At 49.1% G+C, this 57,671-nt stretch carries 53 protein-coding genes and 1 tRNA gene (1 of these 54 cut by a window edge); 16 read left to right on the top strand and 38 right to left on the bottom strand.

Features of this window, described 5'->3' with window-relative positions; all coding sequences use genetic code 11:
* Positions 1 to 37: 37 nt before the first annotated feature.
* The 7 genes from OGV67_RS14485 to evgA all read right to left on the bottom strand — a co-directional run bounded on the left by OGV67_RS14485 (position 38) and on the right by evgA (position 9,731).
* On the bottom strand, positions 38 to 1,078 hold the full coding sequence (locus OGV67_RS14485) for a fimbrial protein (protein ID WP_223849107.1): 1,041 nt from the start codon (positions 1,076 to 1,078) through the stop codon (positions 38 to 40).
* Positions 1,069 to 3,570 (bottom strand): fimbria/pilus outer membrane usher protein, encoded by a 2,502-nt coding sequence (locus OGV67_RS14480; RefSeq protein WP_286465681.1) that lies wholly within the window; start codon positions 3,568 to 3,570, stop codon positions 1,069 to 1,071. Before OGV67_RS14480 ends, OGV67_RS14485 begins: the two co-directional genes overlap by 10 nt.
* Positions 3,571 to 3,581: 11 nt before the next feature.
* Positions 3,582 to 4,259 carry a fimbrial biogenesis chaperone gene (locus OGV67_RS14475; protein ID WP_115614417.1) on the bottom strand — a complete coding sequence of 226 codons (678 nt, stop codon included), beginning with the start codon at positions 4,257 to 4,259 and terminating at the stop codon, positions 3,582 to 3,584.
* A gap of 46 nt (positions 4,260 to 4,305) precedes the next feature.
* Positions 4,306 to 4,824 (bottom strand): fimbrial protein, encoded by a 519-nt coding sequence (locus tag OGV67_RS14470; protein ID WP_012135109.1) that lies wholly within the window; start codon positions 4,822 to 4,824, stop codon positions 4,306 to 4,308.
* A gap of 72 nt (positions 4,825 to 4,896) precedes the next feature.
* Entirely contained in the window at positions 4,897 to 5,469 is a 573-nt protein-coding gene (locus OGV67_RS14465) for a helix-turn-helix transcriptional regulator (RefSeq protein ID WP_200003475.1), read from the bottom strand.
* Positions 5,470 to 5,925: 456 nt separating this feature from the next.
* Positions 5,926 to 9,084, bottom strand: a complete 3,159-nt coding sequence (locus OGV67_RS14460; RefSeq protein WP_286465680.1) for a response regulator — start codon at positions 9,082 to 9,084, stop codon at positions 5,926 to 5,928.
* Between the two features lie 23 nt (positions 9,085 to 9,107).
* On the bottom strand, positions 9,108 to 9,731 hold the full coding sequence (gene evgA, locus OGV67_RS14455) for an acid-sensing system DNA-binding response regulator EvgA (RefSeq protein ID WP_369701093.1): 624 nt from the start codon (positions 9,729 to 9,731) through the stop codon (positions 9,108 to 9,110).
* Between the two features lie 924 nt (positions 9,732 to 10,655).
* Between evgA and OGV67_RS14450 the strand changes: the two genes are divergently transcribed.
* The 5 genes from OGV67_RS14450 to OGV67_RS14430 all read left to right on the top strand — a co-directional run bounded on the left by OGV67_RS14450 (position 10,656) and on the right by OGV67_RS14430 (position 15,994).
* A complete protein-coding gene (locus tag OGV67_RS14450) occupies positions 10,656 to 11,183 on the top strand; it encodes a fimbrial protein (RefSeq protein ID WP_012135104.1) in 528 nt (175 codons plus the stop codon).
* A gap of 61 nt (positions 11,184 to 11,244) precedes the next feature.
* A complete protein-coding gene (locus tag OGV67_RS14445) occupies positions 11,245 to 11,946 on the top strand; it encodes a fimbria/pilus periplasmic chaperone (protein ID WP_161800003.1) in 702 nt (233 codons plus the stop codon).
* Between the two features lie 37 nt (positions 11,947 to 11,983).
* Positions 11,984 to 14,575, top strand: coding sequence for a fimbria/pilus outer membrane usher protein (locus OGV67_RS14440; protein ID WP_115614418.1), 2,592 nt, complete (start codon positions 11,984 to 11,986; stop codon positions 14,573 to 14,575).
* 20 nt (positions 14,576 to 14,595) lie between these two features.
* Positions 14,596 to 15,129 carry a fimbrial protein gene (locus OGV67_RS14435; RefSeq protein ID WP_101744072.1) on the top strand — a complete coding sequence of 178 codons (534 nt, stop codon included), beginning with the start codon at positions 14,596 to 14,598 and terminating at the stop codon, positions 15,127 to 15,129.
* Positions 15,130 to 15,286: 157 nt separating this feature from the next.
* The gene (locus OGV67_RS14430; protein ID WP_147294115.1) at positions 15,287 to 15,994 is read left to right on the top strand and encodes a hypothetical protein; all 708 of its coding nucleotides are present in this window, start codon (positions 15,287 to 15,289) and stop codon (positions 15,992 to 15,994) included.
* Between the two features lie 145 nt (positions 15,995 to 16,139).
* Here OGV67_RS14430 and uilS read toward each other — a convergent pair whose 3' ends face one another.
* From uilS to OGV67_RS14375, 11 genes are all read right to left on the bottom strand, one after another.
* Positions 16,140 to 17,000: a UilS family quorum-quenching N-acyl-homoserine lactonase gene (gene uilS, locus OGV67_RS14425; RefSeq protein ID WP_115614419.1), complete on the bottom strand. Its 861-nt coding sequence runs from the start codon at positions 16,998 to 17,000 to the stop codon at positions 16,140 to 16,142.
* Between the two features lie 1,476 nt (positions 17,001 to 18,476).
* Entirely contained in the window at positions 18,477 to 21,167 is a 2,691-nt protein-coding gene (locus tag OGV67_RS14420; protein WP_228333124.1) for an N-6 DNA methylase, read from the bottom strand.
* Between the two features lie 258 nt (positions 21,168 to 21,425).
* On the bottom strand, positions 21,426 to 21,737 hold the full coding sequence (locus tag OGV67_RS14415) for a hypothetical protein (RefSeq protein WP_228333125.1): 312 nt from the start codon (positions 21,735 to 21,737) through the stop codon (positions 21,426 to 21,428).
* Positions 21,738 to 21,795: 58 nt separating this feature from the next.
* Positions 21,796 to 22,509, bottom strand: a complete 714-nt coding sequence (locus OGV67_RS14410; protein WP_228333126.1) for a helix-turn-helix transcriptional regulator — start codon at positions 22,507 to 22,509, stop codon at positions 21,796 to 21,798.
* Between the two features lie 102 nt (positions 22,510 to 22,611).
* A complete protein-coding gene (locus tag OGV67_RS14405) occupies positions 22,612 to 23,361 on the bottom strand; it encodes a YaaW family protein (RefSeq protein ID WP_228333129.1) in 750 nt (249 codons plus the stop codon).
* 142 nt (positions 23,362 to 23,503) lie between these two features.
* Positions 23,504 to 23,887 (bottom strand): hypothetical protein, encoded by a 384-nt coding sequence (locus OGV67_RS14400; RefSeq protein WP_048227221.1) that lies wholly within the window; start codon positions 23,885 to 23,887, stop codon positions 23,504 to 23,506.
* Between the two features lie 77 nt (positions 23,888 to 23,964).
* Positions 23,965 to 24,204 (bottom strand): DeoR family transcriptional regulator, encoded by a 240-nt coding sequence (locus OGV67_RS14395; RefSeq protein ID WP_071977973.1) that lies wholly within the window; start codon positions 24,202 to 24,204, stop codon positions 23,965 to 23,967.
* Positions 24,183 to 24,647: a lecithin retinol acyltransferase family protein gene (locus OGV67_RS14390; RefSeq protein ID WP_286465679.1), complete on the bottom strand. Its 465-nt coding sequence runs from the start codon at positions 24,645 to 24,647 to the stop codon at positions 24,183 to 24,185. Before OGV67_RS14390 ends, OGV67_RS14395 begins: the two co-directional genes overlap by 22 nt.
* 58 nt (positions 24,648 to 24,705) lie before the next feature.
* Positions 24,706 to 25,134: a DUF2787 family protein gene (locus OGV67_RS14385; RefSeq protein WP_049012548.1), complete on the bottom strand. Its 429-nt coding sequence runs from the start codon at positions 25,132 to 25,134 to the stop codon at positions 24,706 to 24,708.
* Positions 25,135 to 25,180: 46 nt separating this feature from the next.
* Entirely contained in the window at positions 25,181 to 25,612 is a 432-nt protein-coding gene (locus tag OGV67_RS14380) for a hypothetical protein (RefSeq protein WP_054625980.1), read from the bottom strand.
* The gene (locus OGV67_RS14375; RefSeq protein WP_228333136.1) at positions 25,605 to 25,958 is read right to left on the bottom strand and encodes a hypothetical protein; all 354 of its coding nucleotides are present in this window, start codon (positions 25,956 to 25,958) and stop codon (positions 25,605 to 25,607) included. Before OGV67_RS14375 ends, OGV67_RS14380 begins: the two co-directional genes overlap by 8 nt.
* A gap of 443 nt (positions 25,959 to 26,401) precedes the next feature.
* On the opposite strand from OGV67_RS14375, the gene OGV67_RS14370 reads away from it, so the two are divergent.
* Both OGV67_RS14370 and OGV67_RS14365 read left to right on the top strand, forming a co-directional pair.
* Positions 26,402 to 27,673: a site-specific integrase gene (locus OGV67_RS14370; RefSeq protein ID WP_286465678.1), complete on the top strand. Its 1,272-nt coding sequence runs from the start codon at positions 26,402 to 26,404 to the stop codon at positions 27,671 to 27,673.
* A gap of 72 nt (positions 27,674 to 27,745) precedes the next feature.
* Entirely contained in the window at positions 27,746 to 29,659 is a 1,914-nt protein-coding gene (locus tag OGV67_RS14365; protein ID WP_286465676.1) for a DUF927 domain-containing protein, read from the top strand.
* Positions 29,660 to 29,701: 42 nt separating this feature from the next.
* On the opposite strand, the gene OGV67_RS14360 is transcribed toward OGV67_RS14365, so the two are convergent.
* Positions 29,702 to 30,889, bottom strand: coding sequence for a tyrosine-type recombinase/integrase (locus tag OGV67_RS14360; RefSeq protein ID WP_286465674.1), 1,188 nt, complete (start codon positions 30,887 to 30,889; stop codon positions 29,702 to 29,704).
* Positions 30,890 to 31,311: 422 nt separating this feature from the next.
* On the opposite strand from OGV67_RS14360, the gene OGV67_RS14355 reads away from it, so the two are divergent.
* Both OGV67_RS14355 and OGV67_RS14350 read left to right on the top strand, forming a co-directional pair.
* Complete coding sequence (locus OGV67_RS14355) at positions 31,312 to 32,421, top strand: hypothetical protein (RefSeq protein WP_228333149.1); 1,110 nt, start codon at positions 31,312 to 31,314, stop codon at positions 32,419 to 32,421.
* A gap of 185 nt (positions 32,422 to 32,606) precedes the next feature.
* A complete protein-coding gene (locus OGV67_RS14350; RefSeq protein ID WP_228333156.1) occupies positions 32,607 to 33,815 on the top strand; it encodes an SIR2 family protein in 1,209 nt (402 codons plus the stop codon).
* A gap of 716 nt (positions 33,816 to 34,531) precedes the next feature.
* Here the strand turns inward: OGV67_RS14350 and OGV67_RS14345 are convergent.
* Together OGV67_RS14345 and OGV67_RS14340 are read right to left on the bottom strand one after the other, a co-directional pair.
* Positions 34,532 to 34,607 (bottom strand) — tRNA-Phe (locus OGV67_RS14345).
* A gap of 105 nt (positions 34,608 to 34,712) precedes the next feature.
* Complete coding sequence (locus OGV67_RS14340; RefSeq protein WP_012135082.1) at positions 34,713 to 35,420, bottom strand: DUF554 domain-containing protein; 708 nt, start codon at positions 35,418 to 35,420, stop codon at positions 34,713 to 34,715.
* Between the two features lie 427 nt (positions 35,421 to 35,847).
* On the opposite strand from OGV67_RS14340, the gene OGV67_RS14335 reads away from it, so the two are divergent.
* A complete protein-coding gene (locus tag OGV67_RS14335; protein WP_115614423.1) occupies positions 35,848 to 37,983 on the top strand; it encodes an ornithine decarboxylase in 2,136 nt (711 codons plus the stop codon).
* A 72-nt stretch (positions 37,984 to 38,055) separates the two neighbouring features.
* Here the strand turns inward: OGV67_RS14335 and OGV67_RS14330 are convergent, their stop codons facing one another.
* The 4 genes from OGV67_RS14330 to mutY form a co-directional block, all read right to left on the bottom strand.
* On the bottom strand, positions 38,056 to 39,312 hold the full coding sequence (locus OGV67_RS14330; protein WP_286465668.1) for a nucleoside permease: 1,257 nt from the start codon (positions 39,310 to 39,312) through the stop codon (positions 38,056 to 38,058).
* Positions 39,313 to 39,523: 211 nt separating this feature from the next.
* Positions 39,524 to 40,606 carry a membrane-bound lytic murein transglycosylase MltC gene (mltC, locus tag OGV67_RS14325; protein ID WP_065422798.1) on the bottom strand — a complete coding sequence of 361 codons (1,083 nt, stop codon included), beginning with the start codon at positions 40,604 to 40,606 and terminating at the stop codon, positions 39,524 to 39,526.
* A gap of 97 nt (positions 40,607 to 40,703) precedes the next feature.
* Positions 40,704 to 40,979 (bottom strand): oxidative damage protection protein, encoded by a 276-nt coding sequence (locus OGV67_RS14320; protein ID WP_012135077.1) that lies wholly within the window; start codon positions 40,977 to 40,979, stop codon positions 40,704 to 40,706.
* Positions 40,980 to 41,007: 28 nt separating this feature from the next.
* Complete coding sequence (gene mutY, locus OGV67_RS14315) at positions 41,008 to 42,060, bottom strand: A/G-specific adenine glycosylase (RefSeq protein WP_071257998.1); 1,053 nt, start codon at positions 42,058 to 42,060, stop codon at positions 41,008 to 41,010.
* Positions 42,061 to 42,221: 161 nt separating this feature from the next.
* Between mutY and trmB the strand changes: the two genes are divergently transcribed.
* The 4 genes from trmB to ansB all read left to right on the top strand — a co-directional run bounded on the left by trmB (position 42,222) and on the right by ansB (position 45,268).
* On the top strand, positions 42,222 to 42,941 hold the full coding sequence (gene trmB / locus OGV67_RS14310) for a tRNA (guanosine(46)-N7)-methyltransferase TrmB (protein WP_024130937.1): 720 nt from the start codon (positions 42,222 to 42,224) through the stop codon (positions 42,939 to 42,941).
* Positions 42,941 to 43,267, top strand: a complete 327-nt coding sequence (locus OGV67_RS14305) for a YggL family protein (protein WP_012135074.1) — start codon at positions 42,941 to 42,943, stop codon at positions 43,265 to 43,267. Before trmB ends, OGV67_RS14305 begins: the two co-directional genes overlap by 1 nt.
* A 52-nt stretch (positions 43,268 to 43,319) precedes the next feature.
* On the top strand, positions 43,320 to 44,039 hold the full coding sequence (locus OGV67_RS14300) for a YggN family protein (protein ID WP_012135073.1): 720 nt from the start codon (positions 43,320 to 43,322) through the stop codon (positions 44,037 to 44,039).
* 182 nt (positions 44,040 to 44,221) lie between these two features.
* Positions 44,222 to 45,268: an L-asparaginase 2 gene (gene ansB / locus OGV67_RS14295; RefSeq protein ID WP_049010789.1), complete on the top strand. Its 1,047-nt coding sequence runs from the start codon at positions 44,222 to 44,224 to the stop codon at positions 45,266 to 45,268.
* A 118-nt stretch (positions 45,269 to 45,386) separates the two neighbouring features.
* Here the strand turns inward: ansB and hemW are convergent, their stop codons facing one another.
* Genes hemW through OGV67_RS14270 form a run of 5 tightly spaced genes read right to left on the bottom strand, consistent with a single transcriptional unit; the run spans position 45,387 to position 48,693 of the window.
* Positions 45,387 to 46,523: a radical SAM family heme chaperone HemW gene (gene hemW / locus OGV67_RS14290; RefSeq protein ID WP_200003473.1), complete on the bottom strand. Its 1,137-nt coding sequence runs from the start codon at positions 46,521 to 46,523 to the stop codon at positions 45,387 to 45,389.
* The gene (locus OGV67_RS14285) at positions 46,516 to 47,109 is read right to left on the bottom strand and encodes an XTP/dITP diphosphatase (RefSeq protein ID WP_115608869.1); all 594 of its coding nucleotides are present in this window, start codon (positions 47,107 to 47,109) and stop codon (positions 46,516 to 46,518) included. Before OGV67_RS14285 ends, hemW begins: the two co-directional genes overlap by 8 nt.
* Positions 47,110 to 47,116: 7 nt before the next feature.
* Positions 47,117 to 47,407, bottom strand: a complete 291-nt coding sequence (gene yggU / locus OGV67_RS14280; protein ID WP_012135069.1) for a DUF167 family protein YggU — start codon at positions 47,405 to 47,407, stop codon at positions 47,117 to 47,119.
* Positions 47,404 to 47,970 (bottom strand): YggT family protein, encoded by a 567-nt coding sequence (locus OGV67_RS14275; protein ID WP_115614425.1) that lies wholly within the window; start codon positions 47,968 to 47,970, stop codon positions 47,404 to 47,406. The genes yggU and OGV67_RS14275 overlap by 4 nt, the downstream gene beginning before the upstream one ends.
* 18 nt (positions 47,971 to 47,988) lie before the next feature.
* Positions 47,989 to 48,693 carry a YggS family pyridoxal phosphate-dependent enzyme gene (locus OGV67_RS14270; RefSeq protein ID WP_049010785.1) on the bottom strand — a complete coding sequence of 235 codons (705 nt, stop codon included), beginning with the start codon at positions 48,691 to 48,693 and terminating at the stop codon, positions 47,989 to 47,991.
* A gap of 17 nt (positions 48,694 to 48,710) precedes the next feature.
* Between OGV67_RS14270 and OGV67_RS14265 the strand changes: the two genes are divergently transcribed.
* Complete coding sequence (locus OGV67_RS14265) at positions 48,711 to 49,691, top strand: type IV pilus twitching motility protein PilT (protein WP_049010783.1); 981 nt, start codon at positions 48,711 to 48,713, stop codon at positions 49,689 to 49,691.
* 149 nt (positions 49,692 to 49,840) lie between these two features.
* Here the strand turns inward: OGV67_RS14265 and ruvX are convergent, their stop codons facing one another.
* The 8 genes from ruvX to metK form a co-directional block, all read right to left on the bottom strand.
* Positions 49,841 to 50,257: a Holliday junction resolvase RuvX gene (gene ruvX / locus OGV67_RS14260; RefSeq protein ID WP_049010779.1), complete on the bottom strand. Its 417-nt coding sequence runs from the start codon at positions 50,255 to 50,257 to the stop codon at positions 49,841 to 49,843.
* The gene (locus OGV67_RS14255; protein WP_012135063.1) at positions 50,257 to 50,820 is read right to left on the bottom strand and encodes a YqgE/AlgH family protein; all 564 of its coding nucleotides are present in this window, start codon (positions 50,818 to 50,820) and stop codon (positions 50,257 to 50,259) included. The genes ruvX and OGV67_RS14255 overlap by 1 nt, the downstream gene beginning before the upstream one ends.
* Before the next feature lie 176 nt (positions 50,821 to 50,996).
* Complete coding sequence (gene gshB / locus OGV67_RS14250) at positions 50,997 to 51,944, bottom strand: glutathione synthase (RefSeq protein ID WP_012135062.1); 948 nt, start codon at positions 51,942 to 51,944, stop codon at positions 50,997 to 50,999.
* 12 nt (positions 51,945 to 51,956) lie between these two features.
* The gene (gene rsmE / locus OGV67_RS14245; protein WP_047463935.1) at positions 51,957 to 52,688 is read right to left on the bottom strand and encodes a 16S rRNA (uracil(1498)-N(3))-methyltransferase; all 732 of its coding nucleotides are present in this window, start codon (positions 52,686 to 52,688) and stop codon (positions 51,957 to 51,959) included.
* A 77-nt stretch (positions 52,689 to 52,765) separates the two neighbouring features.
* A complete protein-coding gene (gene endA / locus OGV67_RS14240) occupies positions 52,766 to 53,473 on the bottom strand; it encodes a deoxyribonuclease I (protein WP_012135060.1) in 708 nt (235 codons plus the stop codon).
* Positions 53,474 to 53,567: 94 nt separating this feature from the next.
* Positions 53,568 to 54,065, bottom strand: coding sequence for a SprT family zinc-dependent metalloprotease (locus OGV67_RS14235; RefSeq protein WP_058668076.1), 498 nt, complete (start codon positions 54,063 to 54,065; stop codon positions 53,568 to 53,570).
* Positions 54,066 to 54,223: 158 nt separating this feature from the next.
* Positions 54,224 to 55,618: a galactose/proton symporter gene (galP, locus tag OGV67_RS14230; protein ID WP_060815922.1), complete on the bottom strand. Its 1,395-nt coding sequence runs from the start codon at positions 55,616 to 55,618 to the stop codon at positions 54,224 to 54,226.
* Between the two features lie 417 nt (positions 55,619 to 56,035).
* Entirely contained in the window at positions 56,036 to 57,190 is a 1,155-nt protein-coding gene (metK, locus tag OGV67_RS14225; RefSeq protein ID WP_012135057.1) for a methionine adenosyltransferase, read from the bottom strand.
* 415 nt (positions 57,191 to 57,605) lie between these two features.
* Here metK and yqgG point away from each other — a divergent pair, with 415 nt between their 5' ends.
* Positions 57,606 to 57,671, top strand: partial view of a small protein YqgG gene (yqgG, locus tag OGV67_RS14220; protein WP_269475138.1) — the beginning only. 72 nt of this gene lie beyond the right edge of the window; the window shows 66 of its 138 coding nt (coding positions 1-66); it begins with the start codon at positions 57,606 to 57,608; its stop codon lies off the right edge, out of view.

Genomic DNA, 57,671 nt, shown 5'->3' with positions numbered 1-57,671 from the left:
CGTGGTTCAGCTTCGGTCTTGCCGCCCCCTCACTGTCTTATTGGTATGTCATGGTAAATGACAAAACGCCATTCGCTGCACCGGTCGTGATGGTGTCTCCGGTCTGGTAATAACGCGCTTTCAGCGGCACCGTGAATCCGCCGCCGGAGGATGAAGTGCCAACGGCGACATCAGAACCCAGCGCCATCGGCTGATTGTTATAAAGTAATTGGATTCCCACGCCCGTGGCGGCATTATTTCCGCCAATGGTTTTCAGCACGCCTTTGCTCGCATCAAAAATATCGCCTTCCATCTTAACGCTGACCTTTGTTCCGGCATTACAAACCATCGGCAGATCGAAAGACTGCGTGTGTGCGTCTCCCGGTGTGGTGCCTTTGCCATTAAAGGCTTGTTTATCCACGTCCTGCATATTCACGGGGATAAACGTCGTTTGTAGATTACAGGCTGGCGTGGTAACCGTGAACGCGTTGATATTGACGGAAGATTCGGGTGAATGCCACAGCAGCGCGTTATTTAACATAACCAACGATCCCACGGTTCTTGCCGTTATGGTTCCAGACCCGGTTTCGGCTGCCGTCTTATAAAACGTCACGATAACCACGCCATCCAAATTGCTGTTCACCATCCCCGCCATATTTTCACAGAGCTTAGCGGTATTTATGTCTCCCCGTATGGTATTGCTTCCCGTAACGGTCACGATGCCTGCGGCACATTTTGTCGTTGCGGCGGACAGGGAATACCCCACGCCGCTAATGTTCGTTTTATATATCTGACGCCCGTTGAGTGACGAATCGAATGTGCCAATGGCTCTGATACCAAAAATCTGCCTGGATATAACGCCCTCAGCGGAGTCCCAACAGTTAAAGGCATTAATTGTCGGTGTAATAACCTGTGTTCCTATTATTGAGCCTACAGGGAGATCCCGCGAGATAGTTACATTCTGCGGTGAGATCGTTGTTGTTGACGTAACCGTAGTGCAGTTCCACGCCAGGGCGGTGTGTGAAAATAATCCCAGCGAGGTAAAAATTAAGCTGATTAAAATTCGATACATTTTTCTTTCTCTCCAGATCAGTGGCATTGCGCAATGACTGTTTGCGGTTTGTCAGCGATCTGCGTTATCTGATACGTTGCCTGACAACTTCCCTCGGCCCAGTTAACGATCACGCTTCCTTTTTCCGGTACGCCGTTGAGCCAGACGCGTTTGCGATCGTCAACCATTCCTTCTGGAATGTTGTCGTGATTTTTAATACGGGTCGTCGCGCCAAACGGAATCTCTTTCCCGGTGAACTGAAGCATGACCTTATAACCGGTGACGGTAGGGTAATCAGCCAGCGCCAGCGCGCCTTTGGTCGGTACAACGGTGTAGGTGTCATTCAGCACATCGGTATGCGGGTTCAGCGATGCGGTATCCAATGACAGACTGTTCTGCCGATACGGCGTGACATACGGCACCACGGCAAAACCTCTGCTGTCGGTGTAAATCCCGCTGTTATTCGCCACTTTCACATCCGCCGCGTTGTCCGCTTTCACCAGTGCCATAGTTTCGCCAAGAGGCTGCGTGGCCGAGACGCCGTAAGGGTGAACCACAATGCCGCCCATCGCCCCAACCGACATCTGGCGGTTATCGCGAGAGTAGTTGTAACCAAGCTGATACTCGCCATGACGGCCTTTGTAATTGACGGAAGCGCTTCCCATCGCATCCGAGCCTTTGCTGTTGTAGCCCTGCTGTACGTTCCAGCTCAGGTTTTTATCTTCCAGCGCTGAACCGGATAACCCCACCTGCGAAGTCGTATCGCCTTTTTTGTTGCTGTTCCCGGATACCGTCATCCAGCTGTCTGGCAGGAAACGTGAGAGCGGAATCTGCATCGTCAGAGAGACGATATGATCGTTTTCATTGTGCCAGGGGCCGCGTGAATAGCTGTAGTTCAGGCCGTAGTTGATATTGTTTATGCTGGTGTTGTAACCCACGTTAACGCTGCGCTCGGTGTCGCCGCCCCAGTAATCCTGTTGCCAGGCGGAGAGGTTTATATTTCCCCAGTCGCCAAGTCGCTGGTTCAGCGTCACCTGTGCCTTGCTGCGTTTGTTCCGTTCATAGCGCCAGCTGTTGCCTTCACGTATTGTGTCGCTCCCCATTCGAAAGGTATTCACGTCCCCGTTCGCTTCCTGGAAATCACGAAAACCTGATGAGGAATAGCGATAGCCCATCAAACTGAATGAGGTGCCTGTCGAAGCAAAGTCTTTGGCGTATTGCGCGCGTAACGACACGCCTTCTTCTGTCTTGCCGGGCAGTTGCGTACGGGCGAAAGTGGCGTCAAAAGAGAGCGAGCCGAATTCACCGAACCCTTTTCCGATCCCCAGTGCTCCGGCCCAGTAATCTGCGGATGCCAGCGTGCCGCCATATATCGTGCTATCCCAGGGTAAACCGTAGCTCAGCGTGCCCTGTAGAAATTCCGGCTCTTTATCTTTGCTGTTTGCCGCGCGATATTTCCCTGCTGCCAGCGCATATTTGAACTGACCTTCGCGTTGCATCACCGGCACCGCGGAAAATGGCTGAATAAACTGATGCACCGATCCATCCGCCTCACGTACTGCCACTTCCAGATCGCCGCTGGCGGTGGTCGGGTACAGATCGTCAATCGCGAACGGGCCTGGCGGCACATAAGATTGCCAGATAACGTTGCCACCCTGACGAATGGTGACCTGCGCGTTGGTCTGTGCAATACCGCGTACCACGGGAGCAAAACCACGGACGCTTTCCGGCATCATGCTGTCATCTGAATAAAGCTGCGCGCCGCGAAAATTCACGCTGTCGAACACACCGGCCTGAGTATAACCATCGCCTATGCTGAACTGACTTTTCAGAGCCTTAATGTCACGCTCCAGCGATGTGCCAAGGGTGTTCCAGTGACCAGCGCCATCGTTGTTGTTATAAGTGGCGTAATGGCGCAATCGCCAGGGCCCAACGTTAATACCGCTACGCAGGTTCAAATAGCTGTCGTTACTCGACTTGCCGCTGCCATGCGTGTTAGTGCCTGAGAAGTTGTAGTTCAGGAACAGCATATTCAGTCCATCATCCCACCGCTCAGGCGATACCGACCCCCGGGGATCGCGCTGTAGATACTCCTGCGGTACAGAGAGATCCAGGCGCATCCCGTCAAACTGGAAAATAAGCTGGCTGCCGGGAAGCAGTTTGCTGAGGTGTTCAACGTTCGCGGTATCTGCCATGTGCATCCATTCAGGTTGTGCATTGCGCTTAACGCCCCATTGCACCAGATCTGCACGAGTCAACACCGGTATTAACCCACTCTTACTGTCAATAAATGAAATATCCTGTGATGCCAGATAATTTCCATTTACATAGACATCAACGTGATAGACGCCAGGCACCTGCCCGTCAGCTTCATTAAAACGAGAAATATCAATATCACGCGGGATATTTCCACGGGTTTCAATAAAATCTGGAGAGAAATAATCGCCAGCCAGTACAGCAGGAGTATGCGTACACAGATAAATAAGTGTGGATAACCGAGTTAATTTAGCAAAACCCGAAACTGCATTGACATGAAACATGGCTTTGTAACCTACATTTTAAATTTATGTTCAGCCGTAATGCCTCCGAAGTCATTAATCGCACGCCACGATACTTCACCACCCGTTACCGCCGACTGAGGTAGCGATACCGTTTGAAATGGTAAAACCATTGGAGGTTTTGCTAGTTGTTTCCCATTCACCTTGATGTCGTATAGCGACACGCTATACGGCGAGGGGTTATGCACACTTAACTTTCCACCCACGCTTGAAAACGTTAGCTGCTGATACGCAAGCGAAGGGTCGCCTTTTAATCCTGCCGGACGATAAAACAGCTTCATTTTACTTTTGACCGCAATCAATAATTCATTTTTAGCATCCGGTGATGACGAAGGGATTGCTTTAATATTCAACCAGTAAACACTTTCTCTGTCCGTAGGGAGCGTGTCGCCTGATAACATAACGCGTACTGAATTCTGCGCCTGCGAATTTAATTTGAACAAAGGCGGTGTGGTGATGAATGCATTGTCACTGTCGTCGCCATTTTCACTTTTGCTTACCCATGACTGAATTAAATACGGCTTGTTATCTGGATTGTTAACGCTGATTGCCGCCTGATTGCCACTGCCGTTATAAATAAGCCGGGTGCCGCCTATTTCCACACCGCTTATTGCCGTTGCGGAGATAAACAAAAGACCAGCGGCAATCTTTTTATAGACTTTCTGAAACATGAAGAGATCCTGAGTGAATTACTCAGGGCCGCGAAGGGCCCTGCTTTTACTGGTAAATAACGGTAAACGCGGTTGAAGAGTTTGCCGTACCCGCGCCAACAGCGCCGGTTGCCATATATTTGGCAAAGTAAGTCAGTGTGTTATCAACATCTTCTTCCAGCGCTACGCTGGAGGATGCGGAACCCACAGGGATCAGCGTTGAGTTGTCCTGCTCATAAATCGCGACACCAACATTCGACGCTGTCTGCCCATTGCTCAGCGCTAAGATAGAAGGGTTAATCGTGTCGGTGATGCCATCAAAACGAATACTGGCGTTGGAAATGCTGGCCGGGCAGGATTTCAGCACAATATTAAAACGCTTCGCCGCCGCCGTTGCTCCGCTACCGCCTGAGAATGCGGTTGTCGCGACAGTCCCCAGGTTGACAGGCTGCGCAATCGCAGAGGTATCCACCACACAGGCCGTACCGGTGATGCTGCCAGTAAAACTAATTACGCCGTCAGCAGCATTTGCCGCCTGAAATACAGAGAGCGATAAAATCGCGGAAATCAGTGCAATCTTTTTCATATAAGATCCAGTTAGTTAAGTTAATATTTAAGAAATAATATACTGATGCTTTAAATGTTAATTAATAATGTGCTAATTCCCTCCAGTGAAATACTGATCTGACGAATGACATTGTCTGATTAACGAAATACTGTGTTCGCAGGTGTCCTGCTTATAACTTTCTACTCGTGCGATAGTTCGGTACAAAGATATACGATTGCCGACCTGAAGTTTAAAAACCAAACTGCGCCGGTGGGCATAAAATGTCTTAACCGTCATACCTAATTGTTTACCAATCTCATTCGCATCAAGCCCTTTTTGCATACATGAGAGCACCTCGCTTTCTCGCATTGAAAGCGTGTACTTCACCCGATAAATATATCGGGAATCATTGACAAACAGGCAGGACAGAATTTCATTAAGTCGGCTTCGCTTATCAACAAACGTAATACTCCGTAGATGTTTTAATGCATAGTAGTCAAGATCATTGCTTATAAACGCAATAATCTTCCTGTCTGCAAAAAAATGCTCTTTAACCTGCAGGAGGTTTGTTGTCTCAACATCTACTATGTAGTAATTTTCATCAATCAACTCCGATGTTAACAGCGTACTGATACCGACGATAAAAAAATAATCATCAGAAAAAACGGAGTTTGACAAATCCATAAAACTTCCCTTTTTGGCATGCCCTCTTTGGTTATTTAACGCCAGAAATTCACCTCATGTTTCTTTGTGAAATTTACAGAAAATAAAATCAGATGACACCACAAAAATAATGGATTTCGAATATAATCATAAAAACGATCGTTTCTTCTATTTGTTCCCTTTCAAAAGAACAACGATCCAGTGATTGCCGTCTTTATTGAAATAAAAAACTATTTATGTGCCATAAAGATGAAATTTAACACTATCACTATTGATAGGCGTGGTTTAATGGTTTGATGTCATTTGATAGTTGAAACTTGAAATGACGGTAAAAATGGATTTTTCTTAGGAAATATCCCAGGTTTAATTAACGAAATATATTCCGTCAGAACAAGGCTAATTTTACCTGGTTAACAACGGGACAACATCAGCGGCACCTTATTTTTCTGTCAGGCGCCGCCTACGCGTGTAGGAAGGTTATGGAATGAATGTTGCGATAGCCTGATCTAATTCATCAAGTAAGGCGTCGATGCGATCAAGGTCTGTGGCAAGGTCTGCGGCGGAAATGGCGTCAGGTAGTTTATCTTCCAGCGACTGCGCTACCTTCATCAATGCCTTAACGCCCAGCAGTTGGGCAGTCCCGTTAATGCGATGAATATGGCGCTTCACGGTCAGATAATCTTCAGTATGCGCCGCTTGTCGGGCGGCGATTAAATCACGGCGGTTCTCCTGCTGTGCATCTTTTAACGCTGTAAGCATGAGCGCCCGGTTGCCTTGTGCCAGCATACCCAGCATTTCGATATCAAACATCGTATTGTCTGCCTCACACATCCCTGAAAGGAAGTGCGAGATTTGCGATAACGTAATCGGCTTGAAAATACAGGCATTCATGCCTGCCGCAAGACAGCGTTCGCGTTCATGTTCTTGCGCTGAGGCGGTCAACCCCCAGATAGTGAGGTCGCGATTAAATTTCCGTACCTGACGGGTAAGTTCAATGCCGTCCATTGTGGGCATATTGAGATCGGTAATAAGCAAATCATAATGCTGTTGCTGAAGGTATCGTAAGGCCTCTTCGCCGTTTTCGGCTTCATCCGCAACAATACCTGACGTTGCAAGCTGGCGTTTCAGGAGCAGTCGACTGGAGGGATGATCGTCAACGATTAATACCCGCAGCGTCCCCCGAATAACGGGAGGTGGCGGGGGCGCGTCAATAGATACTGGCGTGATATCACGCGAGGTTTGCACGGGCAGGTTCAGCGTCAGGGTGGTTCCACGGTTTATTTCGCTTTGCAGCGCGATGGTTCCCCCCATTTGCGTCATCAATGCCCGGCTGATCGCTAATCCCAGGCCCGAACCGCGATGATGCTTACCCGCTTTCCCCTGACTAAAGGCGGTGAATAAACGGTTCTGTTCTTCAGTGCTAATACCCGGACCGGAGTCGCTTACCGAGAGCGCCAGCATCGCGTTGGACTTTGTCGCCGAAATCCTGACATACCCTTGCTGCGTAAATTTAACCGCGTTGCCAATGAGGTTGGTGAGTACCTGCCCCAGCAACTGGGGGTCCAGATGCATCGCCTCTTGCGGGTCCAGCCGCGAGTCATAACGCAGGTCGATCCCTTTTTGGGCCGCCAGTGCGCTAAACAGCGTCATTTTTTCTTGTATCAGAGCATCAACATTTACCCACTGCGGAACGGTGTCTAAGAGTCCTGATTCAATCTTTTCCAGATCGAGGATCTCGCCAATCAGTTTTAACAATGATCGCGAGGCCTGGGCAGCCTGATCCACCGATGCTTTATCCTCAGGGCTGAAGCGAGCGGGGGAGAGCTGCAAGAGTTCCAGAAATCCCATAATTGCACTGACCGGCGTTCGGATCTCGTGGCTCATATGGGAAAGAAACTCCCGCTTCTCTTCATTGGCTTGCTGTGCCTTGTTTCGTTCCGCTTCCAGTAAGCGTTGAGAACGCTTCCTTTGGCGGACTTTCCGCGACAGGTAAACGGCCCACAGCAAGCTGCTCACCACCAGCAACGTCGCCAGTATCGCCACCAGATAGAACGGTCTGTTATACAACTCCCAGGTATCAATTTTGACGTCCGGCAGGCGTATCCATTTACTGACGATCTGGAAAATCTCTTTTTGCGGAATATCATCCAGGGCTTTGTCCAGGATCTGCCGAAGTTCCGGTTCGGAACGGGGAACGGCAAAACTGATTGCCGCCGGCGCTTCACCGGCAATCGGGAGCCAGGCGAGCTGATCGGGATAATAATGCTCGCTCATATAGCGGGCCGTCAGCTGATTTGAAATGGCTGCGTCCACCTTTCCCGTCGCCACGAGATTCAAGGCTACGCTGGAGTTTTCCACCTCTTTCCATTGGATGCCGGGGTGTTGGGCTTTAAGCTTTGCCAGTAACGCGTGGTCGGCGCCGATCGCCACATTCATCCCTGCCCGTAGCGTGGTTTCCTGCGTATTCTCTTTTCTGACAACGGTGACGAATTGGGTGGTAATAAAGGGATGGGTAAAGGAGAGCGCGTTTTCACGGCTCAAGTCGTAGGTTGCGGCCTGCACAATATGCCAGTTGTTTTTCTTCATTTCAGAAACCATTTCTTCGTTCGATTTGACGACAATGGTTTCAAACTGCATACCGGTTTGCAGACCGATCAGATTCAGGATATCCCCCACCACGCCCCGCGTTTCCTGGTTACTGTCGACCATAGTGTAAGGCGCAAACCACGGGTTAATGATGACACGCAGTGTGTTATGACTTTTCAGCCACTGTTTCTCTCGGTTGGTCAGGTTAAGCGGCTCTAACAGAAAGGACAGATTGCCTTTATCGATCATTGACTGGGCTATTTGCCCATGCACATTTTCATCGATGGCGCTGAGCGTGTTATTCACAATTGTCAGCAGACGTTCCTGCGTTGGCAAAAATAAAAAGGCGCTTTTTTTCTGTGGTTCAGGCCAGTATTTCACCGTCGTCAACGCGAGGCTAAATTCCTGCGATAGCCAGGTGCTGGTTGTCAGTGAGTCGCCAACAAACCAGGCGTTTTGCCCATGCGCGACGGAGCTGAGCGCTTCCTGATAGGTGGGGTAATTAATGATCTCTGCGTTAGGAAATGACTGCTGAATAAACCCCTCATCAGGATAGTGATTCACAGTAGCGACCCGGGTGCTTTGCGCACTCTGCAAGGGAACCATGACATTGGCTAACGACGTCACTAAATTTGGCCAGGAATGTACCAGCGGCTGCGAGGACAGAATGCCTTCTTCGGTGAAAGGGCGACTCTCCAGACCGGTCAATACCATATCGACTTCGCCCGCTTTCAGCGCATGAATTGCCGATTCCTGATTTTTCCAGGCCGTCACGCTGATGTGGGTGTTGAGTGAATGCTGAATCAGCGCAAGATAATCGGCATTCATCCCACGGTAACGTCCTGTAAGCGTGGTCTGAACGAGGGGCGATTGCTCTGGTTGATAAACCGCAACCTTAAGCGTTTTTTTCTGCTTCAGCCAGCGCTTATCATCCTCACTCAGATAAACAGGAACCGGCGTAATGTAATTGTAGCCCGACAACTCCAGCTCAACGGGTAGCTCATCCTGGGCATGAACGCCACGCCCGGTAATCGATAAAACAATGAGCACGAATATGAGCCATTTATTCATCATCAGGTCAGCTTATTTTGGTGGGCAAATGAGAGCAGTTCAATTAATGATTTGCAGCCTAATTTTTCCATTAACCGCGTTTTATAGGTGCTGACCGTTTTGCTGCTGATATGCATTGCATCGCCAATTTGTGAATTATCAAGACCATTAAGCATATAGCCCATCACCTTCATCTCCTGTGCCGAGAGGGATTCCAGGCGTTGTGCATCGGTTAACGCAACTGAGGGGGCTTCAAGGAAAAAAGGAAAATAGCTATAACCATTTTGCGCTGCATTAATGGCGGCCAGAATGTTTTCCATATCCTGTTTTTTACTGATGAAAGCGTTAGCGCCCACCTGAGCGCAACGTTTGCTGTAGTAACGATCGTTTTTCGCGGACACGACGATCAGCACGCCGGTGAATTGTCGTGCTCTGAGCTTTTCTACCAGTTCGACGCCATTCACTCCGGGGATCTCGACATCCACGACAACAATATCCGCAGCCGTTTTTGTTAACGCTTCCAGCGCAGTCGTCCCGTCTTCATATTCGTTGATTACAGTAATGCGCTGTTTCTCCAGCACTCCACGGATAGCCAGACGCGCGAGGGGATGATCATCCACGATAATTGCAGTGCGTAACTTACTCATATTCATCCTGAAAGTTGTCATTCTGAATACAATATATACTAACGATAATAGCCTAAACGAGACGGGAGATGGATTTATATCGCGATGACTCAGGTGGTCATTGGCTACCAGACGTACTGCCGTAATCGACGGGTCGGTAGCGGACCTGGGACTCTGCCGGGCGTTGGTGCAGCCACATCTGCAATGGATGCGCTGTCAAAAGATGAGTAGATGAACTCGATCATACTGTTCGAGCCTTCCTGAGCTAGCTACAGCTAACCGGTTTTATCACTTTCTACAGTTTTTATAAAAAAATATAACACTATATATGATGTGACTTTTGGGTGTGCCTACTGATGATTTCGCTGATTTTAACTATAAAAAGTGATTTTTACCTGTAATGTCAGATGAAAGTACTATTTAGCTATGGTGGGCTATTCTGGTCGAACCAGCACCCTAAAATAGCAGTTAAGGGCTTTTCGTGAGAAATAAAATCCTGGGCATGACAGGAAAATGGGGTAAATGATCGATGTATTGCTGTGAAATAAATATTTCAAACTGTTAAATCTTGTTTCAGCAGGCAAATCTAGTGAGAAGTGATTCTCATTTAAGTATACAGACCAAAATACCGTTTTATTTAATGTCGATGGAAAGAAAGTAAAAACAAAGGGAATGGATCTGATTTGAACGATGTTCTCCGCCCCAAACCGATTGCCACTATTGAGGTAACCACTAAGGGTAATTGTGGCTAATTTTTATTAGTGGGCATTCAGAGCGATGGCTGTATCTCATTATTAATATTGCAATAAAAACCTTTTATGTTGAGAACTTTTAGCAATGTTAATTTTTTATTTTTACCGATGTATCGAAAGGGCTACTCGGTTGGTGAATGATTGCCTGCATAACATTACATTTACTATTCACTAAGGACAAAGGAAATACCGTTTGAAAATAAATACATTTGCGATTTTTATCCCGGCAATATTTATGGTTTCTTCTGCACATGCCGTTGAAGGGGAAACCAGCTCGGTTGTGTTCACCGGCAATATCGTTGAAGCAACCTGTGAACTGTCTTCCGGCTCCCGTAGTAAGGCTGTTGAACTTGGAGACGTAGCCACGACGGCATTTATTGCTGGGGCAGGCAGTACCACTGCACCTAAAGATTTCACCATCGATCTGGAAAATTGTGGGGAAAGCGCGGGGTCGGCTAGCGTAACATTCTCCGGCGATGTTCTGGCTGATGGCGAAGATGAGACTCTGAACACATCTGGTTTTGCCACTACAGGTGTGGGGATTCAGATCCTCGAGAACGGCACTCCACTGAAACTGAATGGTTCCCAGGCATCCAGCGCAAAACCTCTTGATGAGGGTAACAATGTCCTGCCATTCTCCGCCCGTTATATTTCAACGTTGGCAATAACCCAGGCCGGTGAAGCAAATGCGGTTGCAAACTTTACTCTGAATTACGAATAAAAAAATTTCACTTCCCCCTCTCCTGGGAGAGGAGGAGAGAGGGAGGTGAAGGAGTATGATTATGTTCCTGTTGGTACCGAATGTATTTATAACGGCTATCCTGTTGTTCGCAGGTATGATTATGCCAGCATTATCATACGCTGGTGGGATAGTGTTGAATCAGACCCGAATTATTTACCCTCTGAATCAGAAACAGTCCAATATTACGGTTCGCAACACCTCAGAGCTGGAACGATATATGATTCAGTCATGGGTGGAAGATGCTTCCGGTGGGAAAAACCGTGACTTCATCCTGACGCCTCCACTTTTTGTCAGCAACCCAGGGGATGAAAATGCCCTGAGACTGATGTTTCTGGGAGGAACGTTGCCCACTGACAGAGAGTCGCTTTATCGCCTGACAGTAAAAGCCATACCAGCCGTTAATAAAGATGAAGTGAAAGAACGGAATGTACTGATGCTGGCCACAGCAATACGAATAAAATTGTTTGTGCGCCCGGACGGACTACTGCCGCCCGTTGAAAAAGCGCCTTCTGAGCTGAATTTTAGTCGCAATGGTTCAGAGATTACAGTCAGTAATCCGACACCGTATTACATAACAATGGTGAAGATAACAGTAAACGGAAAAGTAGTCTCAAAGAACGTCATGGTTCCTCCTATGGGGCATGAAACATTTCCCTCACCCACACATACCTCGGTACTGACCTATAAGGTCATAAATGATCACGGTGGAATGTCCAATGAATTGACTGGCGAAATAAAATAATTTGCGTACTGGCTGTTGACTTACAGGGAATCGTGTAATGTATTTATTCAGAACGATAGCAATATTTATTCCGGTATCGTTTTTTCTTTTCCTGAAACAAACTGCTGCCGAAATGATTTTCCCAAAGGAGTTGCTGAATATCAGTAATGGTTCCATTGCGGATATATCGAACTTCAGCGCGGACGGGACACAATTGCCTGGAACATATGAGGTTGATATTTATTTAAATGGCTCATTTATCAACCGAAAAACAGTTGAATTTAATTCTTTACCTGCTAATTCCATGTCTGAAACAGGCGTGAAAGATAAAACAGGACTTTTCCCCTGCCTGACATCAGGGGACTTAGGCATTATCGGAGTCAGAACTGAACTTTTTCCAGATATGAATGGACAGCAAAATAGTAATTGTATATTGCTGGCTAAACAGATCTCTGGTGCATTTTATAAATTTAACTTCGCAGGGATGCGACTCGATATCAGTATCCCGCAATTGTATGTGCGAAACACTTCCAGAGGTTACATAGATCCGGTTTTCTGGGATGACGGTATTAACGCTGCTCTGCTGAACTACAATTTCAGCGGCAGCAACCGTTTTACCCGTTCGGAAAATGACAAAAACTACTTTCTGAGTCTCAACAGTGGACTGAATGTTGGTGCGTGGCGACTGAGAGATTTTCATACGTGGACTTATTACGAAAGTCGGTATGGTCGCCGTCAGCAATGGCAGCGTATAAATTCCTATGTGGAAAGACCACTGGTTTCGATTAAAAGTACGTTGTTAATCGGGGAAGGTACAACATCAGGCGATATTTTTGATTCTCTTCGCTTCAGAGGGGGGCAACTGACAATAGACGACAATATGTATCCTGACTCGATGAGAGGGTTTGCCCCTGTTGTTCGGGGGATGGCTGACGATAACGCTGACGTTACCATCAGCCAGAATGGTTATGTCATTTATAAAGCCACGGTTCCACCCGGACCGTTTGAGATTAATGATCTGAATCCGATGGCGGCCAGTGGGGATCTCAGTATCACTGTCAGTGAGGCAAATGGAAAAGTGAATGTATTCACCGTTCCGTACACCTCTATGCCCATTTTGCTTCGCAAAGGTCGGATGAAGTATGGTCTGACGCTGGCACGTTTTCGTGGCATGAGTAGTCGGTATGGTGATCCATTGTTTATGCAAGGAACACTGGTGTGGGGCGGCCCGGGAGGTACAACGTTTTATGGTGGTGCACAGTATTCACCGGATTACCTGGCCGTTCAGTCCGGTGCAGGTATTGATATGGGACGGCCGGGGGCGCTTTCCGTCGATATAACACATGCCAACAGCACTCTCGCAAATGGAAAGGATTATCGCGGTCAGTCAGTGCGTTTTTTATATTCACGTATATTTAATGATACAGGCACCCGACTTCGTCTGACGGGATATCGGTACTCGACAAAAGGTTTCCATACTCTGGAAGAAACAGCACTCAGGAAGATGAGAGGACGTCTGTATGACCATGACGAACTGGATCGGTATGGTCGGCCGGTAACGGATACCCACTCTGATTATTACGACCTGACCAACAGCAAACGTGCCCGTTTTGAAGCCAGTATATCCCAGCCAGTATGGCGCTATGGCTCAGTGTGGTTGTCTGGTGTCAGGCAGACTTACTGGAAGAGTAACCAGAGCCGTGATTCTGTTCAGATTGGATACAGCGGCACGGTTGGTTCTGTTAATTATTCAATAAACTACGGGTATACCCGCCAGAAGAATGCTGCTGTGCCTTCCTGGACTGACCGTACGATAGGGCTGTCTCTTTCGCTTCCACTGGGAAGATTACTTTCACCTGACTCCGGGAATAACAACACATATGCTTCGTTTTACGGGAGTCGTGATGGGAAAGGCCGGAACAGCCAAATGGCAGGGCTGAGTGGCACGTTGCTCGAAGAAAACAACCTCAACTGGAGCGTATCACAGAACCTGAGTGGTCAACGGAATGGTTCTGGTAACGCCAGCCTGGCCTATAGGGGGACATACGGTAATACCGGTATAGGATACAGCTACGGAAATGATTTTCAGCAGTTTAGTTATAGCATGTCCGGTGGTGCAATCCTGCATCGCAACGGGCTGACGATCGGACAACCATCCGGTGAAACAGCTGTGCTTATTTCCTCCGGTGGTGTGCAGGGCGTCAGTATTCAGAACGAACCGGGTGTCAGAACAGACTGGAGAGGCTATACCATCAAGCCCTACACTACATCCTACCGCGAAAACCGTGTTTCTGTTGACAGTAAATCACTGGACGATCACACGGATATTGTTGATGCCGGTACAGCCAGAATAATCCCGACAAAGGGGGCAGTGGTTCGTGTTGATTTTAATGTCCGCCGTGGCTATCGCATATTATTTACGCTGACACGTAATGGCAAACCACTTCCTTTTGGTTCTGTTGTCACAGGGGGCAGCACAAGTGGTTTGGTCGGCGATGACGGGCAGGTTTATCTGTCTGGAATGCCTGAAAGTGGTGAAGTTCAGGTGAGCTGGAGTAAAGATGTGAATCAGTCATGTGTGGTCAGCTATCATTTGACTGAAAAGTTACTCGCCTCACCCGTTGCCCGCGTTGACGGAATATGTCGATGAATTAACAGGAAAATTTTGTAATGAAAGTCAGAGGGATGTTTGGTGCGTTCTATATCATCGCGGGTATGATCACCATAATGGATTTATCCGCTGCGGTGGCTGCAACAACCGCGTCAGAGAGTATAAAAATTGTCCGCAGATGGCCTGCATCGACCTGTAAGTTTACGAATGAGGTACAGACGGTGTTGTTTGATGATATCTTCGCGAATTCCTTTAAGCGTAAACCGATACAGGGTCTGAAGTCTTTTTCTGTTGGTATAAATTGCGGCACGAACGTCAGTAAAGTGAATATTGTGCCATCAGGGGACCCGGATGATGTCGATATCAGTGCATTCAAGAATATTGGAGGTGCCAGTAATGTGGCATTACGTCTAATGGACACCAACAGTAATATTCTGTTACCTGATGGTACCTCCCGTGTTTCACTCATTCCTGAGCCCGTAGGCGAGGAAACTAGCTATACTTTTATAGCCGGATATGTGGCGATAAAACCCGAAAGCGTAGGCGCTGGTACATTCACAGCCTGGGTGAACCTGACATTTGATTATGACTGACATATATTCCGGTTTCAGGAAAGTCAACAGTAATGAATATATCTAAATATTTTTATTCGTTAATAATATTGATTCTGACTTCTCTGAAAACGTAAGTTTATTAACGCCAGTTGTTTTTTGTGTGCAAAAGATTATTCGAGAACAGATGAGTGCAATTATGTTACGTATTTCCATCCTGCTAACCTCCATGTTTTCATTCGTGGTTAATGCCAGTATATCGATCCAATGTAGTTATCCTGATTCGATAGCTGCGTTGAAAGTGCATGAACTGATTACATCATTAGAAACGAACCCAAACGAAATAAGAAATTTTTGTATTCAACGTAATGATGATGGCAGATATGTTGAACTACGACTCATCGATATATCCAGTGGAATATCTTTCGGTAAACATGCATATCCTGCATGCGATATGAATACTGAAACATTTACACCATGGAACCCGAGTCTGGCTGAAATTACGCAAATGTATGATTGGGACACTGTATTGATGTCCCTCGTGGTACGCGCATTTACTTACGATGCCGAGGACAATACGGAATTAAAGCATATAGGTCAAACGATTTTAGAATCACGACAAACTTCAACAGTTGCTATAATCTCTCCCCAGAATCAGAACCTGAAAGAAACGTGGTGGGAATTGACAAGTATCGGAACTGTTGAGGGGGATGGGGACGGACTGATTTCAATAGAAAAAATTGAGGGGGACGATCTTGAGTGGTATTTAAATGACCAGCCTATTGTTAGTGCAGGGGGGAAGAACACAACCGAAGGCGGCGGTGGTGAATTAAAATATGGCTACATATCTAAACCTGGTGTCGATGGCGCGTCTTCGACATATAAACTGACATTAGATTGCCCTTAACTGTATCACCAGTATTCGTTAGTGAATACTGGTTTTGGGGCTGCAACAACAGGAGGGCGAGTTTACGCGACACATATATCCCTATTGCAGTTCACTGTCCATTTTGAGCCCTCCCAAAACGCAAATTGTATGTCTGGTCAAGAGACTACAGATAGTTTCTGAACCATTCAGTCTGAATGCAGATTACCTGTCTGAAGTGTTCCCCGCTATAAATGTCGTAATGACGGGCTTCATTCTCTTCATACAGTTTTTTCTCTTTTGCACCGACAGCATCAAACAATGCCCGTCCCTGTTCGGGAGGATTAACGGTATCTTTACCGGCAATAACAATCAGCGTGGGGCAGCTCACCTGTGCGGCATTCAGTGCGGGTTTGTACTGGAGCGTTTCCTTCACCGTAAGGAATGGTATTTTGATGTCCATCTTCGGATACTGTGCCCGGTTTTCCTCAAAAAAGGCCTTTGACTCTGCATCGTTTAATACGCGGGTAACCCCGACAAACATCTCTTTTCCGGTGTTCTTTTGCTTCTCTGACATTTTGTCGAGGGTTGCAATAAACGCCTCTTTCTCTGCTTCATTCATATGACCAGTGACGATAACCTCGCCATCTGCAAAGGCAAGCTGACTGACAATACACTTGATCCCCGAATCCTGGGCTGCGGCACCAAAGACGTGGCATCCACCAAATGATGTTCCCCAGAGACCGATTCTTTCGCCATCAAGACCGGGTTGTTCCCTTGCCCAGTTAATAACGGAAAGGATATCGGCAATTTGCATTGAGGGAACCAGACGGCCACGTTCACCGTCGCTGTCGCCAAACCCACGATAGTCAAATGTGATCGTGGAAAACCCTGCACGGGTAAAGGCTTCGGCGAACTCAGGTAACAGAATGTCCCTGATGCCACAGAAGCCGTGACATAAAATAATCACTGGATTTTTTGTACTGCCTGAAGGGGAGCGATGTGTCAGAACGATACCGTCAGAAAGCGTGTGTGTTGATATTTCCATACAAATATGCACCTTATTAAGCTAATAATAACGTTGGAAACAAATATCAGGGAAGTAACTTTTTAATAAAGTAAAAATAATCTGAAATAGATGTACATATAAAGCAGATATTTCCCTGGAAAGTAACTCGGAAAAAAAAGATACTTTATTTCTCATTATTAATCAATTTGTTATGTTGTAATAAAGTTTTAAGAAAATATCTTTGTACAGTTAAGAATAGGGGATTGGCGGTCGCTTTATTTTAAAGTTTAAACCAGGTCAATTAACATGGCGGCTACGGGATGACATTATGTCTCCGCGTGTCAGCAGGCAGTTCCTTCTGTGCATGCAGAGCGGCCAGCTCGGGGGCAGTCGGTCGTACGGCAAGCATTCTTCGTACGCTTCTGGCCGAGTGGTTTTTCTGATTCATTGACAATGCTAAAACGTTACTTCTGGTAGGCAGGGAGCTTGAACTTGCCCGTGCGTACCGTGGATGTATAAATCCTGACGACATCGTTGAGTTTACAGTTTATCACGCCAGTGTTTTCTTCGGAGAATGGTAGTTGGAGTATGTTGAAAGCGATCTGGATAAGGTCAGGGACATGCTGGCGGAGCTGGATGTAGCATAAGATGAATCTTAAATTAAATCTAAGTTAATGAAATTAAAAACAGAAAAAATGGGGGGTGTTACAAAAGATTGATGGAGGAGGATCTGAAGGTAAATGCGTTCGTGCAGTAAAAATGCGTATAATGATAAATCCAGAGGGTGTTCGTACCATCCTCTGGATTTAAGTCCCGTGTTCAACTGATGCGGTAAACAAGTACCATCATCATGCCGTCTGGGGACTACTGTCTTGCCCGTTAAGGATCTCATCTCTTAACGAACAGGCTCTGAAGAAGTGGTGCCCGGACTCGGAATCGAACCAAGGACACGGGGATTTTCAATCCCTTTAAAAAAGGCCAAATGATCCAGCAGAACTAACAGTCTTTTACTGGTTAACCTTGAGATAAAATTTTAGTTGAGTGTCATATACCTAAATTCACACTCAAAAAAAGGCATTCGAGACTACCAGATCTCTACCATTGATTACGAACCATTTTTAAGGCCCCTTCATTCTTAGTCATTCTCTTTATTATTGAGATAAAATATAGGATTTTATTCTGAGAAAGTAAGGCGATTACATACCATTTATGGTTGGCCGTTCAAGGGGGGGGGATATATGGCATAGACAGTAACAGTCAATTTTTAGTGATGAAAGAAGCTGGGGGAATTGGTTATAAATTATTAAAAAAAACGTTTAGCTTGATGTTACAGTGTCCTCTGTTGCCACTGCTATTCTAGCGACCCTAAGTAGTTTATCGATATTTTGTAAATACGTACTGGGTGTTTAAGAAACTAGATCATAACTATAAATAGCCGAGTTATGATTTTTTAATTACATTCAAAGCTATGAGAGTAAATTTACTCTCATAGCTTTACTAACATTTCACCTTGAGCTACTCGTTGTTTTTGGTAGAGTCATTCAATGATTCCTTAATGAGCGATGAGATCATTGCTAAAGTGGATTTTTTGCTATTTCTATTTGATAATTCCATTCTTTCCTTTGAAATTATCGCATTTTGAGTTTCGGTAACAATTTCCATTACAGTACTCCAGTCATCAGGGACTGGTATAATTATATTTTGTATATGACGAGCTTCTAAATGTTGTTGGATGGTTCCATATTCATTTTTTAACATTTGCTGATAGGCAAAATTACTTTGTAAATATGCGTAAACATAAAAGCGTAAATTTTCTTCAGTAATGCGAACTCGAATCATATCATCCGATAAAATTTTTCCTGCAATGCGTTTGGTGGCGTAAGAAACACGACCAATAGTTCCTGAACGTGTTATTAATATATCACCATGTTGTACACGTAAATCTCTAATTGCCGCTATTTGCTTCTTGTTAGCCTTACTAATATCGAGGATTTTGGACGCATCCCCTTTCTCTTGTAAAACTGATGATGGTGTATTATAAGTCTCACACCATTCATTGATGAAATCCTCAACAATTAAATTTTCCGTTTTCATCCTTGGAGCTTTGAATATTTTTATACCTGTTGATGAGACTTGGCTTAATGTTGTTACTGACCAGCCGTCATGTTGGTCGATTGACTCAATTTCTTTGATTGTATTATTAATGCTTGGTAGATAAAATTGTGGATTAATATTTAAATCAGTTGAGCTAATATCATCACTACTTACGGAAAAACGATATTCAGATTCAGTTAGTTCGTTAGCTTTGAATTTAGTCCAATCATTAAGAATATCAGACAAATCTTCATCTAATAGTTCCGTTTGCTTATTGTTGCTATCGAATTTGAATATAGGCACCCCTTCACTGTCTTGTCCTATTTTTCTAGATAAAGCCATGTAAATAGGGTAGGGCTTTGCATGTTTAGTCTGTTTTTCCGGTTTTTCTATAAAGAGAATACAAGTTCTTACACCTGTATGAGGTTGAAAAGTATTTTTATTACATATAATTACGGACAATAGCTTATAATCGTTTAAAAGGATACTTCTTGCAGGAAGATATGTTTTTGTATCTAAAAAAGACTTAGGCATTACTATGCCAATTTTTCCGCCAGGAGCGATCCAATCTAAGCATCGCTCAAAAAATAACATTTCTGGTGGCACACCATCTTCATAAATTTCGGAAGCTTCCAGCTTTCCATCACGAGATGTCCATTTCATGCCACAGCTATAATTATTTAGTATTTTTTCGTCGGTAATACGTCCTTGACCAATACCGGCAAATGGTGGGTTAGTTAAAATGATTGTGGGCATACTCTTCCCTGAGTATGCTTGTAATGATTTATCTAAATCATCATAATTAGATAAACTATTCCCATGAGTAATTCCGGCATGACCATCTCCGTTCAAAATCATTGCCGTCTTAGCTATTTTCACTAATCTTTTATTTATTTCAACCATGAATAATTTAGTTCTATGGTTATCTAATTGACGTTGACTGGCAATTTTATTTTGATGTCCTTCCTTCAGTCGTTTAAGTATTTTCCTTCTAACATAACGCATTGATGACGTTAAAAACCCTCCAGAACCACCGGCCGGATCAAGAATAATATCATCATAGTCAGGGTCTAAAAATCTAACCATAAAATCAGTCACAAGTCTGTTTGTGAAAAATTGCCCCTGTTGTCGTTTTAAGTATGAAGCGGTGTATTGTTCGTAAGCATTCCCCATAATATCCCAATCATCGGAGGAATATAAATCTGACAGCAAACGATAATGTTGCAACTCGATGATAACATCACAAATTAATTTGTCACTAATTGCTATTTTTTCGTGTTCGCTAAATACGCCTTTATTATCGTTTGCAACCTCCTTGAAAAGTTTTTTTACTCGATCTGCGGCATTCTTTGAGCCTGTCTCAGTAAGATATTCTTCTGGCGTGCAATAAAATAAGGCTTTGTTACCTATTTTTTCTTCATCGCGTGCTTTTGCTAAGATAATCCTAACAATATCCATTGTTAAGTCAGATTCATCACTATCATTACCTTTAGCATGAATTTTATTGTGGCACCGTCTTAAAATCCCTTTAATATCTTTTGGCCTAATTAACTTTGATTTTGAAATAAAACCTAATGAATCCCAACTCTCTCCACTGTGAGGAATTCCAACCCATGATACAAGTTTATTTTCTGGTGAAGAAAATCTTCTAAAGTATTCTGGATCGTCGATATTGTTACACCATACTGCGCCATTGGCACTTGTGTTAAATATATATGATGCTAATTGGTCCATTCCATCCTTCTTTGATGGAGCTTTGCATTCTACAATCAATGAAATTTTGTGTTGTAATCTATCCTTACAAGATTTTACATCCTCGTAAACTACAATGTCAGCTCTTACATTCTTACCAGTATAATCTTCTGACTTTCTTCCATAATATATTGCAACCTCTGTCGCCATTCTGTTTTTAGGATATCCATACTCAAAATGGAGTTTTTTTAGATATTGTTGCCTAACAATTTCTTCTGGTTTAGTTAATAGCGTGTTGCCGGTTAAAAAATCAATGATTTTGCCTTCTTCATCGTAATCAACATCAAATAGTTCATCGAAGTAACCTGTTCTATTTTCTAGTAACAGATCACTAGAGCTTTTTTCTACTGAAACTGCCATAACTAAACCCTTATACACATGAAATAAATAGCTATTTTATCATTTATCCCATGTGTAGTAAATAATCAATTCATTGGTAATTAAAATAATGAATTCAACTTGTCATTTGTTGACAATGTTTTAGAAGTTAGCGTGTTTTATGATAATGCCCCATTACTGAAAAGATAGTTATGTGACATAAGTTATCCCAATAAATATGCTGAGAGTATGGAGGTTAAAAAATTCTTTTATTGGCGGCTATTATAAAGGGTAGGTTTTTTAGTTAATGCATCTAAATAATTGGTAACTTGGTTTGTGATTTGCATTCGGATACATTCTCATCGCTGATAAACAAAGAGATGAAACCTGTCTTGCTATGTTTTTCCCGAAGTTAACAAGAAGACCGTGCTTTATCTTCTCACCATCTGTTTTGACACTGATGATAAAACTGAACTGATATACGATTACCTCAATGAGGTCATTGCCAAATGTTATAATGGCGGCGTTGTTTATTTCATGTTTATAATCCCTCAGGTCAGTGTTAAGTCTTGCTGTTGCATCTACAAGTGCGTATTCTTTATCGATAATCATAACTTTCTCACTTATCATGTTAATGTGATTTAATCATCACTAATAATATGTTGTGATTTTAATTGCGATTATTCGGTTGTTTTGCCCCGTAATCCATTATCTGATGAATAATGTTCATGTGGGGTAACGCTTCCATAAAGTCAGACTGTTCAATCAGCGAAATGAGTGTGTTATCGATCTCAAAAGTTGTATCCGGTATTACCTCTACTAGCCTGATTCGGGACAGGGAAATAACGAACACGCCCGATAAAGCACATCCGGCAAGAAACCACTCTGCATGGCTGCAAAGCAGACGATAGGGATGAACGGTATGGCTGATGTTTTCGTCGGTTCTGATACGCACCTTGGTCTGGTTAAGTATGGCGAGGGTTAGTCTGCTGAAATCACCGAACAGCGTTGGTTTCTGGCGCGGCTCCGGAAGCATAATCCTGTAGGGCGAGGGGCGTTCCCCGTCAAGCATCAGGCTCAGCAGTTTGGCGTCCATCGCGGGTAACAGACGGTCAAGATGTAGCAACCTCGCCAGTATCTTCATATCCCGTTCCGTGCGGCGGCGAAAGTAATGCGAAGCAAGCTGATACACGCCGTTGCTCTGTTCAATATCAAGGTACGTCAGACGGACATTGAAATCCCGCCGCAGCGTTCGCGTTGTCACCCCGAATTCTTCTGCCAGCGTCCCGATATGCAGCTTTTCACCCTGAAATAAACGGCTCAGGATGATGGAAAGGCGGGTTGCCAGTCTGTCATGTTCGTTTTCTTGTGTTATCAGTGTCATACATCGTTCCCGAATTTTGCCGGGAAATGATGCCAGCAGTAGCGGACAGGATTTGTCCGCCCTCTGAAGTTTTTTAAAGCCTGAAAATCTTAAATGTAAGTGTTAAACGTCAGTATTCTCAGGTGAATAAAGATGCTTCTGGCGCATGTAGGCAATAAAAATGCAGGATGGTAGCGTCACCCGGTATGCGGGACCGGCTAAATCAATCAGCAGCCAGAGAGAACTGAGCACCCAGCCCACGGGACCGGCAAAAGCGCCCATGGTACGCGTCAGCATGGCATTTCCTGCAACGGTCAGCCCTCTGCCTAACAGGGCTTTCGCCACACCATTTGTGACAACAAGTGCCATCTGATAGGCCGCAAACCCGGATGTTTTTATTCCCGCCTGGATTGCCATGGTCAGCAGCTCCGGCGTGGGATTGCTGTAGCCCGTTTGCAACTCTTCCGCCACGGTCTTTAACTGGTTAGGCGTCATCTTCTCAAGACTTTTCTCAAGGATCTTCATGAGCAGATTCATTTCAATCGTCTCGACGCTGGATTTGCTGTTGTAGTTCACCTTCATTTTATCGCAGGCATCGGTAAGAATTTCCCGGTACAGCACCCCTTTACCCCAGCGGAGCAGCGTGGCGAAGCTGTTTGCACCAAATGTCTGAACCTCGGCGGCAATGGCATCCCAGTAGCGCGGGTGGTTGGGTTTGTGTTTTTTATACTGAGGATCGTAAGTCAGCGTTTCCGTGATGCGTGCCAGTCCGTCTTTCGGATCGCAGATAAGCACAGAAACCAGTAAATCCAGATCGTCACGATGACAGTGGCGCAGAAACTCAAGGTCGGGGTCGTGTCGGTAGGTAGCCATATTTCACCTCATTGCAGATATTGGACCTGACAGTTTAAGGAAGCCCCCGGACAGGGTTTGTCCGCCTGAAAAATAAAAAAGTAAAAAAAACCTGCCCGAAAGCAGGTTTCTGTTCACCGGATGGAGGTATAACGCGTCGGGATTACTTTCCGCGCCATTCCTTTTCCACTTTATCCGCAAAGGCATCGCACTGCCGGGCATATTCCGGGTTATAGAGCAGCTCCGACTGCGAAAGCTGCATGGCGGTCATGCTGCCGTTACGTGCATTTGATTCGAGCCAGGTTCTGCCATAGGTTTTGTTCATCACCTGAAGTACCCTGTTGAATACCGGTCCGTTGATGCGGGCATTGAGATTGACGCCTTTTACCTGAAGGCCGCTGTCACTGGTCTGGGTCAGGCGGGTGGAGTACATCGCACAGAAGGTCGAGTTGGTTATCATCTGAGCGTCAGCCTGCTCGTCGGCAAATGCGCTGTGGCTGAAGGCTGAAAGCAGAAGTGTGGCGGTTAACAGTTTAGAAATTTTCATCATGTTCCCTTATGGATTGAAAAGCGGAGACAGCCTGCCATACGGGGTGGTCAGGATATGTCCGGCAGAGAAAAAAGTCAGGGTTTCAGAGAGGGAGCCAGTCGCCAGAGGTGAGGGCCAGCGGATTCCAGCACAAAGGCCAGATGGGTGAGGTCCCGTCTTGCTGTACGGGGAGACACGTCAAACTGCCGGATGATGTAGCGAACAGATATTGTCTGACCGTAAAACAGGGCCATGGTCAGTCGGATAAGCCGTTCTCCCTGTCCGGTGACACGTTGCCTGCAACGGCTGGCTTTCATCGTTGCCATACGCGCCATCGGTCCCCTTTCTGAAAAGAATCGAGGTGTCTGGCAAGCCAGATATCAGGGCACGAATCGCCGGTAACGCAGCGGGCAGTAAACCGGTGGCAGTTAAAGTCGAGCAGGCTATAAGGATAGCGCTGACCCACTGCCACCTTTGCCCGTTCAGCGGCCCGCGCACAACCCTGAGGCGTCAAATCCATACAGTCGGTATACACCGAGATAGCGGAGTTCCAGCCATCGAGCCGGTCAAGAAACCCTTTGGCCTTACTTTTGATAACGGTTCCATCGCCATCAAGATGAACAATATCGCCGTTACCCACATAGATACCGCTGTGTGCGGCAAGGCCAAAAAGCAGTTCGCACTGCACGATACCACCGTAAGCCGGTTCATCGACGCAGGAGAGAATGCAGTTATCGATAAATGAATCCACGAAGTTCAGCAGCAGAAGCCGGTACATAACATTCAGTTCCTTACTACGGGGGAGAGGGGGGATGCGGGGGAAACGTTGTGAACACTCAGCTTTCCCACAACGTACGGACCGTGAAAACCCCCATATCGTGGTAAGCCATAAAGTTACTTTCCCATAGCGACCAGAACTCACGGGCGTCGACATGAGAGATATCGCCACAACGGGAAAGCCACGTGTATTGTTGCGTCCAGCTCACATCGACATCTTTTTCAAGCTCAGGCCATGGATGCCCTGCATAGTGAAAATCGGTGACGTAATCGAGCTGCCAGTCTTCTCCGGCAGGGATGAGGCGTATTTCGACCGGATGCCAGCCGCCCTTTTCCGGTGAGTATTCAGGGTCACGGAAGTTAATGGTTAATCCGGTGATGGGGTGACGATGAGGCGGTTTTTGCGCGAGGATATCCAGAAGCAGTTGGGTGAACGACCGGGAGAGAGGCAGCACATAGCCGCCCTGCAATATTACGGGTGATGACATAGTGAATTTCCTGATTTTTGGTTAACAGAACACAGAAAAAGCGGGGTTAGTCCTGGCTGAGCGTAGCAAGCTGCGTCATACGATGCTGCCAGTCGGCATAGCAGCGGTGCATAAAGAGTCTGCTGCTGTCCGCTTCGATAAGGCAGATATCCGGACTTCTGAGCACGGCAGCAAGAAAACCTGCGTTATTGGTGCTGCCCTGACCAAACAGTGGGCGAAATACACGGGACGGAAAGCTGTCTGGCTGCTGTTCCAGAATGGCGTGAATCGCATCAAGCGCTATCCATTCACGGGAGAACAGGCCCCCTTCGCCATTGGCGGTTAAGCGCAGGGCAAGGCTTCCGGTTTCACCCTCTTTACCCAGCTCATACGTCAGCAGTCCTTTACTGTGGGGGCTGATTTTCTCGGCTTCACCACTGTAGAACACGGTATAGCTTTCGGTGACGGCGGCTTCGGTAGCGCCTTTTTTCTTACTCATGGGTCAGCGCCTCAATCAGGTTCTGGAGTTGAGTGATAACGGTCGTGTCCGGGAACACCAGATAGATACCCTGACCGTTATCGCAGACGATACCGAGCAGGAGATACCAGCCATCATCAAGTGCGGTGACGTATTCCGGGTTAGCCAGAGCGACTGCCAGCAGCGGGTCTTCGGGAAGAGTGTCGTTGTGGTTGAGATGCCAGAGCAGGGTTCCCGTTTCGTTCCAGAAGGCGGTAAAGAGGTTGATATCATCGACGGGGCCGAGGATTTCATTGCTGAGGGCTTCCAGCGCGGAGGCGGGCAGTTTGAGAAGGGGAAGATTGGTGGGGGTAGTGAGTTTGAACATGATTATCTCCATTTGATTGATTTCAAATGGATAATATGTGCCTGTTTTGTGGCGTGTTACGGCGAAGTATGGAAAAAGGTTTTGACATCGTGGATTTTTTCCAGTTACATTTATCCCGCCTTCAGTGCAGGTCTGTTCATGGCCAGTAAGCATTAAGGAGTCCAGCGCGGCTACCCCGATGAACCATCAGGTGAGTCGTTGACTGGTACAGCGGTCAATGATGTATGCAGGTTATATCCTGCCATCTTTCGCTGTTCTGAGCCTTCACAGTGATGTGTTGTTTCGGGGCGCTTTATCAGTGCCCTGCTCGAGCCTGTAAGAAATTACGGGACCAAGAGCGTCTTATGACGCCAATGGTATCCACTGGTGGATCCAGTGGATTAACACACGAAATTCAACGGGATCTCTGATCCTTTTGTTTAATTTTCGCGTGGATTCGGGCTATGCAACACATTGTCAAAGTAGTATTTACAACCCTTCTCTTGATTTGCAGCACCCTTGCGTATGCACAGCGTTTAACCGTTCCCGCATACATGGAGGACGCTGTGTCCTGTACAACACAACCTATAAGCCAGTCCCTTATTCAGAGCGTTCAGGCTGAATGCATTCAGAAGGGCAAAAGTCGTGAACTGAGCGACAGCAGAACTACGGGTTTTAAGGCGCTGGTCAGTAAACGAGGCAAGGTCATGTTTGCCGCCCGTTTCAGTTGTGGCGGGAGTAACGTATATCGCCGTCTGGGTGATTATCCGGCACTTACCATCACGCAGGCGCGGTCAGAAGCACAAAAACTAATTGCAGATATGCGGGCAGAGTACCAGCTACGTGGTGCTAACCTGTTCGTTTCGCATAATTTGCTGTTCAGTGGTCTGCTGGATCGCTTCGAACATGATGTTCTGGACGCTGGTGTAAAGCGTTCTGCCGATACCGATCGTTCAAAAATCCGTAACTATCTGCTTCCCCTTCTTGGGCATTTTAAGATTCATGATATCGATGAGGGCGTTATCGGGCGTTATCTCAATGGCCTGAGCAATCTGAAACCAGCCACACGTAATCGTCATCTGGCTCTGCTGAAAGCCATTTTTGGTTATGGTCGCAGAATGAAGCTGGTGACGACGTTACCCACTGAGTTTATCCGGATGCTGCCGGAAACCACGTCCCGTCGCAGGGCGATGAGCCATGAGGAATTTCAGCGCTGGTTTAAGGCCTGCGAGAAAAAACACCACAAGGAACCCGATAGTGCAGCGGTCATGCTGCTGATGTTTCTGGGCTTAACCGGGCTTCGACTGGGGGAAACTCGTCACCTTCGTCTGGAGGATGTGGAATGGTCACGTAAGGTCATTACGCTCAGACAGACCAAGAATGGCAGGCAGCGTCATGTTCCGGTGTGTGATAAAGCCTTTGTGCTGCTGACCGAAGCGCGTCAGTTCCTGGGGGATAGCGGCTGGGTTTTCCCTGGACAAAACACGGATAATCCGGTTGCAGAACCCCGTCGCCTGCAAAAAACACTCTGTCAAACAGCGGGTATCCCGTCCTATACCATCCATGAGTTGCGCCATTCTTTTGCGACAATCCTTGTCGAAAGTGGCGCGGATATCCACATGGTCAAGGAGCTGCTGGGCCACAGTACGATTAAAGTCACTGAGATCTATGTACATTCCAGTCCGGAGCGGTATCACACAGCCGTCAATCAGGCAATGGACGTTGTTAATTCGTAAACAGAACCATCGCAGCAGGCGGATGGGTTCTGGCTTACGCCTGCTGCTCATATTGAATTTAAGGAGTGAAACATGAATGGCGATATATTGACCAGCCTGGCAGGCGATATTGATCTGTCACTTAATCAGTTCCTTGCGCAAAAGTCGCTGAATGAGGCGCGTGCGGCAGGTATTCTTGACAATGCAATAGAGATTGAACTGGATGAAGATGATCCGTCGCAGGGGGGATGTGCAACGGGACTTCCTGCGGGCTACTATAACGGGAGCGCGGGTACTTTTTTTGCCCGAGGCAAAAAGGTTGTACAAATCAGTTCCACGGTTATTATTCCCTGCGCCAGACGCTGTTCTCAGAACAAACAGCTCAATATGAGCGTTGATCTGATGACCATCAATTACATCGGGCAAAAGGTCGTTGTATCGGTATCGCTGGACGAACTGGCAAGAAACCCGGAACTGGTCATTGCGGATCTGGTTGCCAAAGGCTTTGGCGTCACGACGTCTGTTCATTCAAGGGTTTACCTTGAGAGGTTTATCCATGCGTGCATGAAGATGGCGCTGCCAATGTATCTGGTGGCGGAGTCTATGGGGATGGTCGAAGGAGAAGCAGCCTTTTTGCATGGTGATATGCCTCTCGCCAGAGGGATCTCCGGTTTTGATTACCTTGTTCCTCAGAAATCAGCTTTTTCAGGCATTCGCCCTTCTGGCTCGTTAGCCGGATGGAAGGTAGTGATCAAAGATAATGTGCATGGATGGCCTCAGTTGTTCGCGCTCAGCAGCTCGTTAGCTTCAACACTGCTTGGAATGGCCGGGATGGATGTGGCGTTGTTTCATTTTTATGGCGGATCAACAACGGGGAAAACAGTCGTTCTTCAGGTGGGGATGTCTGTTCATGCCCATGGCGGTGAACCCGGTAGTCATCCGGATGTGGCTATCCTGCGATGGAATACAACAGATAATGCACTGGAACTCAGTCTGAGTGAGTTTTCGGGGCTGGTAGCCTGTATTGATGAACTGGGGGCTTACAATGACCGAAAATTCTCATCATTGCTGTATAACATCACCTCTGGCCGCGCAAAAGTTCGCCTGGATAAATCAGTCAGAAGAAGAAAGCCTGTGTTATGGAAAATGAACATTTTATCCTCCGGTGAAATGTCGATACCGGAAAAGCTGGCTTCCCACAACGAGCAGCTTCAGGGCGGTCAGGAGCATCGTGCTATCAGCCTGAATATTCTGCCGGAAGACGCAGCAAAAGAGGGGGAAACTGTAGTAGAGGTTCGTCGCCGCGCTGATACCCTCAAAGCAGAACTGGCGGAACAGTATGGCACGGCTGGAAAAGCGTTTATTGCCCGTTTTCTGTCGCAGCAGAATGATGATGATAGCTTGATGTCATACAGTGAATTATCCGAGCAAATAAAGGCGACGACGGAAGAATGTTGCCAGATCCTCTCGGAGGAACTGCAATCAGACGGATATGTTCTTTCCGATATTCAGCACCGGGCGTTAAAACGCTTTGCGCTTTGTCTGGCTGCTGGGGGGATGGCAGCTGAGTGGGATATTTTGCCGTTTGAACCGCAAATGATTAAAGATTCGGTGATGAGCGCGGTTCGCCGCTGGCTTGATGATGGGCTGAACCAGTACAACCCGGTTAAGGAAGCATTAAGCGCCATTCAACTGGACCTTATCAAGCGGCAGGCCGCACATTTTATACCTTTGCAGGATGAAAATGCTTACACGCCGAGTAACCACTGGGGATATATCCATAACACAAGTCAGGATCTGATGATTTTTGCGCCTGTATTTGACGACTGGTGCAGGCGACATAACTGTAAATCAGCAGAAGTAGCTAAAATTCTTGTAGCCAAAAATTATCTTGAGCCGGAAAGTAAAGGGCATTACAAAAAACGTGTCAAAAACAGTAGGGTGGAAGGGGTTTTCTATCAGATAAGACGAGCGTTTCTTCACTGTAACATTTCAGCCGAGTTCTGATGGTATGCAAAAAAAGCAGGGGCATTTGCCTCTGCTTTTCTGTTATCTCAATGAAGGTAACTGAGCGGTGATTCGCTCCGCCAAAAGCTGGCTGGTGTTTTGTAAGCGCTGAGGATGAAGATGAGCATACCGTTGTGATGACTGACTGCTGCGATGCCCCAGCTGAGCCTGAACGTCATACAGTGTTCCACCGTAGGACACGATGAGGGCGGCAACCGAATGGCGGCAGGTATGAATACACACCTCTTTGTCGAAAATTCCCGCCCGACGCACAATACGCTGAAAGGCTTTAACCGGGTTACTCAGCGGCATTCCTTGTGTTTTACCTATAAACAACCACGGATTTCCCCGCTGTGTTGGCAGTGTTCTGATTACGTCCATCGCCAGTGAATTAAGATGAACAATCCGTCCATAGCCATTCTTGGTTTCAGGAAGCCATAGGGTGCGTTTAACCGGGTCAACATGCTCCCACTTAGCCAGACGCAGTTCATCACGACGAAGGCCGGTCAGTAACAGCAGTTTGACATAGCGGGCAGCTACGGGGCTGGTATCGTTATCGGCGGAGAGAAAAATACGACGAATTTCGTCCTCGGTGAAATAGCGCTGTCGGGCGTTGTTCTCCCTGAGAAGCTGTACCACTCTTGCCGGATGGACAGAGGTGATGCTTTGCCTTCCGGCCCAGGTAAATACCGCTTTAATCAGTACGATGACACGATTACAGGTTGCTGCTGATAATGAAGTGCTTAACGTCTGCTGGAGGCGGAGAATGCTGGCAGGTGTGATATCACTAAGCAGCATCTGACCAATGGCGGGACGGATATGATCCCGGTAGCGCTGGAAATCCTTGCCCCAGCTACGTTTAGCAGACTTTGCCCAAACCAGATAATGCTGGTTGAAGAGTTCATCAAATGTCATCTCTTGTCTCTTGTTTTCGCATTCCTGCTTAGGGTCAGTTCCGGTGGCAAGTGAGCGTTTATGTTCCATGGCAATCTTACGGGCTAAGGTGACATCCACCTCAGGCCAGCGACCAATAGCGATGGCACGTTTTCTTCCATGGTAGAGGTAGCGGAGCAAAAACTTTTTACGTCCTTCTCCTTTGCTGACCAGACATTTCAGGCCAGAAATCTCGGTGTCGCTGTATTCGGCATCGGTGCTGCGTGAATCTGATGTGTTAGGGGGCAGGGATTTAATGAGCTGGTTAGTAAAACGGAAGCGTTTCGGACTGGACATATTACCTCCTGTGACTGGTGTAAAGAACGTCAGGGTTGACCCATCCCCGGCACGGCGTTGTTAATGGCTACATTGATTTTCTGGCGTGGAGAAGGGAATGTAAGTACCACATGAGCTGAATGAAGAAGAGAAATGCAGAAGGACAGACTTTACGGTCAAACTCTGGTCTCAAGGGTAAAGGTGCCGTGCGAGATGGGGTCACAAATATAATATGTGTTTGAGTTTGATATGACTACATGACATGGGATATTATATGCAGGCATACAAAAATTGCCATTTATACACTAAACCGGAATTTGGCTTTTTAATATGTTGTAGAAAGAAGATTTGACCTTGTTCTTTAGTTAAGGTTTATTTTGATATTTATCAACTATTTTAGCGTATAAGTCACATAGAAGATTGATAAAACTGCGGAGTTAAGCATGAATAATGTTGTTAAACCACCGGTGGAAAATATATTTGACGTTATTCAAGGGGAGTCATATACTGAAACGCTGTATAATATCCAAGAGATATCTAAAGGTAATGAATCTCTAAGAGATATTCTTCTCTTAGGTTTCTATCAAAACCCAAAAAAAGATATTCATCATCAAGTGAATGCAGTGTATGGTGAAATCATCAATGAAGGTAAAAAGAAAAATTGGCTGTGTGGTCATGAACATTGTGAAAAACCTAGCGCTTACTCGCATGAACTTTCAGAAAAATCGGTTCTGATACACCTCGCCGATTGTGATAATAAAGCATTCGTTTTAAAACGCGATCTAAAAAATAATTCATTCTTTTTTTCTTTTTGTAATAAACACATACGTGATATTACAAACTTTCCAGGTTACTGTAGCGAACACGACCAAAAATTATTTCATTTTTTAGATCAGCCAAGTAGTGAAATAAATTTAGAATACGTGAATTTGCAAGCCTTGAAAATGTTGAAGTATAGATTATTCAGCCTTGAAAAAGATCTTCGTTTGACAAAAGGTATTATTTTACAACTTTCAAGTATAGTTACTAATCATACAGATGATGAGGTTTATATTGAAGCCATTAGAATAAAGCTTAATGACATGCAGGAAAAATCAATGATTATTGCTGACACTATAGAAAAATCTGAAATTTTCTATGGTAAACTATTGAGTGGGATTCGAACAAAGGAGTTCGTTATTGAGTATGACGAAATTCCATGTGAAAAAAAAGGGTGGGTGTTTAGTCAATCATATGATGGTGATGCAGATGGTTGCTCAGAAAGGATTTTTTCATTTATATTCAAGGTGGATACTAACTCTCGTCCTGTGTTGATTCACGCGTGGAATAAAAGTGCGTTGCAAGATGATCAGGATAAATATCTTATTACGCAAGATGAAATAATTAAATTTATATTGCTTAGTAAGGAAAAGCTTGTCTTTTCCGCTAAATTTTTGACGAATTTAGATGATGCATATTTGCAGTTTTTACTTGGTGATGAAGAGATTTTTAATTATAGTGAAAGCCCGATCCATCGATTGCTGTTTAAAAATATCCTCCTGAGTAATAATTAGTTCGTCATTTACTTAGGGTTATATATTAAATAATCTCATTAAATCTATCTGAGGTAGTAATCATACTTGATGATTTGGAGTATTAAAAACTGGTTAAGGATAATTTTGAAATATGTTTAGTCAAATTGTCATGAACGAAGTTACTTACTTTAATCTTTTCTAACTCCTCGGGGGGGAAAGATCTTATGAATTTTTTGTTACTCGGGGCTGGAGCATCAAAAGCTTATTCTGATAGTCCTACAGGCGTGAAAATGCCTATTGCAAGGGATTTTTTCTCTACATTTTGTCATTTGGAGGTCTCATCCAATCCATGGGTTCTTATAGATGGTTTAATGGATTTTATTGTAAGAGTTAAAGAAGAAAATCCAAGTGAATTCTTTTCAAAGGATATTGACATAGAGGAGTTATACACTGAAATAGAAGAAAATCTAAATTTATATATAGGTAAAGAGGCTACTATAGATAGAATAAGAGCTTTCAAGTCTTACACCCAGCTAATATTCATATTTTCTTCAGTAATAAATTCAATCCAAAATGGTCCAGTATCACGCCCTCACTCCTCTTTAGCAAAAATATTATCCCATCACGATATGATTGCTACTTTCAATTGGGATACCCTAATGGATCGTGCTTTAAATGTTGAAACGGATTGGAATACTGATGTTGGATATGGATTCCTACCTAAAAGTATATATCGTAATGGATGGGTGGCTCCAAATGATACAAATTTGAATGCGCCACAACTAATTAAGTTACATGGCTCTGTAAATTGGTTAAGTAGTCATCCAATGAGCCCTGAAAAGGATATAGTGCTAACGCAGGAATCTGCACCAGATACTGTATGGGTCTATGAAAATACCATTGAACCTTATCCATGTTTCGCTGGGAGATATTCAGCAGGTTATGAGGATTTCTCTTATGGGTATTATCCACCAAATATACTAGATGATCGTGGTAGGATGGTTGATAATGGACATTTTTTAGTTCGTACCAGAATGAAATTACCTTGGGTTCCTGAGGGGATTGCGAGTGATAGAGGTCTAGTATCCATTCCATTGATAATCCCTCCGGTAAAAATAAAAAATTACCATGGATATGGGGCTTTATTTGATGGCCTGTGGGATAATGCTAAAAAAGGGATTGAAAGAGCAGATCATATCATTATTATTGGGTATTCTTTCCCTAGAACAGATTTAAAAAGTAACCAACTTTTTGTTGATGCATTTATGAATAGGAAAAACATACCTTATGTTACTATATTGGATCCTCAACCAGAGAAAGTCGCCGATAAGTTTCGACTGGAATTTGGTATACCGAATTCTCACTTGAGAGTTATCAAGGGTTATTTTTCTGATGAAACTGATATTTGTGACTTGTTGACTTTTATGGGGTGAAATTAATATTTTTTCTGGTTGTTTCAGTTAGTGTGAAAATTGCATTTCATGATGATATGTAAATAGCCGTCAGATATTTATCAGCGCTACTGATAGTGCAAAATATCTAAGTCGTCAGCTATTTAGATAATATATCTTTAATTAGTTTTATGCCAAGCTACCACAGGCTATGTACGCCCTTGCTTAAAACTGGTTCTTAGATTGAACAGTGCAATACGTTTAGCCTAAGAAGTGTTATTACTGATAAATCATTTTATGAAGGAGTGGAGAGTGGGGGATTCTAGTAACGGTAAGAAGTGAAAGATAAAGAAGAGCTTGTTGCAGGTGGACGGACTAGTGGAGATCCCCATGTGACTGGTGGAGGGCATATGTTGTCAGGTTTCCCCGCTTGCTAACGGGGATTTCCCCACTTTATTCCCCGCGACAAAATCACGTTAAGATCAGCGGATTAAGGCGAAATGATAATTCCCCCGTTTCCCCCGTTTCCCCCGTATTTTCTACTTCATTATGAATAATCTGAGAAAAAGGGACCGTAGAAAGACCGTAGCTGTGAGGTAAGGAAAGGCATACCAGAGGATGTTGATACGTCTAAAAGTAACGAAGATCTGCGAAAAAAGTGAGAAATCCAGCAAACAAATAACCTGTTGCAACGACCAGAAATCTACCGTAGCCAGAAAAGGAAAAAGCCCCGCTTTGCAGCGAGGCCTTATGAATAGTGGTGCCCGGACTCGGAATCGAACCAAGGACACGGGGATTTTCAATCCCCTGCTCTACCGACTGAGCTATCCGGGCAACGGGGCGCATTAAAACCGATTCGCTTCGTTTCGTCAACGAAATTTCTTCAAATCCATGCAGACTGCACAATCTATCACCAGATTGTTGGTATTGCACGCATTTTCAGGCAAAAAACGCGGTCCACGCGGCGGAAAGCGGCATCGCCAGGAGCAGGGCGGGGAGCATATTGACCACCGCAAACATCTTGATTCCGCAAATACGTAGACCGGTCGCCAGCAGCAGTAATCCGCCTACGGCACTGAAATCTGCCATCATCGCCGGGGTGGTGAGCGGTAAAATTAAGGCTGCGCAGGTGGCGAGCAATAGCTGGATAACCAACATGGGGGCGGAAATAACGGCGACGGCGACTCCCAGCGAGCAGGCGAAGATCATGGCCGTGAAGAAATCGAGAAACGATTTTGCGATGAGAATGCTCGGGTCGCCGGTCATGCCTTCATGCATCGCGCCGAAAATGCCGGTTCCGCTGGCGCAAAAAAGAACAATAATGGCGACATAGTTCTGAATAAAGGTGTCGTGGACGGCTTTCTTCCCCGGTTTCTTAATCAGTTGCTGCGCTTTCGTCACCGCCGTGTTGATGCCTTTTTCCAGGTAACAAAACTCGCCGATAAGCGCGCCGATGATTGTCGCCAGAACCATTACCGGAAGATTAGCGCATTTTATGACCAGTAAAATACCGATCCCCAGCGATGCCAGCCCGAAAATAGAGGTCATTGAGACACGAATCCGTTCCGGTAAACGCTGGCTGAGAAGCGCGCCAAGCACGCCTCCAGCTAAAACGGCGCTGGCGTTAATAAAAGGCCCGATTACCACAGTCGCTCCTGCTATTTGTTTTATCTGATTGCATTATTATGCCCCGAATATCACGTATTATGCGCGTTTGTTGATGGCGCGTATGTCCGGGATTTGATCTTGCGCCCCCAGGGGAAAGGTGCCATGATTGCGCGAATTTTCTCCTGTTTGTACGGGGCTGCCTGGGATGACCATATTACCCTTACATCGCCTTCAACTTCGCCTTTCTGGGCGACGATTGCCCCTTTCTTTGATCTCCCTTCATTCTCTCACCATGCGGTGAGGGCAGCGCACGCTCACTGCGGGACAACAGTAAGATCAGAGGCTGTCTGCTTTTACTGATGTCTGGCGGTCGGAGCTGGTGACCAGTTTGACCCAACATTTCGTGGGGCAGGGTAATGTTACCTTGCCCGGGACTTCTATTCTCCCGAAACGGGTTTTTGCGCTTATGAAATCAATGAATATTGCCGCCAGTGGTGAACTGGTCTCCCGCCTGTCTACCCACCGCCATGTGGTGGCGCTGGACGGCACTGACTTTACTGATGTCGCGGCAGTCGTCATTACCGTTGCGGATAGTCGCAGCGGCATCCTGGCATTGCTAAAACGCACCGGTTTTCATTTGCCGGTGTTTATTCTCTCTGACGATCATGTTGATGCGCCTGCCGGTGTTGAGGCGGTGATAAGCGGCAACGCGCAGGACTGGCTGGAACTGGAATCGGCCGCCTGCCGTTATGAAGAGAATCTGCTGCCGCCGTTTTATGACACGCTGACCCAGTATGTCGATATGGGTAACAGCACTTTTGCCTGCCCGGGCCATCAGCACGGTGAGTTTTTCAGAAAACACCCGGCCGGTCGGCATTTTTATGACTTCTTCGGCGAAAACCTCTTTCGGGCGGATATGTGCAACGCCGACGTAAAGCTGGGGGATCTGCTCATTCATGAGGGATCGGCCAAGCATGCGCAGAAGTTTGCGGCGAAAGTCTTTCATGCGGATAAAACGTATTTCGTGCTGAATGGCACCTCGGCGGCGAATAAAGTTGTGACCAACGCGCTGCTGACGCGCGGCGATCTGGTGCTGTTCGATCGTAACAACCATAAATCAAACCACCACGGGGCGTTGATTCAGGCGGGCGCCACGCCGGTCTATCTCGAAGCCGCGCGCAACCCGTTTGGTTTTATCGGCGGCATTGATGAGCACTGTTTTGACGAGGCATACCTGCGTGAGCAGATCCGTGAGGTCGCCCCGCAGAAAGCCGATCGGCCGCGCCCGTTTCGTCTGGCCGTCATTCAACTGGGGACGTATGACGGCACGATCTACAACGCCCGTCAGGTCATCGACAAAATCGGCAGTCTGTGTGATTACATCCTGTTTGACTCCGCCTGGGTCGGGTATGAGCAATTTATTCCGATGATGGCGGACGGCTCGCCGCTACTGCTGGCGCTGAACGAAAACGATCCGGGGATTTTTGTTACGCAGTCGGTACACAAGCAGCAGGCTGGTTTCTCGCAAACCTCGCAGATTCACAAAAAGGACAACCACATTCGCGGTCAGGCGCGTTTTTGCCCGCACAAGCGCCTGAACAACGCCTTTATGCTGCATGCTTCCACCAGTCCGTTCTACCCGTTGTTTGCTGCGCTGGATGTCAATGCCAAAATCCATGAAGGGGAGAGCGGTCGCCGCCTGTGGGCAGAGTGTGTGGCGCTGGGCATCGAGGCGCGCAAGGCGATACTCGCCCGCTGCAAACTGCTTCAGCCATTCATTCCGCCGCTTGTGGACGGTAAACCGTGGCAGGAGCATCCAACGGAACTGATTGCCAGCGATCGACGCTTCTTCAGCTTTGAACCCGGGGCGAAATGGCATGGCTTTGCAGGCTATGCGGAGGATCAGTATTTTGTCGATCCGTGCAAACTGCTGCTGACCACGCCGGGCATTGATGCTGAAACCGGGCGCTATACCGACTTTGGTATCCCGGCCACCATTCTGGCGCACTATCTGCGTGAGAACGGCATCGTGCCGGAAAAGTGCGATCTCAACTCGATTTTGTTCCTGCTGACGCCAGCCGAAAGCGAAGCCAAAATGGCGCAACTGGTGGCGATGCTGGCCCAGTTCGAACAACATATCGAAGACGACACGCCGCTGGCGGATGTGCTGCCGACCATCTTTAACAAATATCCGGTACGTTACCGCGACTACACCCTGCGCCAGTTATGCCAGGAGATGCACGATCTGTACGTCAGTTTTGACGTGAAAGATCTGCAAAAAGCGATGTTCCGCAAGGAGAGCCTGCCTGCGGTGGCGATGAATCCGCAGGATGCCAATAGCGCTTTTATTCGCGGCGATGTTGAGTTAGTGCGTATTCGTGACGCTGAAGGGCGTATCGCGGCAGAAGGCGCGCTGCCATATCCTCCGGGCGTGCTGTGCGTCGTGCCGGGCGAAGTGTGGGGCGGGGCGGTACAGCGCTACTTCCTGGCGCTGGAAGAGGGCGTCAATTTGCTACCCGGCTTCTCACCGGAACTGCAAGGGGTTTACAGCGAGACTGATGCCGACGGGATTAAACGGCTGTATGGCTATGTGCTGAAATAAGTTCGCGTTATCCGGCCTACGGGGCGACTCCCTTGTAGGCCGGATAAGCATTAGCGCCATCCGGCGTAAAGATTAGTGCGCGACGGGTTGAGAGCCTGTCGGAACGCGAACGTGTTTGTATTTAAACAGCGCCACGAACGCAAAGGCCAGAACCAGAGAGTAGCCTGCGAAAATCAGCCACACGGTCTGCCAGTCGGTAATGCCGTTCAGGGTGTAGTGTTCCACCACTTTACCGCTCACGACGCCGCCAAGGATACAACCGAAGCCGTTAGTCATCATCAGGAACATGCCCTGCGCACTGGCGCGGATTTCAGGGCGTACCTCTTTTTCCACAAACACCGAACCGGAGATGTTGAAGAAGTCGAAGGCGCAGCCGTAAACAATCATCGACAGAACCAGCAGCACGGTACCGAACGGCGTTGGGTCGCCATAAGCGAACAGGCCAAAGCGCAGCATCCAGGCCACGATACTGATCAGCATGACGTTCTTAATACCGTAGCGGCTTAAGAAGAACGGAATGGTCAGGATGAACAGCGTCTCGGAAATTTGCGAAATCGACATCATGACCGAGGCATGCTGCACGATAAAACTGCTGGCGAACAGCGGATCTTTATCAAAGCTGTGCAGGAAGGTGTTACCGAACATATTGGTAATTTGCAGCTCGGCGCCCAGCATCATGGAGAAGATAAAGAAAATCGCCATGCGTTTGTTTTTGAACAGCGCGAAAGCATCCAGCCCCAGCATTGAAGTCCAGCTCTGGTTCTTCTGCTGTCTGGCAACCGGAATGTGCGGCAGCGTAAGCGTAAACAGTACCAGAATGATGGAAAGCGCCGCGCCGATGTACAACTGCATATGGCTCAGTTCAAAGCCAGAGAAGCTTACGCCCCACATCGCCATAATAAAGCCGATGGTGCCCCAGATACGAATAGGCGGGAAGTCGGTGACGATGTCCATCCCTGCGGATTGCAGGCGGTAGTAGGAGATGGTGTTGATCAACCCTAACGTTGGCATATAGGCCAGCGAGTTAAGCAAGATCACAAAGAACATGGCGCCTGGCGTGGTCACTTCGGCAGCCATGAACAATGTTGCAGCGCCAACGACGTGGCAAATGGCGTATACCCATTTCGCACTCAACCATTTGTCGGCCACAATCCCTAACAGCGTGGGCATAAAGACGGCGGCAATCCCCAGCGAGCTATACACAGCACCGATGGATGCACCGTCGAATTTAAGGGTGACAAACATATATGAGCCGAGGGTGGTAAGCCAGCTTCCCCACAGGCAGAACTGCAGAAAGGAGAGGACTTTCAGCTGCAGCTTAAGATTCATGTTAATTTCCTCACACCATATAGCGGATGAATGTTTTAAAAGGCACATTTGCCGTTGCAATATGATGTGATTCTATCAATGAGGAAAGGGTATTTTTTGTTACCTGTGACAAATATTTGCAAACAATTTCTAATTGCAAAGCAAAAGAGTGATGGAGTTAACACTTTTCGGCCTTCCCGCCCCAGTGCGATCGGGGGCGGGAACGGCGAGATTACTTCCGACGGTAGGATTTCTGGGTGGCATTGACCTTATACAGATAGCGACGCGATTCCGCAGAAGGATGCCTCGTGGTTAATGTCTGGTACACATCGCCCGGGGACATACTGTTGATGATGTTTGCCGCCTGAACCTTATCGTTAGAGAAAACGCGCAGCACGCTGCCTGCACCGCCGTTATAAGCGGTGATCACCGCGTAACGACGCGATGTCGGATTATCAATGCCGCCTAAATAGACATTGTTGAGCATCGCCAGATAAGCGGTGCCTGTATCAATGTTGCTGGCAGGATCGAACAGGAAACTGCGGCCTGGCGTGCCCGATTTCCCCTGTGAACGGAATACGTCCTTCCCGGCGGTGTGCTGTACTACCTGCATCAGCCCCAGCGCGTCGGAACGGCTGACCGCATACGGGTTGAAAGAGGACTCGGTTTGCATAATCGCCAGAATCAGCGACTCATCGACGCCGTATTTGCGTGAGGCCTGGCGAACCATGCCAACATATTTATGCGCACGTTTATCCAGGTGGTTCGGCACCAGATTGATCGTCACGCTGTAGATGATGCGCAGACCGTTACTGCGACTCTTAAGACGCGTTTTCAGCAGATAGTCAGCGAAGTTGGTTGCGCGTCCCTCCCAGCGAATGGGTTGCCCGGTATTATCGACCACCTGACCATACAGGAACGGCTCTCTGGAGATCTGAATATCATCGACGTCCGAGTAGAGGTCGACCGAGCCGGGATCGTCGCCCATTAACAGCGTCTTGATGATTGCGCGACGCAGGTGCGCGGCGGGCTCTGTTCCGGCAATGGTTTCGACGGTGATCGTACCGTCGTCAAAGTTGATGTGGCTGCGGGTCTGATACTGGTCAGTGTACTTCACGTAGTCCTTCGGACCCGCGATCAACACTTCCTTGAACCCCCACAGATTCTCAATGTTATGGGCAAACTGCCCCATCAGAATATCAAAACCGTTGGTATCCTTGACCCAGGCTTCGTTATAGGTATCGCCTTTTTTGGTCGAACTGGAGCAGGAGATGAGCAACGGCGCAACAAGAGCAAGCGCGAAAAATTTTTTCATCATTCCGGGAGTGCGTGTTGTGTTTGTTGTTGTATCGTTTTGCCGGATGGCGGTGCAAGCACCTTATCCGGCCTACGAGATTGCCAGCAAGAGATGCTTATTTTTTCTCTTCCGGCGTATAGCCTTCAATATGCACGTCTTTCCCTTCAAACAGGAAGTTGATCATCTCCTGCTCCAGCAGTTTGCGGTGCTCGACGTTCATCATGTTGAGTTTCTTTTCGTTGATCAGCATGGTTTGCTTATGCTGCCACTGCGCCCACGCTTCTTTAGAGATCTCGTTGTAGATGCGTTTCCCCAGTTCGCCCGGGTACAGCTGAAAATCCTGGCCTTCCGCTTCACGTTGCAGGAAAGTACAAAAAATGGTTCTGCTCATAAAAAATCCTCTTTATCGACCGGGGTGCTCAAACCGGCGCGCCGGTACGTAACTGCTGTAACAAACGCTCCACGGGGGCCGCCAGTCCGACCGACGGCGGTTGCGCTAAGTTATACCAGAGCGCGTTGCCTTCATCCATGCACTCGGTGAATGAAGACACGGGAAGCCACATAGGCACAATATCTAAGTGGAAATGGCTAAACGTGTGGCGAAAAGCATTAAGTTGACTGAGATTATCGGCCTGAATATGCCGTTGCGCCAGCCACTGACGCAAGCCATCTTCATCCTCAAACTGAGGAAAACAGTATAATCCGCCCCATAAGCCGCTCGGCGGACGCTGCGCCAGAAACACGTCGTCATTATGCTGCAACAGCAAAAAATAGCCTGTACGCTCCGGCAGCGTCTGTTTTGGCTTCTTGCCGGGGTACAGCGACCAGCTCTCGTTCGCGGCGGCAACGCAGCCATTCTGGAGCGGGCACAGCGAACATTTCGGCCTGGAGCGCGTACACACCATAGCGCCTAAATCCATCATCGCCTGGTTAAAACGCGCCACGCCGTTGGCAGGCGTAACCTGCTCGCTCAGATCCCACAGCCGTTTCTCAACCTCTTTTTTCCCCGGCCAGCCGCTGACAGCATAGCAGCGTGCCAGCACGCGTTTAACGTTGCCGTCGAGAATCGGAAAATGTTTATCCAAAGAGAGCGAGAGAACCGCGCCGGCGGTGGAGCGGCCTACGCCGGGCAGGGCGGCGACCTCGTCGAACGTTTCCGGGAACCGGCCGCCGTGCAGCGTCGCCACCTGTTGCGCCGCCTTATGCAGATTGCGCGCGCGGGCGTAGTAGCCGAGGCCCGTCCACAAATGCAGAACCTCATCCAGCGGCGCGTTGGCTAAATCTGTCACCGTTGGAAAGTGCGACATAAAACGTTCGAAATAGGGGATAACTGTCGCAACCTGCGTCTGTTGCAACATCACTTCCGAGAGCCATACTTTGTAGGGCGTCTTGTCAATTTGCCAGGGCAGGGTTTTCCGCCCGTATTTATCGTACCAGCCCAAAACCTGAGCCGAAAATTGAGACGCTTGCATGGTCACCGCTTTAAAATTGCTGGGGGCAAGATTGCAGCACAGAGGCAACGAGGTGTAAACCGGAACTTTCCTGTGATCACTCTCTTCCTTTACTTGCATCCGGCAACTAACTTTGGATAATGCCCGTTTTCGGAACTCAATCACAAGCAGACTTAACTTTTATGAAGAACGACGTCATTTCACCGGAATTTGATGAAAACGGCCGCCCGTTGCGCCGAATTCGTAGCTTTGTTCGTCGCCAGGGGCGACTGACGAAAGGGCAGGAACACGCGCTGGAAAACTACTGGCCGGTGATGGGCGTTGAATTCAGCGAAGAACCGGTGGATTTCGCCACGCTGTTTGGCCGCGACGCGCCGGTTACGCTTGAGATTGGTTTTGGTATGGGCGCCTCGCTGGTGGCGATGGCGAAAGCCCGCCCGGAACAAAATTTCCTCGGTATTGAAGTGCATTCGCCTGGCGTTGGCGCATGTCTGGCGTCTGCGCACGAAGAAGGCGTCGGGAACCTGCGTGTGATGTGTCATGACGCGGTTGAAGTGCTGCATAAAATGATTCCTGACAATTCTTTATCGATGGTTCAGCTCTTTTTCCCTGACCCGTGGCATAAAGCGCGTCATAATAAACGCCGTATCGTTCAGGTTCCGTTTGCCGAACTGGTGAAAAGCAAACTGAAGCTGGGCGGTGTGTTCCATATGGCGACCGACTGGGAAGCCTATGCGGAGCATATGCTGGAAGTGATGTCCTCCATCGACGGGTACAAAAACCTGTCAGAGAGTAACGATTATGTACCGCGCCCGGAATCGCGCCCGGTAACCAAATTTGAACAACGTGGTCATCGTCTTGGCCACGGCGTATGGGACTTAATGTTCGAGAGGGTGAAATAATGGCAAAGAACCGTAGTCGTCGTCTGCGTAAAAAAATGCATATCGACGAATTCCAGGAATTAGGGTTTTCGGTTGCATGGCGTTTCCCGGAAGGCACTTCTGAAGAGCAGGTTGATAAAATTGTCGATGACTTTATCAATGACGTTATTGAGCCAAATAAACTGGCGTTTGACGGCAGCGGTTATCTGTCCTGGGAAGGGCTGATCTGCATGCAGGAAATCGGCAAATGCACCGAAGAACATCAGGCGATTGTGCGTAAGTGGCTGGAAGAACACAAACTTGAAGACGTGCGCACCAGCGAACTTTTCGACGTTTGGTGGGACTAATAAAGCATACGGGGCCAGCATTTGCTGGCCCGATTTGTCTTGAGGGAAAGTTATGATGCGCAAAACGCTGCTGGCGGCAGTTCTTTCGTTGACGGCGATGGCCGCACACGCAGATTATCAATGCAGCGTCACTCCGCGTGACGATGTGATTCTCAGCCCGCAAACGGTTCAGGTAAAAGGCGAAAACGGCAACCTGGTGATCGCGCCGGACGGCAACGTAATGTTTAACGGCAAACAGTACACCCTTAGCGCCGCGCAGCGCGAACAGGCGAAAGATTACCAGGCGGAATTGCGCAGCGCGCTGCCGTGGATCGATGAGGGCGCCAGAAGCCGCGTCGAGAAAGGCCGCGTGGCGCTGGATAAAATCATCGCGCAGGAAGTGGGCGAAAGCAGCAATATGCGTGGTCGATTGACCAAACTCGATGCACAACTGAAAGAGCAGATGAACCGCATCATTGAGCATCGTACTGACGGCCTGACCTTCCACTACAAGGCGATTGATCAGGTGCGCGCCGACGGCCAGCAACTGGTGAATCAGGCGATGGGCGGCATTTTGCAGGACAGCATTAACGAAATGGGCGCGAAAGCGGTGCTCAAAGGCGGCGGTAATCCGTTGCAGGGCGTGCTGGGTAGCCTCGGCGGTCTGCAAACGTCGATTCAGAATGAATGGAAGAATCAGGAAAAAGACTTCCAGCAGTTCGGCAAAGATGTGTGCAGTCGCGTTGTGACGCTGGAAGACAGCCGCAAAGCGCTGGTGAGCAGCCTGAAATAAAACTCTTGTCTATGGCACAGCGCCTGCTGTGCCGTTTTATGTTGTCATACCCCGCCGTTTTGATATCCATCTCTAAAAACCACAAACGTAAAAAGATATTTATCTGGTTAATTGGAAGACGTCACATTATTCATCTGCGACATTGGGATAATGCGTCAAATTCACGTAACTGGAGAAATAACATGGAGTTTTTCAGGAAAACGGTACTCGCCGCTCTGGTAATGGGTTGCAGCGGCGCGGCGCTGGCTTTGCCGAATGTCACTATTCTGGCGACCGGGGGAACCATTGCCGGTGGCGGTGACTCCGCGACAAAATCAAATTATACGGCGGGTAAAGTTGGCGTCGAAAGCCTGGTGGACGCGGTGCCTCAGTTAAAGGATATTGCAGTTGTAAAAGGTGAGCAGGTCGTCAATATCGGTTCGCAGGATATGAACGATGAAGTCTGGTTAACGCTGGCGAAGAAAATCAACACCGACTGCGATAACACCGACGGCTTCGTGATCACCCACGGTACTGATACGATGGAAGAGACAGCTTATTTCCTCGACCTGACCGTCAAGTGTAATAAACCGGTAGTGCTGGTCGGGGCGATGCGTCCGTCCACGTCAATGAGCGCAGACGGCCCGTTCAACCTCTATAACGCCGTGGTCACTGCGGCGGATAAAGCGTCCGCGAATCGCGGCGTACTGGTGGTGATGAACGACACTGTGCTGGACGGCCGTGACGTCACCAAGACCAATACCACCGATGTCGCCACCTTCAAGTCTGTGAATTACGGGCCGCTGGGCTACATTCACAACGGTAAAATCGATTATCAGCGTACGCCAGCGCGCAAACACACCACTTCCACGCCGTTTGACGTTTCTAAGCTGACTGAACTGCCGAAAGTCGGGATTATTTATAACTACGCGAATGCGTCCGATCTGCCGGCGAAAGCGCTGGTGGATGCGGGGTACGAAGGGATTGTGAGCGCGGGCGTGGGTAACGGCAACCTGTACAAAACGGTTTTCGATACGCTGGCGACTGCTGCGCATAAAGGCACGGTTGTCGTGCGTTCTTCTCGTGTACCGACTGGCGCCACCACGCAGGATGCTGAAGTCGATGACGCGAAATACGGGTTTGTCGCTTCCGGTTCGTTGAACCCGCAAAAAGCGCGCGTGCTGTTGCAACTGGCGCTGACGCAAACCAAAGATCCGCAACAGATCCAGACGATGTTTAATCAGTATTAATCGGTGAAGGTGGCTGCGCTTATCGCCCTAACCCTGTAGGCCTGATAAGCGCAGCGCCATCAGGCAATTTGCCGGATGGCGGCTCAAGGCCTTATCCGGCCTACATCTTCACCCGCCATCACTCCGCCAGAAACAGCTCCAGAAGGGAGTTTAAAAACAGCTTGCCGTGTTGGGTAATCTGCCAGTGCTGCTCGCATTCGGTGAGATACCCCTGGGCGATGGCCTCGTCGAGCTGCTCACGAATTACCGCTTCGGCAAGCCCGGTATACTGCGTAAACTCCGCCCGGGGAGCCGCTTCCAGTAACCGAAAACGGTTCATAAAGAACTCAAACGGCTTGTCGGCCTGTTCGACATCACGCTGGCTTTCCAGATAGCGCCCCTGCATATAACCGCGCGGGTGACGCGTTTTAGTGGTACGCAGGATGCGCCCGTCCGGGAAGGTCACTTTACCGTGCGCGCCGCAGCCAATTCCGAGATAATCGCCAAAGCGCCAGTAGTTCAGATTGTGCTGACACTGATAACCCGGCCTGGCATACGCGGAGGTTTCGTACTGCTGATAACCTGCCGCCGTCAGCAACTGGTGGCCTTGCTCGAAGATATCCCACAGCGCGTCATCGTCTGGCAATACCGGCGGGCGTGAGCCGAACAGCGTGTTAGGTTCGATAGTCAACTGATACCACGACAGATGCGGCGGATTGAGCGCGATAGCCTGGCGCAGGTCGCCCAGCGCCTCTTCCAGCGTTTGATCCGGCAGGCCGTGCATCAGGTCCAGGTTGAAGCTGCGCAGCCCCAGACCGCTTGCCAGATTCGCTGCCCGCTTCGCCTCTTCCGGGCCGTGAATGCGCCCGAGGCGTTTTAGCTTCAGTTCACTAAAACTCTGCACGCCGATGGAGATACGGTTTACCCCGGCGCGTTGGTAATCAACGAAACGGTCGGTCTCTACCGTCCCCGGATTCGCCTCCATCGTGATTTCTGCATCCGCCGCCAGCGGCAGGCGCGCCCGCACGCCGTCCAGCAGCGTTTGCATTGCCGGGCCTGAGAGCAGACTCGGCGTACCGCCGCCAATAAAAATGGTCTTTACTTCGCGTCCCTGCGCATATGCCACGTTGGTATCGAGATCGCTCAGCAGGTGCTGAACATAATCATCGTGCGGCACTTCGCCTTTCAGCGCATGCGAGTTGAAATCGCAGTATGGGCATTTCTGCACGCACCACGGGATGTGAATATAAAGACTCAGCGGCGGCAGCTTAACCATTGCGTAAGGCGTCCAGCAGCAGCTTCAGCGCCTGCCCACGGTGGGAGATCGCGCTTTTTTCTTCACGGGTTAACTCGGCTGCCGTTTTACCTTCCGACGGAACAAAGAAAATAGGGTCATAGCCGAAACCGCCATTGCCCGCCGCTTCGCGGGTAATCATTCCTGGCCAGCTCCCGTGGCACACCAGCGGCGTCGGGTCTTCTGCATGGCGCATGTAGACCAGCACGCAGTGGAAACGCGCCTGGCGCTTCTCATCCGGCACCTCCCGCAGGGTATGCAACAGTTTTTCCAGATTACGCTGGTCGGTGGCGTCTTCGCCGGAATAACGGGCGGAGTAAATACCCGGCGCGCCGCCCAGCGCATCAACGGCCAGGCCGGAGTCGTCGGCAATGGCGGGCAGACCGGTAACTTTTGCGGCATGACGCGCTTTCAGGATCGCATTTTCGATGAACGTCAGACCGGTCTCTTCGGCTGAGTCAACGCCCAGTTCGGTTTGCGCGATGACATCAAGCCCAAAATCGCTCAACAGTGAGGCGAGCTCACGCACTTTACCGGCATTGCCGGTAGCGAGGACAACTTTTTGCATAGGATACCTAATCAGTTAACGCCGCGATTTCTGGCGGGATCTGTTGCGGATGAATGATTTTAACCTGTTTGTGGCGGCCCAGTTCGCCCTTTTCAATGACGACCTGGCTTTTCGCCACGCGGAATTGTTTGCCAAGAAACTTCACCAGATGGCTGTTGGCCTGGCCATCAACCGGCGGGGCGGTAATGGCGACTTTCACTTCGTCGCCATGTAAACCCACAATACTGTCACGGCTGGCTTTCGGCTGAATATAGAGCCGTAAAATCAGACCGTCAGCGCAGGGGGTAACGGCACTCATAGCGCCATCCACAGCCCCGGCAGCAGCATATTGCCTGTCGCCTGTAAGACTTCAGCGATGCCCATGTTGATAACATACAGCAGCAGAACCAGGATCATCGGCGAGAAGTCGATGCCGCCCATCGAAGGGAGCAGACGGCGAATCGGGCGCAGCAAAGGGTCCGCCAGTTGAAGCAGAACGTATTCAATCGGGCTCCGGCCCTGGCTCACCCAGCTCATGATCGCCATCACCAGCAGTACCCAGAAAATCAGCAGGCCGATGGTTTTCAGGACGATAAGCATGGCGGCGATCCAGATAATCGGCTGGAACGTCACGACCATGAAAAGCACTATCGCTTTGATAAAGCTCAGAATAAATGCCAACAGCATGGAGGCGCTATCAATCGGCCCCATTGGCGGAATAATACGACGCAGCGGCCCGATAATGGGTTGAGTCGCTTTCACCACAAACTGTGAGAAAGGGTTGTAAAAATCACAGCGAGCCCACTGCATCCATACGCGCAACAATAGCACCATGGTATACAGTTCAATTACCGTTGAGAGCAGGAAGGTCAACGTCTTCATGGCGTTCCTCAGTTTTCCTTAATTTTTTGTGTAATCACGCGCACCAAAAATAGCGGTGCCGATGCGCACCATCGTGCTACCTGCCGCAATTGCGGCGTCCATATCATCCGACATACCCAGAGAAAGGGTATCAACGCCAGGATAGCGCGTTTTCAGCCCGGCAAATGCTACAGCCATTTGGCGTGCAACTTCAAACTGCCTTACATAATCTGACTCAGGGGCGGGGATCGCCATCAGTCCGCGCAGCCTGATACCGGGAAGCTCAACCACGCTTGCCGCCAGAGCGTCCAGTTCCGTAAGCGGAATCCCGGACTTGCTGTTCTCATCGCTGATATTAATTTGAATCAGCACGTTCAGCGGCGGCAGACCTGCCGGGCGCTGTTCGCTCAGACGGGCGGCGATACGCAGACGATCGATCGTATGGCACCAGTCAAAATGCTCTGCCACCAGACGACTTTTGTTGGACTGCAAGGGGCCAATAAAGTGCCATTGCAGCCCTTCGACGCCGCTTTCTTTGAAGTGGCGAATTTTCTCTACCCCTTCCTGAACATAGTTTTCGCCAAACGCCCGCTGCCCGACCGCGATGGCTTCTGCGATGGCGCTCGCAGGCTTGGTTTTACTCACTGCAAGTAGCGTAACTTCTTCTGAAGACCGCCCGCAACGCGTCGCGGCGGCTGAGATTTTGTCCCGGACATGTGCCAGGTTATGCGCGATATCGTTCATTTTCCGAGGATGTTCGTATGGATATGGAAGAAATAGTGGCCCTTAGTGTAAAGCATAACGTCTCGGATCTACACCTGTGCAACGCATGGCCTGCACGCTGGCGTAAACGGGGAAAAGTGGAAATAGCCCCGTTTAGCAGCCCGAATGTCGAGGTTTTGTTGTCACAATGGCTTAACGATGCGCAGCGCCGGGCGTGGCAGGCGGATGGTCAGCTCGACTTTGCGGTGTCGCTGCCGGGCGAACTGCGGTTACGCGCCAGCGCTTTTCATCACGAGCAGGGCGCATCGCTGGCGCTGCGGTTGCTGCCCACTACGTGCCCGCAACTGGACGCGCTCCAGACGCCTGCCGCGCTACCCGCGCTCCTTGGCGGCGAGAACGGACTGATTCTGGTGACCGGGGCGACGGGAAGCGGGAAATCCACCACGCTGGCGGCAATGGTGGAATACCTCAACCAGCATCTCGATGGTCATATTCTGACGCTGGAAGATCCTATTGAGTACCACCATACCAGCCAGCGCTGCCTGATTCAGCAGCGGGAGGTTGGCGTACACTGCCGCTCCTTTGCCGCCGGGTTACGCGCTGCGCTGCGTGAAGACCCGGATGTGATTTTATTAGGCGAACTGCGCGACAGCGAGACCATTCGCCTGGCGCTGACGGCGGCGGAAACGGGGCATCTGGTACTGGCGACGCTACATACGCGCGGCGCGGCACAGGCGGTAGAGCGGCTGGTCGACTCCTTTCCGGCGCAGGAGAAAGATCCGGTACGCAGTCAACTTGCGGGCAGCCTGCGCGCCGTGTTGTCGCAGAAGCTGGAAACCGACAGGCAGGACGGACGCGTGGCGTTATTTGAACTGCTCATCAACACGCCAGCGGTTGGCAATCTTATTCGGGAGGGGAAAATCCACCAGTTGCCCGGCGTTATTCAGACCAGCCAACAGGCGGGGATGCAGACTTTTGCCCAGAGTCTGCAACAGCGGCAGGCGCAGGGCAGGCTTTAGCGAACGGTTGTGCCGGATGGCGGCCGATGGCCTTATCCGGCCTACACGCGTGCCCGTAGTTTGTAGGCCTGATAAGCGAAGCGCCATCAGGCGTTGATATGGAAGCTAATTTGTCGGTCTTAACGCTGCTCGCCATCAGGCAATTCGCTTCAGTAACCCTGCTCGAAATAGCTTTCGAGGATGATGACGGCCGAGGCGGAATCCACCTTGCCTTTGTTGAGTGCGCGATAACCGCCCTGTTCAAACAGGCCAGAGCGCGCTTCTACGGTGCTGAGGCGTTCGTCATGCAGCGTAACCGGCACGCCAAAACGGCCATGAATGCGGTTGGCGAACTTGCGGGCGCGAGCGGTGAGGGGCTGCTCTGTGCCATCCATATTGAGCGGTAGCCCGACAATAATTTCATCCGGCTGCCACTCTTTCAGCAAACGCTCGATAATGCTCCAGTCTGGCGTTCCGTCCTGCGCTTTTATCGCTGGCAGCGCGCGGGCGGTGCCGGTGATGCGCTGTCCTATCGCTACGCCGATACTTTTGGTGCCGAAATCAAATGCGAGTAAGGTTCCGCTCATCAGGCATGCCCCGCCACACCAGGCATGGTCAGAATATCAATTCCGATTAATTTGGCCGCGTCTCGCCAACGGTCGGCAATCGGCGTTTTGAACAGAATATTGAGATCGGCAGGGGCCGTGAGCCAGGCATTATCCATCAGCTCTTGCTCCAGTTGACCTTTATCCCATGATGAATAACCCAGCGCCACCAGCACCTCAGAGGGTTGCTCCGGTGTGCCTAACGTCTCCAGCACGTCGCGGGACGTGGTGATCACCGTATTGTCAGAAATGCGAATACTGGACGAAAAGCGGGAGGGCGGAGTATGTAAAATAAATCCCCGATCTTCCGCCAGCGGCCCGCCGAGCATTACGGCTTTATCCAGACGAATCGCCGGATCGCGCGGTTCAGGCGTAATCTTCAGTTTTTCCAGAATCCCTTCAATCTGTAGATTTTCCAGAGGCTTATTAATGATAATCCCCATTGCGCCATCTTCATTGTGTTCGCAAATGTACACCACGGAGCGGCGGAAAATTGGGTCCTGGAGAGCAGGCATGGCAATAAGAAAGTGATGCTGTAAATTCATTGTCAGAGGTTCTGTATCCGGGTTCAAAAAAGCAACAGCGTCCAGTATGTGGGGAAAGCGCGAAGATGTCACCCTCTGAAAATAGCTTTGCCGGATGGCAGTTTCGTCTTATCCGGCCTGTGGGGTGAAATTCCAGGCCGGATAAGACGCGAAGGCGTCGTCATCCGGCAACTAATTTACTTCTGCAAACGCGCCTCAATGGCATCCATCAGCATTCCGGTAATCGAAACCGGGAACTCCGCTTCAATTTCACGAATACAGGTTGGGCTGGTGACGTTAATTTCCGTCAGACGATCGCCGATGATATCCAGACCCACAAAAATCAGCCCCTTCGCTTTCAGGGTTGGGCCAATGCGGCGGGCGATTTCCCAGTCGCTGTCGGTAAGCGGGCGCGGTTCGCCGCGACCACCGGCCGCCAGGTTGCCACGGGTCTCGCCGCCCTGCGGAATCCGCGCCAGGCAGTACGGAACGGGTTCGCCGTCAACAACCAGCACGCGTTTGTCGCCGTCTTTAATGGCAGGCAGGTAGTTCTGCGCCATGCAATAGCGGGTGCCATGCTCGGTCAGCGTTTCGGCGATCACGCCGAGGTTGGGGTCGCCTTCCTTCACGCGGAAGATAGACGCGCCGCCCATGCCGTCCAGCGGCTTGAGAATGATGTCGCTGTGCTTCTGCCAGAAGGCTTTCAGTTGCGCTTTGTTGCGCGTGACCAGCGTTTCCGGCGTCAGGTCGGAGAACCAGGCGGTGAACAGTTTTTCGTTGCAGTCGCGCAGGCTCTGGGGCTTATTGACGATCAGCGCGCCTTTCTCTTCCGCGCGCTCCAGAATATAAGTGGCGTAGATAAATTCGGTATCGAACGGCGGATCTTTACGCATCAGGATGACGTCCAGATCGGCTAGCGGCAGATCCTGCTCGTCGTTGAACGTATACCAGTTGTCATAGTTCTGCTCTACGCTCAGGGTACGCGTGCGGGCGCGAGCCTCACCGTTGATCAAATACAGATCGGCCATCTCCATGTAATGAAGTTCGTAGCCACGACGTTGTGCTTCCAGCAGCATAGCGAAGCTGGAATCTTTCTTGATGTTGATGCTTGCGATGGGGTCCATCACGATGCCGAGCTTGATCATTGTTCTTCTCCGTTAGCCCAGATCGCCAAAACGCACCTGTAGCGCGGTAATGGCGGTGAGCGCAGTTGTCTCAGTACGCAGAACGCGAGGTCCTAACAGGATATCAGTAAACTGGTAGCGGGCGGTCATGGCGATTTCATCTGCCGACAAACCGCCTTCCGGGCCAATCAACAGGCGCACGCGCTCCACGGGGAGCGGCAGGGTGTTGATACTGGCGCTGGCGCGCGGGTGAAGGTTCAGTTTCAGCCCCTCGTCCTGCTCGGCGCACCAGGCTTCCAGATCCATTGCCGGGCGAATTTCCGGCACCCGGTTACGACCGCACTGTTCGCAGGCGGCAATAGCGATTTTTTGCCACTGCTGGCGCTTCTTGTTCAGACGTTCGCTGTCCAGTTTAACGCCGCAGCGCTCAGAAAAAAGTGGCGTAATGAGGCTTACACCCAGTTCGATCGATTTCTGGATAGTGAATTCCATTTTTTCGCCGCGCGACATCACCTGGCCGAGGTGAATATGCAGCGGGGATTCACGATCGTCGAGGGTGGCGCTGAGCACTTTTACATCGACGCTTTTTTTGCTGGCGTTGGTTATCTCGGCGTCAAACACCTGATTACTGCCGTCAAACAGCTGGAGCGCCTGGCCTGGCCCCATACGCAGCACGCGTCCGATATGGTTGGCGGCGTCTTCACACAGGGAGAACTGGCTGCCGGATGTGATGGGTTCAGGGTGATAAATGCGGGGAATGCGCATAATAGAAAAATCCGCGTCATCTCCCCACGCCATCTGATCGCGTGGGGCAGGGTTAAAAATATTCCCGCTAGTGTAGGTTAGCTCTTTTGCGCCTGGCAAGCGCGTTGCACGTATGGATTGTGGTTCCCTTGTACCCTGGCGATGCGTTCGTCGCGCTCGCACTCCCAGTCCGTGACCGGATACAGCTTGTTCCAGGCGTTGAAAAGCTGCGTTTGCTGACGGGAGAGCGTCAGATTGTACTGGTCGCGCATATAAAAGTAGGTACGGGCGATCGCACCACGGGCGCGAGCAGGCGGTTCGGCGATTTTTTCCTTGAAATTGACCTTCATGGCGCACTGGCCGTACTGACCTTCGCCGCCATTCCACTGGCTGTACATAAAGTTGCCGCGATCGCCATTCACCTCGCCGACGGCGGGTTGCAGATTGTGCATGTCGCTCTCCATCTTGCGGTAGACAGGATCTTTCGCACAGTTTTTTCGCCCGCCGTCCTGCCAGCACTGACGCTGGTGGCCGAACTGCCAGGCGGGTACGACGTGTTCCCATTCAATGCGGCTGGCGCGGTTTTCATTTTTTCGGACTTTATAGCCGCAGGAGGCGAGATCCACGACGCCTTTTTTACCCTGCCAGTTAATTTTACACCCGCAGTAGAAATCGCCGGGAACATCGGCATTGACTTTGACCCCGGCGGTTTTGGCCTGAGAAAAACTGTTGATGCCTGTAGCCAGCACCTGCCCTGAGAGCATCATCGCCAACAACGCTGCGGCAAAAGAAAAATTACGGTACATCACGAACTCCGTGTCAAAACGAGCCCGCAACGTAGCGAAAGTTGTTCTTGTATGCAATCAGGCAGATCAGAAAAGTTCCTGATTATTCTGGCGATTATTCAGCAACAAGCGGTTCGCCGCAGTGAACGCAGCGGTAGGTGGCTTCACCGCGCACGATGCGATTATGGCGGCGCACGGTGAGCTGATGCTGCTGGCATTTACAGCGGTAGGTAAAGGTATTGCGGCGAACGGATTGCAGTTCAAACTGATGCGTGCGTCTGGCAGGGACGCCCAGTACGCTTTCCATCATCCATTTCCACTCTTTGCCGTGCGGCGCAACCCGGCCAAAATGTTTCCAGACCAGCAAATGCGCCAGTTCATGGGGCACCACTTCATTAACGAACGCGTCGACGTTTTCCATCAATAGCACAGGATTGAGACGGATTTCGTAGGTTTGTAGCCATGCTGTTCCCGCAGCAGTTCCACGTTGTTGATAAACCAGCCTGGGTTCCGGGTAATGACGTTCCAGTTTGAGATTGGCCTGGGCGAGTTTTTCCCGCAGGCTACGCATGACGGCTTGCTGGACAGCGATAGGGAGACGGGAGGTTTTCATAACGACAGAGGATAATGGGAGGTGATGGAGACTGCAAGAGGGACGCTTCACCCCGCTAAGTTTTGCCGGATGGCGGCCGACAAACCGGTCTGCGTTCAACTGAGGGCAGTAGGCCCGATAAGCTTGCGCCATCGGGCACTTACCGCTAATTATCAGCGTTAGTTGTGAGCGCCGATTTCGCGCAGCTTACGGCCTTTCATCAGGTTACGTTCAATGTGTTCCAGAGAGACGTGTTTGGTTTCAGGAACCAGCCAGATGGTCAGGATGATGAAGAACAGGTTCAGACCGGCATAGACCCAGAAGGTGTTTGCGTTGCCCAGCGTGTTGAGCATGGTCAGGAACGTTGCGCCGACGATCATATTGGCGATCCAGTTGGTGGCGGTAGAGCAGGTGATACCGAAATCGCGGCCTTTCAGCGGCTGAATTTCAGAGCACAGTACCCAAATCAGCGGACCGGCGCTCATCGCGAACCCGATGATAAACATCAGCAGCATGGCGATAGCGAAGTATTGCGCTGACGGCGAGTGAATGCCGATATGCATCATGGTGCCGAGAGTGCCCATGCCGATAGCCATGACCAGGAAGCCCAGCGTCAGCGTTGGTTTACGCCCCCAGCGGTCTACCAGGCCGATAGCGATAAAGGTGGCCAGCACGTTCGTCAGACCAACGATAACGGTGCCCCACATCTGCTCGGTGGTATTGGTATAACCTGCCAGTTCAAAGATTTTCGGCGCGTAGTACATGATGACGTTCATCCCGGTGAACTGTTGCATCACCTGCAAAAGCACCCCGAGGAACACCGCGCGACGGAAGTTGCTGTTCTCTTTAAACAGCGCCCAGCCGCTCTGTTTTACTTGCAGACTTTCACGGATCTCATCCAGCTCGCGTTTGGCTTCTGCGCTGGTATCACGCAGGCGCAGCAGTACGCGTTCAGCATCAATAAAGCGACGTTTCGCCGCGAACCAGCGCGGGCTGTCCGGCAGGAAGAACACGCCGATCAGCAGCAGAATGGCCGGAATGATGATCACGCCCAGCATCCAGCGCCATGCGCCGCTGTAGCTGAACGCGGTGTCAGACAGATAGGCGCCAAGAATACCGATGGTGATCATCAACTGGTACATGGAGATCATACTGCCGCGAATTTTCTCCGGCGCGATCTCAGACAGGTACAGCGGGGCGGTGTAGGACGCGACGCCAACGGCCAGGCCTAACAGCACGCGGGAAACGATCAGCACCTCAACGTTAGGCGCGGCGGCGGAAAACAGCGAACCGGCCACAAACAGGATCGCGCCGATCATCAGGCTTTTCTTACGACCTAATTTGAAGGAGAGCCAGCCGCTGCCGACGGCACCGACGGCGGCGCCGAACATCATCGAACTGACCACCCACTCCTGAGTGTGCGCGGTAATCTGGAATTCGTCAGTGATGAAGGGTAAAGCACCGGCGATAACGCCGATATCCAGGCCAAAAAGTAATCCTGCCAGGGCTGCAAGAAAGCAGACAAAAAATGTCATGGCCTTGTTTGAACGCCCCTGTTTTTTATTGTCAGGCATGATGCCTCCGGTTGGGTTGCCAGTTTTGTTGATGCTAAGGGTAGGTGAGTAGCCCGTAAAAATATGTGATTCGAATCACGTTAGTGTAATCGTTTACACTAACATTTGATGGTGAAAGTAATTAATGCTTTGAAAACATAGAGGTAAGTGAGGCGGTTTGTATCGCGAATACGCACATTTAAGACTTAACTGAAAAAAATGTAACGTCAGAAGAAAAACGATCATGCAAAAGGATTATTTTCAACGCATTGCTTATAGAATGGAGGGTAAACGGTTTCATTAATCGTCGGGTGACGGCTATGCCAAAACGACAGAACCCGTAGGCCCGTGCAAGCGAAGCGACTCCGGGCAAAAGATGCGCGCACAAATACAAAAGGCCAGCACGAGGCTGGCCTTAAAAAAAGCAACGTCAGTAAATTACTTCAGACCTGCGGCATCACGCAGCAGCTGCGCCTTGTCGGTTTTTTCCCACGGGAAATGTTCGCGGCCAAAGTGACCGTATGCAGCGGTTTCTTTGTAGATCGGGTGCAGCAGATCCAGCATCTGAATCAGGCCGTACGGACGCAGGTCGAAGAACTCGCGTACCAGCAGGGTCAGTTGTTCAGAAGGCACTTTTTCAGTACCGAAGGTTTCAACCATGATAGAGGTCGGTTCAGCCACGCCGATAGCGTAAGAAACCTGAATCTCACAACGGTCAGCCAGACCTGCGGCAACGATGTTTTTCGCAACATAACGCGCGGCGTAGGCTGCGGAACGGTCAACCTTAGACGGGTCCTTACCGGAGAATGCGCCGCCGCCGTGACGCGCCATACCGCCGTAGGTATCCACGATAATCTTACGACCGGTCAGACCGCAGTCGCCCATCGGGCCGCCGATAACAAAACGACCGGTTGGGTTGATGAAGAATTTCGTCGACGCGTTCAGCCATTCTGACGGCAGGATCGGCTTGATGATCTCTTCCATCACCGCTTCCTGAAGCGATTTCTGGTCAATTTCTTCAGCGTGCTGAGTAGACAGCACGACCGCGTCGATGCCGACAATTTTGCCGTCGTCATACTGGAAAGTGACCTGGCTTTTCGCATCCGGGCGCAGCCACGGCAGCGTGCCGTTTTTACGCACTTCAGCCTGACGCTGTACCAGACGGTGCGCGTAGGTGATCGGCGCTGGCATCAGCACGTCAGTTTCATTGGTCGCGTAACCGAACATCAGGCCCTGGTCGCCCGCGCCCTGTTCCAGCGGATCGGCACGGTCAACGCCCTGGTTGATATCCGGGGACTGTTTGCCGATAGCGCTCAGCACGGCGCAAGAGTTGGCGTCAAAGCCCATGTCGGAATGCACATAGCCAATCTCACGGACCGTGTTACGGGTGATCTCTTCGATATCAACCCATGCGCTGGTCGTGATCTCACCGCCAACTAAAACCATACCGGTTTTAACGTAGGTTTCGCATGCGACGCGCGCTTTCGGATCCTGTTCCAGGATCGCATCCAGCACGGCATCAGAGATTTGGTCAGCAATTTTGTCAGGATGCCCTTCTGATACGGACTCGGACGTAAAAAGGTGTTTTGCCATGTTTTATTTCACCTAAGGAGAATTTGGTTAGCTCAAACTGTTGTGTGGAATAGCCAAAGCAGAGGATTCTACCAAGGCTTGCAGGTTGATGACACTGGCAGTCTGAGTGTTAATCAGTATGGATGGATTAACATCTGGATGGCTATTTTAGGTCACTTCTTCACCCGATTTCCAGTTTTTTTTGAATCAACTCTCGTTGCGTTGAAAACACGACTGGAAATTTTTCAGGACACTGCTGGCAATGTGCGCATTTATGCTTTGCATTTTTCCCCTCTTGTCGGTATAAAACGCGGCGCGCGGCTCATACTAAAAAGCACACGACGGATTCCTCGTGTCGCCACTTCCAGCCGGGCTAAAACGTTGCTTTGGCTTAAAGGCTTGTCTTACGGGGCGGCCGTGGAGGTGATACGAGATAATGAACCGTTGTATTCTGCTGAATCTGTCGCACCGTTCTGGTGTGCGCATGTCCCCCGCAATCTGC

It is taken from the genome of Citrobacter sp. CK188, from assembly GCF_030333525.1.
Lineage (GTDB): Bacteria > Pseudomonadota > Gammaproteobacteria > Enterobacterales > Enterobacteriaceae > Citrobacter_B > Citrobacter_B koseri.
The sequence above is the reverse complement of the archived record's forward strand: the minus strand, read 5'-3'. Positions and strand labels throughout refer to the sequence as shown.

Coding starts and splice junctions, on each gene's coding strand:
- OGV67_RS14390 (WP_286465679.1), bottom strand. CDS start 24,647: ATGTACCGGCTTCTGCTGCTGAACTTCGTGGATTCATTTATCGATAAC.
- OGV67_RS14475 (WP_115614417.1), bottom strand. CDS start 4,259: ATGTTTCAGAAAGTCTATAAAAAGATTGCCGCTGGTCTTTTGTTTATC.
- OGV67_RS14235 (WP_058668076.1), bottom strand. CDS start 54,065: ATGAAAACCTCCCGTCTCCCTATCGCTGTCCAGCAAGCCGTCATGCGT.
- OGV67_RS14445 (WP_161800003.1), top strand. CDS start 11,245: ATGTTCCTGTTGGTACCGAATGTATTTATAACGGCTATCCTGTTGTTC.
- trmB (WP_024130937.1), top strand. CDS start 42,222: ATGAAGAACGACGTCATTTCACCGGAATTTGATGAAAACGGCCGCCCG.
- OGV67_RS14485 (WP_223849107.1), bottom strand. CDS start 1,078: ATGCCACTGATCTGGAGAGAAAGAAAAATGTATCGAATTTTAATCAGC.
- OGV67_RS14440 (WP_115614418.1), top strand. CDS start 11,984: ATGTATTTATTCAGAACGATAGCAATATTTATTCCGGTATCGTTTTTT.
- OGV67_RS14375 (WP_228333136.1), bottom strand. CDS start 25,958: ATGTTCAAACTCACTACCCCCACCAATCTTCCCCTTCTCAAACTGCCC.
- OGV67_RS14400 (WP_048227221.1), bottom strand. CDS start 23,887: ATGAAAATTTCTAAACTGTTAACCGCCACACTTCTGCTTTCAGCCTTC.
- OGV67_RS14360 (WP_286465674.1), bottom strand. CDS start 30,889: ATGTCCAGTCCGAAACGCTTCCGTTTTACTAACCAGCTCATTAAATCC.
- OGV67_RS14355 (WP_228333149.1), top strand. CDS start 31,312: ATGAATAATGTTGTTAAACCACCGGTGGAAAATATATTTGACGTTATT.
- OGV67_RS14320 (WP_012135077.1), bottom strand. CDS start 40,979: ATGAGCAGAACCATTTTTTGTACTTTCCTGCAACGTGAAGCGGAAGGC.
- hemW (WP_200003473.1), bottom strand. CDS start 46,523: ATGGTTAAGCTGCCGCCGCTGAGTCTTTATATTCACATCCCGTGGTGC.
- OGV67_RS14370 (WP_286465678.1), top strand. CDS start 26,402: ATGCAACACATTGTCAAAGTAGTATTTACAACCCTTCTCTTGATTTGC.
- yggU (WP_012135069.1), bottom strand. CDS start 47,407: ATGAGTGCCGTTACCCCCTGCGCTGACGGTCTGATTTTACGGCTCTAT.
- evgA (WP_369701093.1), bottom strand. CDS start 9,731: ATGAGTAAGTTACGCACTGCAATTATCGTGGATGATCATCCCCTCGCG.
- galP (WP_060815922.1), bottom strand. CDS start 55,618: ATGCCTGACAATAAAAAACAGGGGCGTTCAAACAAGGCCATGACATTT.
- OGV67_RS14395 (WP_071977973.1), bottom strand. CDS start 24,204: ATGGCGCGTATGGCAACGATGAAAGCCAGCCGTTGCAGGCAACGTGTC.
- OGV67_RS14300 (WP_012135073.1), top strand. CDS start 43,320: ATGATGCGCAAAACGCTGCTGGCGGCAGTTCTTTCGTTGACGGCGATG.
- ansB (WP_049010789.1), top strand. CDS start 44,222: ATGGAGTTTTTCAGGAAAACGGTACTCGCCGCTCTGGTAATGGGTTGC.
- OGV67_RS14305 (WP_012135074.1), top strand. CDS start 42,941: ATGGCAAAGAACCGTAGTCGTCGTCTGCGTAAAAAAATGCATATCGAC.
- OGV67_RS14415 (WP_228333125.1), bottom strand. CDS start 21,737: ATGATTATCGATAAAGAATACGCACTTGTAGATGCAACAGCAAGACTT.
- OGV67_RS14255 (WP_012135063.1), bottom strand. CDS start 50,820: ATGAATTTACAGCATCACTTTCTTATTGCCATGCCTGCTCTCCAGGAC.
- endA (WP_012135060.1), bottom strand. CDS start 53,473: ATGTACCGTAATTTTTCTTTTGCCGCAGCGTTGTTGGCGATGATGCTC.
- OGV67_RS14410 (WP_228333126.1), bottom strand. CDS start 22,509: ATGACACTGATAACACAAGAAAACGAACATGACAGACTGGCAACCCGC.
- mutY (WP_071257998.1), bottom strand. CDS start 42,060: ATGCAAGCGTCTCAATTTTCGGCTCAGGTTTTGGGCTGGTACGATAAA.
- OGV67_RS14335 (WP_115614423.1), top strand. CDS start 35,848: ATGAAATCAATGAATATTGCCGCCAGTGGTGAACTGGTCTCCCGCCTG.
- uilS (WP_115614419.1), bottom strand. CDS start 17,000: ATGGAAATATCAACACACACGCTTTCTGACGGTATCGTTCTGACACAT.
- rsmE (WP_047463935.1), bottom strand. CDS start 52,688: ATGCGCATTCCCCGCATTTATCACCCTGAACCCATCACATCCGGCAGC.
- OGV67_RS14435 (WP_101744072.1), top strand. CDS start 14,596: ATGAAAGTCAGAGGGATGTTTGGTGCGTTCTATATCATCGCGGGTATG.
- OGV67_RS14270 (WP_049010785.1), bottom strand. CDS start 48,693: ATGAACGATATCGCGCATAACCTGGCACATGTCCGGGACAAAATCTCA.
- OGV67_RS14275 (WP_115614425.1), bottom strand. CDS start 47,970: ATGAAGACGTTGACCTTCCTGCTCTCAACGGTAATTGAACTGTATACC.
- OGV67_RS14470 (WP_012135109.1), bottom strand. CDS start 4,824: ATGAAAAAGATTGCACTGATTTCCGCGATTTTATCGCTCTCTGTATTT.
- ruvX (WP_049010779.1), bottom strand. CDS start 50,257: ATGAGCGGAACCTTACTCGCATTTGATTTCGGCACCAAAAGTATCGGC.
- OGV67_RS14330 (WP_286465668.1), bottom strand. CDS start 39,312: ATGAATCTTAAGCTGCAGCTGAAAGTCCTCTCCTTTCTGCAGTTCTGC.
- gshB (WP_012135062.1), bottom strand. CDS start 51,944: ATGATCAAGCTCGGCATCGTGATGGACCCCATCGCAAGCATCAACATC.
- OGV67_RS14385 (WP_049012548.1), bottom strand. CDS start 25,134: ATGTCATCACCCGTAATATTGCAGGGCGGCTATGTGCTGCCTCTCTCC.
- metK (WP_012135057.1), bottom strand. CDS start 57,190: ATGGCAAAACACCTTTTTACGTCCGAGTCCGTATCAGAAGGGCATCCT.
- OGV67_RS14285 (WP_115608869.1), bottom strand. CDS start 47,109: ATGCAAAAAGTTGTCCTCGCTACCGGCAATGCCGGTAAAGTGCGTGAG.
- OGV67_RS14420 (WP_228333124.1), bottom strand. CDS start 21,167: ATGGCAGTTTCAGTAGAAAAAAGCTCTAGTGATCTGTTACTAGAAAAT.
- OGV67_RS14480 (WP_286465681.1), bottom strand. CDS start 3,570: ATGTTTCATGTCAATGCAGTTTCGGGTTTTGCTAAATTAACTCGGTTA.
- OGV67_RS14465 (WP_200003475.1), bottom strand. CDS start 5,469: ATGGATTTGTCAAACTCCGTTTTTTCTGATGATTATTTTTTTATCGTC.
- OGV67_RS14405 (WP_228333129.1), bottom strand. CDS start 23,361: ATGGCTACCTACCGACACGACCCCGACCTTGAGTTTCTGCGCCACTGT.
- mltC (WP_065422798.1), bottom strand. CDS start 40,606: ATGAAAAAATTTTTCGCGCTTGCTCTTGTTGCGCCGTTGCTCATCTCC.
- OGV67_RS14350 (WP_228333156.1), top strand. CDS start 32,607: ATGAATTTTTTGTTACTCGGGGCTGGAGCATCAAAAGCTTATTCTGAT.
- OGV67_RS14380 (WP_054625980.1), bottom strand. CDS start 25,612: ATGAGTAAGAAAAAAGGCGCTACCGAAGCCGCCGTCACCGAAAGCTAT.
- OGV67_RS14430 (WP_147294115.1), top strand. CDS start 15,287: ATGTTACGTATTTCCATCCTGCTAACCTCCATGTTTTCATTCGTGGTT.
- OGV67_RS14365 (WP_286465676.1), top strand. CDS start 27,746: ATGAATGGCGATATATTGACCAGCCTGGCAGGCGATATTGATCTGTCA.
- OGV67_RS14265 (WP_049010783.1), top strand. CDS start 48,711: ATGGATATGGAAGAAATAGTGGCCCTTAGTGTAAAGCATAACGTCTCG.